We start from the raw sequence: 55435 nt of genomic DNA, 5'->3' as shown, positions 1-55435 counted from the left end.
TGTCGGTCCCGGCGCGATCCTTGCCGAGACGCGGAGCGATCTCGTTCAGGATGACGAGGCGGCTCAGATAGCTGACGGCAAGATCGCGTTCGATGCCTTCCGATGTCACCTCGCGTTTGGGGCCGGCCATGATGCCGGTCGTGAAGACAACAATGTCGATGTTTCCGGCGGGCAGCGCGGCGCCGATCCGCTTCGCCTCGCGCATCGAGCCGAGGTCGGCCTTCATGAAGGTGATGCGCGGCACCTCCTGATCGCGGAAGGTCTGACCGACGACCAGGACATTCGCGCCCCTGGCCGCAAGCTGCTGGCTGAGTGCCCGACCGATCCCGCCGGTCCCGCCGATTACCGCGACATTCACACCAGTGAGCCGGAGGCTGTCGAGCGACGGCAAGCTCACGTTCAGGCTCTTGTCCAATTCCACGCGTTTCACTTCAGGTGCCTTCCGCAAGCATTGATGAATATGAGCGCTCCGCACCGCCGCGGCGGTGCAGCGCCGGTAAATGTGGTGACCGGCCTCAGACGGCGGCAGCCGCGTCCCATGCCGGATAGTCGGTGTACCCGCGGGCATCGCCGCCGAAGAACGTCCGCCGATCGGCCTCGTTCAGCGGCGCACCGGATTTCAGGCGCGCGAGAAAATCGGGATTCGCCAGGATCATCTGGCCGTACGCTTCCAGATCGGCCAGCCCCGCAGCGACGTCGGAACCGATGCGATCGCGCGGACGGCCCGGCCGGTTCACGATCAGCTTGCCGCGCCACAGTCGGCGGAGGTCGGCGAGCAGGTGATCGTCGCCCTGATGCATGATGTGAAGATAGGCGAGCGAGAGCTTGTCGAGCTCGGCGACCAGATGGCGATAGAGGTCCGGTCCCTCGGCGCCTTCGTCGATGCCCCACATCGTGATGCCCGGCGACAGGCGGATCGCTGTGTTGTCCGCGCCGATCTCCGCGGCGATGGCGGCCGCAACCTCGACGGCGAAACGTGCACGGTTTTCGATCGAGCCGCCATACGCGTCGATCCGGGTGTTCGCGCTCGGCGCGATGAACTGCTGGACCAGATACCCGTTCGCACCGTGGATCTCGACGCCATCAGCGCCCGCCGCCATGGCGTGACGCGCGGCATCGCGGAAGTCGGCGACGGTCTGGCGCACCTCGTCGGTCGTGAGAGCTCGTGGCTGCGGGATATCCTGCATGCCCTTCGGCGTGAACATCGGTGTGTTAGGCGCGATCGCGGACGGGGCCACACCCTGGCGGTGATGCGGCGTGTTGTCGGGATGCGACATGCGTCCGGCATGCATGAGCTGGATGTAGATGTGTCCGCCCTTGGCGTGCACGGCGTCGGTCACCTTGCGCCAACCGACGACATGCGCGGGCGTGTAGATGCCCGGCGTCGTCATGTAGCCCTGCCCGTCATCGGACGGCTGGGTGCCCTCGGTGACGATCAGGCCAACTCCGGCGCGCTGCGCGTAATATTCGGCGGCGAGGCTGCCGGGAACGCCATCGGCGTCGGCGCGAGAGCGCGTCATAGGCGCCATGACCAGGCGGTTGGGAAGGTCTAGTCCGCCGACGCGGACGGGACTGAAGAGCGAATTCACGGCGAGTTCCTTCTCGATGATGCTGAGAAGGAAGATGGAGCTTCCACCTGATGGAATAAATGCCGTATGATGGAACAAATTGATCCATATATGGAATAATTCCATGGAGCTGTTGAATGACATGGCGCTCTTCGTGGAGGTCGCGAAGGCCAGAAGCTTCCGGGGCGCCGCCGCGACCCTCGACATGCCCAACTCGACCCTGTCGCGACGGATCAGCCTCTTGGAGAAGGAAATCGGGCTTCGCCTGCTGAACCGGACGACGCGCCGGATCGAATTGACCGAAGCCGGCCAGCTCTATTTCGAGCGCTGCAAGCGCATCGTCGACGAAGCGCGCCTCGCGCACGAGCAGCTCGGCGAGATGCTGGCGCAGCCGAGCGGACTGCTGCGCGTTTCACTGCCGGTAGACTTCGCGAACACCTATCTCGCGCCGCTGATCACCGAATTCGCGCAGCACTATCCCGGGATCGATTTCGAATTCGACCTGACGCCGCGACGCGTCGACCTCGTTTCCGAGCCGTACGATCTGGCGATCCGCGTCGGGGAATCCGAGGCCTCGCATATGATCGCGCGGCCGCTCGCGCGCCTGCACGGCTATCTCTACGCCTCGCCGCGCTATCTCGAACTCAGCGGCGAGCCGCGCGAACCAGCCGACCTCGCGCGCCATCAATGCCTTTGTCAGACGAGAGTGAGCACCTGGACGCTGCAGAGCGGAACGCAAACGGTCGATGCCGATGTCGACGGCCGCTTTCATCTCAACAGCATCGGCATGCTCCGCCGCCTCGCTACGCTCGACATGGGCATTGCGTTCATGCCGCAGGAAATCGTAGCCGACGAAGTTGCAGCCGGCCGGCTGCGCCGCATCATGCCGCAATGGCAGGGCCAGCCCATGACCATCTACGCCGTCACCGAGACCAGACTGCTTCCGGCCAAGACGCAACGCTTCATCGAATTTTTGAGAGAACGGCTGAGCCGGGGGTAAACCCGCTCCGGCTCCTGGCTTGTCAATTGCGCGGCAAATTCATCTTCAAGAAAACGAAAATCCAACGGAATCCGCGATCTCACGGCACCTCGCCGCTCCTGCGACTCTCGCCGATGCTGTGCGGCTTGTTGAGGAAGAACTCCCGATTGCCGAGAGCTGCTTCCGCGTATTGATCGATCGCGACCTGGATCGCCTCGACGTGCATGCGGCACCAGCCTTCGAGGCAGGACAGGCGCCGCGCGTGCTCGAGAGCTTTCAGGAACTCCGGCGGCTCCCGCATGTCGGAGAAGTAGGTCGGCCTCTCTCCCTTCATGCCCGCGCCACCTCCCTTGGCGGAACGAGGCGGCGCTTCTCGACACCGATGCGCGGCGGCGCCGGCCGCCGGCGTGGAACGAAGAGGCTGGCGACGACGATCGGATCGGTGTCCCCGAGAGCGGTCCGCTCCTGGACGAGCCCGCTCATCACGGTCCGCATCTTCATGACTTCCTCGGCCACGAAGGTGCAGTCCTCGTCCCGGTTGATTTGCTCATGCATGATGGCCTCGGCCTCACGCATGCTCACACGTAATGCCCTGATGATCTTACGGATTTCATTGATGCGGTTGTCCATGGCTCGCTCCTTGGCTGGACGTGCAGCATAAGAACAAATCATGAACATTGTGTCAATCAGTCGGAAGTAGAACCGGCCCGGCTCACGTCCCCTTACGGGAAGGGTCGCCGCGGCGAAAGTGAGCAGCCTCTCTAGGACGACAGGCGAAGCCAGACGTCCCTGCTCACCAGCGTACCGCTGGGCGTGGCGATCTCCATGTCCACGACATGCAAAGAGCCGGGCTCGTCGGCATAGATGTACCTGAGGTGCCACATGCGGCCGAGGTCCGGCGAAATGACGAAGTCGTCCAGTCCGTCGGTGATGGCCCTGATCGCCTCGCGGTGGGTCAAGGGCGCGGAAAACATCGCATCGATCAGGTTGGCGAGGCTCATGCCCTCGACGAGCATGAGGCGCGCGACCTCGTCACCGTAAACGTGTCGGAGCGCCGCAACGATCGCGGCGACGGCGTCCGGATTTTTCAATGACACGACAAAGCGAGCCTCCGGGCCCATGATGCCGGAGGCGGGATATTTTACGCAAGCTGTCTGCGCAGGGCTGTGCGAAGCCCTGAGCCGCCTCGCTCTCCGCCAGGGCGCAGGCAGCCGGATCTCGGCGCGCCTAAAACGTCACCCGCATCCCCGCATAGAACGCGCGCGGCCGGGCCGGACTCAGCGAGCGCGGGTCTGTGAACTCGGCGCCGCCATTGGTGAAGTTGGGCAAGGCTTCGCGGTCGAAGAAGGTGCCGACGGTGGAGTAGCGGTTGTCAAAGATGTTGTTGACGCGACCGTAAAGCTGGAGGTTCTTGGTGACCTGGTAGGAGGTGTGGAGATTAAACACGGTGTAGGACGGCAGCTTCGGAAACTGGTTGGACTCGTCGCCGACGAAATACTGGCTCGACACAAAGAGCGCGTCACCTCCGACCTTCCAGACATCGGTCACTGCATATTCGATACTGGCCTTGATAAGGTGGCTAGGGAGGCGCGGAATGTGATTACCCGGCAGGACCTGGATGTTGCCGTCGGCGTCGGCGAACGGGCTGTCTGAGCCAAGCGTCAGCGCGTCGAGGAAGCGTGCATCCAGGAACGCGTAGCTCGCCTGGAACTGAAGCACATTCGACTTCAGGCTCACCTCGGCTTCGATACCCTGCCTGCGTGTCCGCCCGACGTTCTGGAAAAAGCCGAAGCCCGTCAGGCCTGGAATTGGGGTTGCTAGGATATCGTCGTAATTGGTGGCACGGTAGGCACCGATTTTCCAGCCAAGCGAGCCGATGTTCAATTCCTTGGTACCGCGGAAGCCCGCTTCAAACGTCTTGGATACGACCTGCTGCAGTGGCGGGTCGGCGATCAGGAACTGCCCGATGATGCACGGCCTCGCCGGATCCGCGCAGCCGAGCTCGAGTGGCGTCGGCACCCGGTTGGCTTCGGAATAGCCCGCATAGGCGGTCACTTCAGAGGTGATCTTGTAGGTGCCACCGATGATGGGATTGAATCGATCATAGTTATGATCGCCATTGAGCGCGGTGCCGAGTTGGTCCATCAGGGAGATGTGGGCCGCATTGAACCGCCCACCTCCCGTGATCGCGAAGCGATCGTCCACGTTGAACGTGTCGAGCGCATAGAGCCCCTGATATTGGTTGACGGTGCGAAGCGATACGGGGCCAATCGATGTCGGGTCGCCGGACTGGCCCAGGAATATGCCGCTGCCGGTGACGACATAGTTCGTGCCTATCGTCCCCAATTCGGCGCTACCGGTGAAGTGCGTGCGGCTGACATCATAGCTTGCGCCAATCACGAGGCGGTTCTCGTGACCGAACAGCTGATCGCTATTGGTCGCCTGCCCGGATACGCCAAACGTGATCGATCTCGTGCTGGTGCGATCTATCTCGCCGAGGATGGCATCCGGCGCAAAGGTATTGGCGAGCTGAACGCCATTCAGGCCGTTGGCCGGCGCTTGGATACCAGTCAAAGGATTGACCTCGCCAAAGCAAAGGAGCGTCGCATCAGCGTCGCAAGGCTGCGCATCGGTCGGGTTTCCGTCCACGGTACTCTGTTTGAAGCCTCGCAAATGCGCCGTGCCCTCAAAGGTCCAGGTCGGCGTCGCCTCCACCTTGCCGGTCAGGTTGAGATAGCCGACCTTGTTGGAAATGGTTTGTGGCGTTGTATAGGTCGCGCCCCAATATTGCTGGAGCAATTCGGCCGGAACAGTGCTGGGTCCAGCCAAGGAATTGTTGGCGATGCCGCCATTGATGTGGAACTCGTTGCCTTCGAAGCGATACCCGACGTCGCCGTAGAAGCGCCGGACGTCCGATGATGAGAAATTGCGGAAGCCGTTGTCGTGAATGCCTTCGAGCGCACCATAGACGGACCAGTTTCTGTCGACCTGCTTGCCCCATTGTGCAGAGCCCTGAATGCGGCCGAACGAGCCGCCCATGATGTCGATCTCGGCACCCTGATAGTTGAAACCGTTCTTCATCTGCAGGTCGATGGCGCCGCCGAGCGCATTGAGGCCGTACGCCGGATTGTTGGTCACCACAACGGCTGATCGGATCGCGGCCGTCGGAATCAGATCCCAATTGACGATATCGGAGAAGGCTTCGTTGATGCGTACGCCGTTCTGATAGACGGCCAGACCTTGTGGCGTCCCCGCCAGAGGTGAAGCGACGTAGCCGCGAAACTGAATATCGGGCTGGAAGGGATTGCCGGTCACTTCATTGATGCTGACGCCGGGTACGTACTGCTGCAGGGCATCGGTGACGTTGAGCGAGCCGGTCCGCCTGATCTGGTTGGCGTCGACCGCGTTGATCGCCGAAGGAACCTTGTCGACGTCGAGGCCTCGGCCAGTACCGGGCGAGGTCGGGTAGACGTAGATGCGTGTCTTGGGGCGGTTCGACGACGAAGCCCCTGCTCGCGCCACCGGCCGCGTCGGCGTTGTGCGCCTTGTCGCCGAGGGCGGCGCGGTCACCTCGACCGGCGGCAGGTTCTGGACGTTGGTTTCCTCCTCCTGCGCGGCCCCGGCAGGGCTGGCAAAAACCAGCCCCGACACCAGCCCCGTCGACACCGAGGCCATCAACAAACGACGCTTACCCCTAAGACGCTTGCCCATTCCTGCCTTCCCAACCCACCCGTGACCACCGGCTGTTCTGACTTTTCGCCGTTTGGTGCAGACGAGTGTAATCGGCAGGAACTCACGCGCCAGCCACAAAAGGTCGGGCAATATCCGCACCCGTTTTCCCGACCAAATCGGGAATTTTTCCCGATCGTGTCGCACCATCAGGCCGCCGCCGTCGGCACCAGCGCCTCGACGGTCAGGCCGCCGTCGCCGGACACGACATTGAGCGTGCCGCCCAGCGCCAGGATCCGCTCGCGCATGCCGACGAGGCCGAAGCCGAGCTTCTGGCCCGGCTCCATGCCGCGGCCATTGTCGCTGACTCGCACCCGGGCGCAGAGGCGGCCGTCGCGCGTCGGCTGGTCCGCAGGCTCGATGACGACATTGACCGCGGTGGCGCCGGCATGGCGAAACACGTTGGTGAGCGCCTCCTGCACCACGCGGTAGATGGTGAGGTCGGCGGTTTCCCCGGTCGCCCCCAGCTGTGGCGAGATCTTGGTTTCGATGGTGACCTCGGGATGGGACTCCCGCCACAGCCGGGACAGCGATTCAAGCGCCTGGCCGAGGCCGAGCTCGGCAAGGCCGACGGGCCGGAGGCGCTCCAGCACGCGGCGGGTGAATTGCTGGAGGGCGTTGATCTGCTCCAGGAGGGCGCTGCCGTGCTTGCGCACCGCCTCTGCGCTCGGCGCCTTGCCGTCCGCGAGCTTTGCCAGCGCGCTGGCATGGGCACGCAGCGAGAACAGATACGGCCCGAATTCGTCGTGCAATTCCCGCGCGATCTCCTTGCGCTCGACATCCTGCAGCGACACCGCGCGCTCGGCGAGGCGCCGCTTGTCCTCGACCGCCTCGCCGAGCGTCGCCGCTAGATGATTGAGCCTGGTGCAGATTGCGGCGAGCTCCGGCGCGCCGCCCGGCGCGACGCGCGCCTCGTAGTGCCCGCCCTCGAGCTTCCCCATCACCTCCGTCAGCGACTGCAGCGGTACCAGCGCCCGGCCGACCACACTCATCATCAGGAAAAACAGCACGAGCGCGATCACCGAGCCGACCTCGAGCTGGGTCACGATGCCGTCCCAGATCTCTGCGATCTCGTCATCGGGATGCGAGGTGATCCGGAGCGAGCCCGGCTTGCCATGGATCGACACCGGCACGCTCACGGCGGTCTGCTCGGGATGAACCAGGCTGACGAACCAGGCCGGCGGGGCGCGCGTGTCGTCGTCGGCATCTGGCCGCGGCGGCGTCAGCGGGTTCCCGCCGGAATCGAGAAGCGCGATGCTGACATGGCGCAGGCGGCTGAGATCGCGGGCGATCTGGTTCAGCCGCGCATCCGGATCGGGCGCCTCGTTGAGATCGGCAACGATCATCTCGATGAATTCGCGCGCGAGGCGGATCACGCTCTGATCCTCGGCCTGCACGCGCGGGCCGGCCTCAGCGACCTGGCGGCCGATATTGACGGCGAGGCCCAACGCCAGCAGCAGCGCCAGCAACAGGTTGATCCGCGCGCGCAATGATAGATTTTGCCACATTGATGTCGCCCGTGCCTCGCGAAGGTTGGCCCGCGCCTGTCCGATGACGTTGACAGGGGCGAAGCGCCCGATATCTAATCGAAAGCGTACAGCAATCCCGGCCGGGGTGCATGAGGCGACATGAGACGCAGCGGCGTTCCTGTTCGGATCATGCGGCGCGACAACAGGCCGGCGCTGTTACGGGGAAACGCCTATGCGCATTCTGATCGTCGACGATCATCCCATTGTCGCCTCGGGCTGCCGTGCCGTGCTGGCCGACGAGGGCGAGATCGAGATTCTGGAGGCCGCCGACGCCGAGGACGGCGAGTGCGTCTTCATCGTCGAGCGCCCCGACCTCTGCATCATCGACATCAACCTGCCGACCGTCTCCGGCTTCGAGCTCGCGCGCCGCATCCTCGAGCGTGCGCCGGAGGCCCGCATCATCATGTTCAGCATGAACGACGACCCGGCTTTCGCCGCGCGCGCGATCGAATGCGGCGCCAAGGGCTACGTCTCCAAGACCGGCGACCCCGACGACCTCGTCGAGGCGATCCGCGCCGTCGGCGGTGGAGGCACCTATCTGCCTACCGCGATCGCGCGCAGCATCGCCTTTGCCGGACCTGCGCTGGCGCAAAGCCCGCTGTCGAAGCTGAACGCGCGCGAGATGGAAATTTTGCGGCTGCTCAGCGCCGGCAAGAGCCTGTCGGAGATCGCTTGGCTGGTGCAGTCGTCCTACAAGACGGTGGCCAACACCTCCTCGATCATGCGACAGAAGCTCGGCGTGAAGACCTCAGTCGAGCTGGTCCGACTGGCGATCGACAGCGGCGTCGCCTGACGCAGGCAGCCGCAGCAAATTCGGTCACACAAGCGTTGCAATGTTGATGTGGTTAGATGCCACTGGAGCTTAGGGCATGACGATTCAGACTGTCTCGACCAACAAATCCTACGGCGGCGTGCAGGGCGTTTATCGCCATGCCAGCCAGGCGACCGGAACCGACATGGTGTTCTCGGTCTATGTTCCGCCGCATGCCGACGGCGCCAAGCTGCCCGTGGTCTGGTACCTCTCCGGCCTCACCTGCACACATGCCAACGTCACCGAGAAGGGCGAATTCCGCAAGGCCTGCGCCGAGCTCGGCCTGATCTTCGTCGCGCCCGACACCTCGCCGCGCGGGCCCGACGTGCCCGGCGATGCCAACAACGCCTACGATTTTGGTCTCGGCGCCGGCTTCTACGTCGACGCCACGCAGGAGCCGTTCGCACGCAACTACCGCATGTGGAGCTATGTCACCGACGAGCTGCCGAAGCTGGTCGCGGGAAATTTTCCCGTCGATGCCAAGCGGCAGTCGGTGATGGGCCATTCCATGGGCGGCCACGGCGCGCTGACGGTGGCGCTGCGCAACCCGCACCGTTTTCGCGCCGCGAGTGCGTTCGCGCCGATCGTCGCGCCTTCGCAGGTGCCCTGGGGCATCAAGGCCCTGACCGGCTATCTCGGGCCCAACAAGGATGCCTGGCGCAACCACGACACCGTGGCGCTGATCGAGGACGGCGCGAAATTTTCCGGTTTCCTGGTCGACTATGGCGATGCCGACAATTTCCTGAAGGAGCAGCTCAAGCCGGAGCTGCTGGATGCAGCCTGCAGCAAGGCCAACATCCCGCTGACGCTGCGGCCCCAGGCGGGGTACGACCACAGCTATTATTTCATCTCGACGTTCATGAGCGATCATCTGCACTGGCATGCGGCGAGATTGACGGCGTGATCTTTCTTACCCTCCCCTCTAGGGGAGGGTAAGAGTCCCCTACTCCGGCTTCCCGTAATTCGGCGCCAGCAGGCGGTTGCGGATCAGATAGCTCATCGTGCGCGTCCAGGATTCATCCGTGTTGCCGCGCATGTCGGCGCTGGCGGCGGTGATCATGTTGCCGGTCTTCACGTCGCGCAGATAGACGTTGAGATTGATGATCAGGTTCGAGACCTTCTGCACCATGCCGGTGATCTCGAGCTCGGCGCCCAGCTGTCCGGCGAGCTTGAGGTCGCAGCCGCCGCAGGCCTGCAAATTGGCGTGACGGGCGGCGTCCCGGACCGGCGCGATGTCGAGCACCTGGAACTTGCCTGAGTCTGCCAATTCCTTGCGCAGCTGCTCGCTGATGCGCTGGAGCCGCGCTTCTTCCGGCTTGGACCCGTAGAACTCGCCGGGCAGGCTGGTGTCGATCAGCTCGAAATCGAACACGGCGAGCTTCGGCGGGTCGGCGAACGCGGCCGAGCCCATCAACAGCAAAGCGATGAAACATATCAGCGCTCGCATGATCGTGATTCCGCCTCCTCTCGCCGCGACGACGAAATGCGGGGTTGCATGCCCTGACAAATCGGTCATGCTTGAAGCAGAAACAATTCTCCACCGGTGGTCAAGCCGGGGAGAACGCCTGGAGGAAATATGATCCGATGGTTGGTCGGCCTGATCGGCTGGAGTCTTGCCGCGACGATCGCACTCGCGGCCGACCCTGTCACGATCGGCGTCGGCTATCTCGGTGTCGCCGGCACCAGATCGACGCTGTCGCTGGTCGAGCAACCGGCCGAGAATGACGGCGTCGCCGGCGCCCGCCTCGCCATCGAGGACAACAACACCACCGGAAAATTCACGGGCCAGCGGTTCACGCTGGAAGAGCGTCGCATCAGGGAAGGCGAGGACGCGGTGCAGGCCGCAACCGCGCTTGCCGAGAGGAACGGCTTCATCATCGCCGATCTGCCGGCCGATGCGCTCTTGAAGGTTGCCGACGCCCTGCGCGACCGCGGCACGCTGCTGTTCAACGCCGGCGCGATCGACGAGCGGCTGCGCGAGACCGATTGCCGCGCCAATGTCATCCACACTGCGCCGACACGCGCAATGCTGGCGGATGCGCTCGGCCAATATCTGGTGTGGAAGAAGTGGTCGCGCTGGCTGCTGGTGGTCGGCTCGCACGACGAGGACAAGCTGTTCGCCGATGCGCTCCGGCGCACCGCGGCGCGGTTCGGCGCCAAGATCGTGCAGGAGCGCACATTTGAAGACAAAGGCGGTGCACGGCGCACCGACTCGGGCGTGACGCAGATCCAGCGGCAGATGCCGGTGTTCACGCAACAGGCACCCGCCTATGACGTGCTGGTCGCGGCCGACGAGAGCGAAGTGTTCGGTGCCTACCTGCCCTATCGCACCTGGGATCCGCGGCCCGTCGCGGGCTCCGCCGGCCTCGTGCCGCGCAGCTGGGACGCTTCGCAGGACCAGTGGGGCGCGATCCAGATGCAGAACCGCTTCATCAAGCTGAATTCGCGGCGCATGACCGCGCTCGACATGCAAGCCTGGACCGCGGTGCGCATGATCGGGGAAGCCACCTCGCGCACCAATTCCGGCGACGTCAAGAAAGTCACCGACTTCATCAAGGGCCCGGATTTCTCGGTCGCCGCCTTCAAGGGCACGCGGCTCACCTTGCGCGACTGGAACCTGCAGCTGCGCCAGCCGATCCTGCTGGTCGACGGCCGCATGGTGGTGTCGGTGTCGCCGCAGGAAGGATTCCTGCACCAGGTCTCCGAGCTCGACACGCTCGGCTACGATCGCCCGGAGAGCAAATGCAAGCTGAAATGAGGACGCAGATGTTGCGCATGTGGCGTGTGGGGCTTCTCTTCGGACTGGCACTGGCGGCGGCACCCGCGCATGCGTTCATCGCCTATGTCTCTAACGAGAAAAGCAACACGGTCTCGGTGATCGACACCGACAGCTGGACGGTGACCAAGACCATCAAGGTCGGCCAGCGCCCGCGCGGTATCGAGTTCACGCGTGACGGCAAGTTCGTGATGGTCGCGGTCGGCGACGACGACACCATCCAGGTGATCGATGCGAAGACGCAGGCCGTGGTCGACAGCCTGCCCTCCGGGCCGGACCCCGAGCTGTTCGCCCAGGATGCCGCGGGAAAAATCCTCTATGTCGCGAACGAGAACGACAACACGGTGACCGTGATCGACCTCGAGAAGCGCGCGCGCCTCGGCGACATCCAGGTCGGCGTCGAGCCCGAGGGCATGACAATCAGCCCCGACGGCAAGACGCTCATCAACACGTCCGAAACCACCAACATGGCGCATTTCATCGACACGAGCTCGCGCCAGATCGTCGCCAACGTGCTGGTCGATGCGCGGCCGCGCTTTGCCGAATTCAAGCACGATTCTTCGGAAGTCTGGGTGTCCTCGGAAATCGGCGGCACGGTCTCGGTGATCGATCCAAAGAAACACGAGGTGATCGGCAAGGTCACTTTCGAGATCCCGGGGTTGCGGAAAGAAGCGATCCAGCCGGTCGGCATCGGCATGACCAGGGACGACAAGACCGCCTTCGTCGCGCTCGGCCCCGCCAACCGCATTGCGGTGGTCGATGTCGCCACGCGCAAGGTGACGAAATATCTGCTGGTGGGACAGCGCGTCTGGCACATGGCATTCACGCCTGACGAAAAATACCTGCTCACCACCAACGGCGTGTCGAACGACGTCTCGGTGATCGACGTTGCCGCGCAAAAGGTGATCAAGACCATCCAGGTGGGCGAGCTGCCCTGGGGCATCACGATCGCGCCATGACCAGCCCTGCCCCGATCACCGAACCACGCGAGACGCCGAAGCCTGATCCGGTCGCGGTGCCGGCGCTGTCGATCGACGGCGTCAGCCATTCTTACGGCCCGCGGCGCGCGCTGATGGACGTGTCCTTCAACGTGCAGCCCGCGAGCTTCACCGCGCTGCTTGGGCTCAACGGCGCCGGTAAGAGCACGCTGTTCTCGCTCATCACGCGGCTGTTCGGCATTCAGTCCGGCCGCGTCGGCATTTTCGGCCATGACGTCAGCAAGAGTTCCGGCGAGGCGCTGCGGTTGCTCGGGGTCGTATTCCAGCCGCGCACGCTCGATCTCGATCTGTCGCTGACGCAGAACCTGCTCTATCACGCCGCGCTCCACGGCATCAGCCGCCGCGAGGCCTCAGCGCGCAGCGCCGAATTGCTCGGCCGTATCGGGCTCGCTGACCGCGCCGGCAGCAAGGTGCGCGACCTCTCCGGCGGACAGATGCGGCGGCTGGAGATCGCACGAGCGTTGCTGCACCGGCCGCGCCTCTTGCTGCTCGACGAGCCGACCGTCGGCCTCGACGTCAAGGCGCGCGCCGACATCATCAGCCATGTCCGCCAGCTCGTGACAGAGCAAGGCATCGGCGTGCTCTGGGCCACGCACCTGTTCGACGAGATCATGGCCGGCGACAATCTCGTGGTGCTGCACCAGGGCAAGGTGCTGGCGCAGGGGCCGATGAGCCGCGTCATCGCGGAGGCCAGCGCGCAGGACGTCAACACCGCCTTCATGCGCCTGACCGGCGCGCAAGTGATGCCGGGAGGCGGCACATGAGCAGCATCACCACGCGCGATGCGCCGCGCGGCTTCTCGGCCGCGGAGTACATGACCTGCCTCACCGGCATCGTCTGGCGCGAGGGCCTGCGCTTCCTGCATCAGCGCGAGCGCTTCGTCTCGGCGCTGGTGCGGCCCCTGGTGTGGCTGTTCATCTTCGCCGCCGGCTTCCGCCAGGTGCTCGGCATCTCCATCATCCCACCTTACGAGACCTACATCCTCTACGAGGTCTATATCGCGCCCGGGCTGATGGCGATGATCCAGCTGTTCAACGGCATGCAGTCTTCGCTGTCGATGGTCTACGACCGCGAGATGGGCAACATGCGCACGCTGCTGGTGAGCCCGCTGCCGCGCGGCTTCCTGCTGTTCTGCAAGCTGCTCGCGGGCACCGCGGTGTCGCTGCTCCAGGTCTATGCGTTCCTGCTGATCGCCTGGTTCTGGGACATCACGCCGCCGCCGTCGGGCTATCTCACCGTGCTGCCGGCGCTGATCCTGTCCGGCTTGATGCTGGGTTCGCTCGGCATGCTGATCTCGTCGGGCATCAAGCAGCTGGAGAACTTCGCCGGCGTCATGAACTTCGTGATCTTCCCGATGTTCTTCGCCTCCTCCGCGCTCTATCCGCTCTGGCGGGTGCAGGAAGGCAGCCCCTATCTCTATTATCTCTGCGAGGCCAATCCGTTCACCCATGCGGTCGAGCTGATCCGCTTCGCGCTGTACGGCCAGGTCAACTGGATCTCGCTGGCGGTGGTCGCAGCCTGCACAATCGTCTTCATGATCGGCGCGATTTTGGCCTATGATCCCTCGCGCGGGCTGGCGCGACGGGGCCCCGCAGGAGGCGAAGGATGAAGGTTCGGGTTCTGGCGACGGCTGTTCTGGCGCTCGCTGCGGCGAGCACGGCCGCGCGCGCGGCCGATCCGCGCTATCCGGACTGGCCGTGCACACAGGCAAAGGTGCCGGAGATCTCGCTTGCCGCCGTCTGGGCCGGTCCTACGCTGGGTGACGCCGAGACCAAATGGAAGGACGACGCCAAGGTCAGCGCGCTGGTCTCGAAACTGGCGGCCCGCAAGACGCCGCTGGACGAGGCCAAGAAGTCGGTGAAGGAGTTCCTGACCGGCTCCGCCGCCGACAAGGCCACCAACGCCAAGCTGCTGTTCGCCGGCCTGTTCGACACGCTCAACGCCCAGCGCTCGCAGGTCATGATCGGGCTCGAACGCGTCAGCCGCAAGCAGCGCGACGCCGCCGACAAGATCCGCGAGGAAACGCTCCAGCTCCAGGCCCTTCAGGGCGCGAATCCGCGCGACGAAGCCAAGGTCGAGGCGCTCAGCAACGAGCTGATCTGGAAGACCCGCATCTTCGAGGACCGCCACAAGGTGGTGCGCTTCGTTTGCGAGGTTCCAACCTCGATCGACCAGCGCCTGTTCGCGCTCGGACGCGTCATCCAGCAGGAAATGGAATAGCGTCAGCCAAGCTGACGGCTCACGAAAAGTTCCCGCGATTGCCTCGGGAACGTTAACCTTTTGCCGCGCAATCCGCCGGAACCAAATCGATTTATGATGGCTTGTCGAAGTCAACGCCAGACGTCGGGAGACCTCGATGGGAACAAAAAAATTCATCCTAGCGGGCGCTGCGGCCCTCAGCATGCTCGCATCCAGCGCTCTCGCTGACGACATGACCGGAATGGTCACGCGGATCGATCGGCTCAACGGCACGATTTCGATCCAGCAGATGCAGAAAGGCACGGTCGGCGCCAGCGCCGGCGGCGCCGGCGCGCTTCAGGAGTACAAGACCAAGGACGCCGCAATGCTGGATGCGGTCCATGCCGGCGACAGGGTGACGTACTCCGCCACCGACACCAACGGCACCGGGACGCTGACCAAGTTGCAGAAGCAGTAGCGCCGGGTTTTTCACCTCTCCCCGCTTGCGGGGAGAGGGAGCGCATCTGCGCTCGCTTACTACTGCTCCGGCCGCGGCTCCGGCTGTGCCTCCTCCGTCGGAAGTTTCGCGCGCTCCCAGCCGTCGGTGCCGTCGGGATACCAGGCAACATTGGAGTAGCCGTACGCCAATGCGCGCTTGGCTGCATTCCAGGACATCCAGCAATCGGCGAGGCAATAGATCACCACCAGCGCGGCCTTGTCGCCGCGCGAGGCACGCGCGAGGCCGCGCTGGAGATAATCGTCCATCGCCGACGGCAAATGGCCGTAGCCAGTATCGGGCAGCCACAGGCTGCCCGGAACGTTTCTGCGCGGGGCATCGCGCCACACCGTGCCTTCGGGCAAGTTCTTCGGCTTCGGCGGACGCGGCATCACGTCGATGAACGTGCCGCTCTTTGCGCGCCAGATCGCCTCGGCGTCGGCCGTGGTCAGCACCCGCGCGCCGACAAGCGTCGCCGGCACCGGCGCACGGTAATTGTCGGTGCGATATCCCTCGGGCTCGAACGGCTCCTGCTGCTGCGCCAATGCCGGCGCCGCCAGCATGGCGGCAACCAGCGCAGCGGCAACCGGCCATCTCATGGCGTCTTCTTGGCAGTCTCCGCACCGAGCGGCCTATCGCTCTCGTCCAGCAGCGGCACGCCGAAATCGAGCAGGATCTTGTTGATCTCGCCCTGGTTCTCCTGGATCAGCTTGTTGAGTTGCCGCTTCCAGTTCTGATCGGCGGGCCGCACGCCCATGCCGATACGATAGACCAGCTTCGGCCCGGTGGTTTCCTTCACCAGCGGCGTGACGTGGAGCGAAGCGCCAGCCTTCTTGGCGTAGTAGCCGGCCATCGGCCCCCACAGCACGCCGGCATCGATCTTGCCGGCGGCGAGGTCGTCGATCATCGCCTGCGCCGAATTGTCGAAGCGCGTATCGATCATCAGCGGATAGGGCTTTGCATCGCCCATCAGGCCTGCAAGCGCCATGTTGGTCGCGGGCGGCGTGCCGGCGACGATGCCGACATGCTTGCCCTTCAAGCGCGGATCCTCGAGCGTATCGACCTCATCGAGCCCGCTGCCCGCTTTCGCGACCAGCGCATAGCTCGTGCGGTAATAGGGATTGGTGCCCTGCACGAGGTCGTCGCCTTGCGGGAAGCCCATGATGACGTCGCAACGATGCGCGCCCAGCGTCATCCGCACGAAGCCCGTGGCCTGCGGGAAGAAGACATAGTCGAGCTTCTTCTGCAGCTTGTCCGCCAGGAATTCGGCGAGCTTGTTCTCGAAGCCTTCGCGCTTCTCGTTGGAGAACGGCAGATTGCGCGGGTCGGCGCAGACGCGCAGCACTTTCGGATCGACCAACTCGAACGAAAGATCTCCGGTCTCGCTCGTTTGCGCCATGGCGACGTCGCCCAGGGCGCAGGTTGCAGCCAGGCTCCACAGCAAGATCAACCAGCGACGATGTCGTCCGGCCTCCGTCATCGCGCTTCCTCCTCGTTTTGTTTGAATGTTATCCATGCAACGCATGACGCGCCATGTTTGGCCAAGCTTTGTGCTGGCGTTGCTTTGTTGCAGTGCAATGCGGAAAACCCTTTGAACTGAGGCGGAAAAGTGTCTCGCATTGCTCTCGTGATCGCAGCCTTGTCCCTCGGAGCAGCGACGCTAGCACGCGCCGGGGCGGCCGAATTGCCTGTGAGCGAAGTCGCGCCGGGAATCTTCGTACACTCCGGGACCATCGCCCTGATGAGCCGCGAGAACGAGGGCGATATCGCCAATGTCGGCTTCATCGTGGGTGATGACGCCGTGGCCGTGATCGACACCGGCGGCAGTTTTCGCGAGGGCGAGGCGCTGCTGGCGGCGGTGAAGGCACGCACCACCAAGCCGATCCGCTACGTCATCAATACCCATGGTCATCCCGACCATGTCTTCGGCAATGCCGCCTTCGCCGCGGACGGAACCAGCTTCGTCGGCCACGGCAAGCTGCCGCAGGCGCTGGCGGCGCGCGGGCCGTTCTATCTGGACAATTTCAGACGCATCATGGGCGGCGAGCTGATCGATCCCGTGAAGATCGTGCCGCCCACCCTGCTCGTGACGGACACACTGACGCTCGATCTCGGTTCGCGCCGCCTGACCTTGCGGGCATGGCCGGCCGGGCACAGCGACAATGATCTGACCGTGTTGGACGAGACCAGCAAAACCCTGTTCGCAGGCGATCTCGTCTTTCTCCGCCACATTCCGGTGATGGACGGCAGCATTCGCGGCTGGCTCGCCACGCTGAAGGAGTTGGAGACCATCCCGGCACTGCGCGTCGTTCCCGGTCACGGCCCTGTGAGCGAATGGCCTGCCGCGCTGGTCGATGAACGGCGTTACCTTTCAACGCTGCTGTCTGACGTCCGCACGCTGAACAAGAAAGGCGAGACGATCCGCACCGCCGCGGACAAGGCGGCCGCTGACGAGCAGCCGCATTGGCAATTGTTCGATGACTACAACGCTCGCAACGCAACTGCAGCATTTTCGGAAATTGAATGGGAGTAGCGGGCGCGCTACGCTGGGAGTCAACTCTGCTTCGCGCGCGCGAGACCATGACCATGACGGGATGCACACGCCGCCTGCCCCTGATCGCCGCCTTGCTCTGCATCGCCTTGGCGATGCCGGCGCGGGCTGAAGAGGCCTATGATCCCTGGCCGGGCCTGGTGCAGGACATCTTCAGCAACCGTCCGATGAACGATGGCAGCAACGTCATCGGCATCGAGATGCCGTATCGCGCCGAGGATGCGGCCATCGTGCCGGTGACCCTGCGCAGCAAGCTGTCGCCGGCCGACAGCCGCCGCATCCGCTCGATCACCTTGGTGATCGACCGCAACCCGGCGCCGATGGCGGCGAAGTTCGAGCTCGGCCCGGATGCCAATGTCACGGAAATCTCGACCCGCGTGCGCGTCAACAATTACACCGACGTCCACGCCGTCGCCGAGCTCAGCGACGGCCAGCTCTACGTCTCGAAAGTCTATGTGAAGGCCTCCGGCGGCTGCTCCGCACCGGCGGGAAAGAACGTCGAGGAAGCCAGGAACCGGCTCGGCCAGATGCGCTACCGGCAATTCGCTCGTGAGGACGGTCCCGCGAGCCGCGTCCGCGAGGCGCAGATCATGATCGGCCACCCCAACAATTCCGGGCTGCAGATGGACCAGGTCACGCAGCTCTATATTCCCGCCTTCTTCATCAACCAGCTGAAGCTGACCCAGGACGACAGCCCGGTGCTGTCGATGGAAGGCGGTATCTCGATCTCGGAAGATCCCAATCTGCGCTTCACTTACGTCTCCAACGGCGCCAAGCGTTTTCGCGCGGAAGCGAAGGATACGGACGGACACGTGTTCCGGAATGAATGGGACGTGGAGAAGCCGGGGACGTAACAGCGAAGCCGTCATTCCGGGGCGGTCCGCAGGACCGAACTATGGTGCGCAATTGCGCACCTGAGAATCTCGAAATTCCGGGTTCGATGCTTCGCATCGCCCCGGAATGACAGCGCTAAATCAAAAACACCTCACCTCGGCTTCCGCCTGCGCCCGGCGCAGATCATTCACCGCCGAGTTCGCCTGCTCCGAGGTGCGAAACTGCACGCCGAGATTGCCGCGCACCTGCGACATGCTGAGCGCTGTCTCTGCGGTTACATAGCGCTCAAAGGGCACGATCGAGGCGACCACGTCGATCGAGCAGGAACATTGCTCGATGGACTGCCGGCTCTCGCCATTGGCCTTCATGCAGCCATAGACATATTCCGCGCGCGCCGAGGTCGGATAGTCATTGGCCTCCCCGGCCCGCGCCACGCATGCGGTCGCCGCCAATACCGCCAATGCGGCGACAATCGGTCGTAGCTGCCCGGCCAGTTTCATGCGCGTCCTCCCGCTGGTTGCGACCAAAGCTATGCTATGCGTATTGTCCTGAAAAGCACTCTGTCAGAGGAAGCGGCTCACAAGGTGATGAGAGTTTTGGGACGAATATCGGCGCTCGCGATGACCCTGGCGCTGACTCTGACTGCACCGGCCGGGGCTGCGGATACCATTCGCCTTGCGGTGCAGAAAACCGGAACATTCTCCTGGGAGCTGGCCGCGATCCGCAGCAGCGGCCTCGACAAGGAGGCTGACCTGTCGCTGGAGGTCACCGAGCTCGCGAGCACCGAAGCCGGCAAGATCGCAATGCGCGCAGGCAGCGCCGACATCATCCTGTCGGACTGGCTGTGGGTGTCGCGCGAGCGCGCGCTGGGCGCCAAGCTCACCTTCTATCCCTATTCCAGCGCGCTCGGCGCGGTGATGGTACCGGCAGCCTCGCCGCTTCAGACGCTCGCCGACCTCAAGGGCCGCAAGCTCGCGGTCGCAGGCGGGGCGATCGACAAGAGCTGGCTGCTGCTCCAGGCGCGGATGAAGCAGGACGGCATCGACCTGAAGTCGGAAGCGACCATCGTCTACGGCGCCCCGCCTTTGATCGCAGCCAAGGCGCTCGACGGCGAGATGGATGCGAGCCTCAACTTCTGGAATTTCTGTGCCCAGCTCGAGGCCAAGGGTTTCAGGCGCCTCGCCGGCATCGAGGACATCTTGCCGAAGCTCGGCGCCAAGGGCGCGGTGGCCGCAGTCGGCTACGTCTTCGACGAGAGCTGGGCCGCGAGCCATAAGGACGCAGTGGCCCGCTTCATCGCGATGACCCGCAAGGCCAAGCAGCTGCTGGTCACATCCGATGCCGCCTGGGACAAGGTCGCGCCGCTCACGGGCACGACCGATCCGGCCATGCTCAAGACCTATCGCGAGCGCTACCGCGACGGCATTCCGCGCCGGAGCATTGACGACGAGGAGAAGGATGCGCGCGTGCTCTACCGCGTGCTGGCCGAGACCGGCGGACGCGACCTCGTCGGCCCCGCAGCCGAGCTCGACCCCGGCACCTTCTATCACGCAGTCCCCGGAGACTGAGGTGCTGCGTCTGCTCTCGTTCGCCCTGTTCCTCGCGATCTGGTGGATTGCCGCGCTCCTCGTCGGCGGCGCGAAGCTGCCCTCCCCACCAGCCGTGCTTCAGGTGATGATCGCAGAAGCATCAACCGGCGCGCTGTTCCTGCATCTCGGGGCGACGCTGGCCCGCGTCGCGCTCGCCTTCACCCTGGCAATGTCGCTCGGCAGCGCCATCGGCTACCTGATGGGCCGGGTGAAGCTCGCCGACCGGCTCGGCGATCCCTGGCTGATCCTGCTGCTCAATTTGCCGGCGCTGGTCGTGATCGTGCTCGCCTATATCTGGGCCGGCCTCACTGAAGCCGCCGCGATCGCGGCGATCGCCATCAACAAGCTGCCGACCGCCATCGTCACCTTGCGCGAGGGCACGCGCGCGCTCGACCGTTCGCTCGACGAAATGGCGAGCGTATTCGCGATGCCGCGCTGGCGCGCGTTCCGCCATGTCGTGCTGCCGCAGCTCGCGCCCTATATCGCGGCCTCCGCCCGCTCCGGATTGTCGCTGGTGTGGAAGATCGTGCTGGTCGCCGAGCTGCTGGGACGGCCGAACGGCGTCGGCTTCGAGATCGGCGTCGCCTTCCAGCTGTTCGACACGCCGCGGCTGCTGGCCTATTCGCTGACCTTCGCCGCTGTCGTGCTCGTCATCGAAACCTTGCTGGTGCAGCCGTTCGAAGCCCGCGCAAACAGGTGGCGGCCCCGTGCGGCTTGAGGTCGATATCACAGGCAAGACCTTCAGGAGTGCCGCGGGCGGAACGCACGAGGTGCTGGCGCCGGTCAAGTTCGCGCTTCAATCCGGCGAGGTCGGCGTGCTGATCGGCCCGTCCGGTTGCGGCAAGAGCACGATGCTGCGCATCATCCTTGGATTGGACCACGACTTTGCAGGCCGCATCGCGCGGCCGCCTGAGGCGCGGATCGGCATGGTGTTCCAGGAGCCGCGGCTGCTGCCGTGGCGCTCGGTCGAGCAGAATGTGCGGCTGGCCGCGCCTGATGTCACCGAGGCGAAGCTCTCCGAGCTGTTCAGGATTTTGGAGCTGGAAGCCCATCGCAGCCATTTCCCCGGCGAATTGTCGCTGGGGCTGGCCCGCCGCGTCGCACTCGCGCGCGCCTTCGCGGTGGAGCCCGATCTCCTGGTGCTCGACGAGCCCCTCGCCTCGCTCGACGACGCCCTCGCCGGCCGTCTGCGTGACGAGATCGCGACGCTGGTGGCGAGCCGGCCAGTGATGACGCTTCTGGTGACACACAGCCTGGACGATGCGGTGCGCCTGGGCGACCGGCTGTTCTTCCTGTCGCCGCGGCCGGCGCGGATCGTGGCCGAGGTGCCTATCGGCATCCCGCGCGACACACGCGGCGAAGCCGAGATTGCGGCGATCAAGGCCGGCCTCGCCCAACGAATTCACGGCGACCGCACTGCGCGAGATGTCTCATAGCCGGTCGCCTGGCCGACGTGCTAGACTAGGCCGGCGGCGGAGCTGATGATGACGCGGACGGTCGCCTTCGCAACGCTTGGTCTTGCAACGCTTGGTCTTGCACTCGTCGCGTCGACGGCGGATGCGCAGGACATGATGCGTGACGTCGACCTCACCTCTCCCGCGATGGTCTCCGCCGAAATGACGAGGCCGGAGGTCGAGGCCGTATTGGCCAAAGCGAGCCCAAAGCAGCCCGCCGATTTCACCGGCAAACGCCTGTCGGGCCTCGATCTCTCGGGGCTGGACCTGTCCAACGCGGTTCTCCGCGCCGCGCGGCTCAACAAGACAATACTCCGAGACGCCAGGCTTGACCGTGCGATCCTCGATCAGGCGTGGCTGCTGGATGCGGATCTGACCGGCGCGAGCCTGAAAGGCGCCAATCTGTTCGCCTCGCAAATGGCCCGCGCGCGTCTCGACGGCGCGAATCTATCGGGAGCGCGCATCGCTGCCGACCTCACCGGCGCAAGCCTGGTCGGCGCCTCGATCGCGGACGCGAATCTTGGCGCCGACATGCGCAACCAGTCGATGGGGTTGATGCGCGCGGTGCTGAGATCCGCCAATCTGGAACGGCTGAACGCGCGCAACGCCGATTTGTCGCGCGTCGACCTCGAGTTCGCGGTCCTCAGGGGCGCCGACCTGAGCGGCGCATCACTGAAAAACGCCCAGCTCGGCGGAGCCGATCTGACCGGCGCCATCGTCATCGACGCCGATTTCGACGGCGCCGATCTCGTCTCGACGAAGCTGATCGCACCGAACGGTCTTGACCGCGCCAAAAATTTCGACAAGGCAAAGAACCGCGAGCGCCTGATCAGGGAATGACGGCGCCTTTGGGAGGACTGGCTGATGCGTGGGGTTCTTGCTTTGATCGCGTTGTTGACGCTTGCCGGCGAAGCCGCCGCGCAGACCAAGGGCAAGGGCATCCGGCTCTGGAATCTCACGACGGAGACGATCTCCGGCTTCCAGCTTTCGCCGGCCGGCAAGACCGACTGGGGCCCGAACCAGTGCCTCAACGACAAGGACAAGGAGGTCGACCACGACGAGCGGCTGCGCATCACCGGCGTCGAGCCCGGCCGCTACGACGCCAAGGTCAGCTATCCCAATGCGCGGCAGTGCATCGTCCGCGACATCGAGATCAGGGCCGATGCGGTGTTCTCGATCGCCGACAAGGATCTGAAGGACTGTACGAAGTAGCCCGCCCGGCTTAAGCCTTGTCGTTCGGGTGCGGATATTCGCAGCGCCAGCGCACCGCCTGCCATTTCGGATGCTCGCCGACCCATTGCGCGATGTAGGGCGGTGCGGCCATCACGCATTGGCGGGGCGACCCCGAATAGTTGAACACCAGATGCTGCTCTTCGCAGGTCGCAGGCGAGAGCACCGCACACACAGTCACCACAAGGTCGATCGGGTTCATTCCGGGATCCTCTCGCGGGGGCACTCGAGACTAGCACGATAGGTTACGTGTCAGGGAGCGGGAAGTTTCAATCGGACGTGAGGATGGGGAACTACCTCCGTCGCCCCTCCCCGCACGTGGGAAGAGACGAAACAAGCACGCTAAAAATTCACCCCGAACACCAGTCGCGCCTGATGCCGCTCGAAATTGACGAGGTCGAGATTGCCGCCTGAGCCGGCCGGACGACCCCAGGCCTGCATGCTCCAGCTCAGGGTCAGCCGGGAGCGCTCGGAGAGCTGGAAATAGGCAGTCGGCCCGACAAACAGAGCCTGACCCGAAAACTCGCCGAGGCCGATGCCCTCATATTGCCGGAAGTAGCGCATCTCGCCGCCGAGAAGCACATTCGGGCGAACCCGCGCCAGGGCGGCAAACGCCGCTCCGACGGTCGAACTCTTCTCGGACGTCCCCGCCACCTCGAAGCGCGCCCATTCCGGCTGATAGATCAAATTGAGCGCGCCGATGACGAAGTTCGGAACGAGCTCACGGTCGAAGGCGAGCGTGAATTCGGTGCCGTACATCCGCCCCTTCGCGCCAGAGGTCTCATCAATGCGATCGCCATGGAACTCGGCGGCGACCGTGAACCCAAACGGCGCGCGCTCGCGGTCGAGCAGGCGATAACGCAAATCAAGCGAGGCGCCCTGGAAGTTGAACTGGCGGCGGTCGTCGATGTCAGGAACGCCGGTGATGTCGTGCCAGCTGGCGGTGCCGCCGAGCTCGATGCGGAAGTTCGGCAGCGGCACGACCTCGATCTCGACCTCCTGCGCGAGAGCGCGATAGGTGCCACCGCCCTTGCCGAAGCTGCCCGTCGTCTGGGTCTGGAATTCCCGCTCGCCGACGTTGCCGACGTCGGTGCCGATCATGAAGCCGAAGATGTGCTCGGTATCAAACCCCTCTTCGGCGCCTGCGCATGCCGGCGCGAGTGCGGCCATGCACGCAACCGCCGTCCAAAATATGTGGGGTCCAGTTCGCATCCAGCGAACACTACCACGGCTCCGATGGCATTCGCCACCGAAGCCGCGGCAGGTCCGTCAGTCTTACTTGCGCGCAGCGCAGGCGTACATGTTGATTTCCATGCCGACCGGCACTTCCACGATCTTCGGAGCTTTCCAAGCCATTCGGGGTCTCCCAAGGTATTGAGCGCGACATCGCGCGGGGCAAAACCTAGGGCTGCATCAAGCACAGCGCAAGCTGGAATCGATCCGCAGATACAGCGAACTGTCGCATATTGCTTGCGAATTTCGCTCTCGTGCAAATCGCCTTCGCTCCCAGTCAAGCGTCAACGCAGCAAGCGCAGCAGCGCGCGGCCGGCGCGCGAGTTGAGCTCCTTTGCATCCAGCGTTCCGTCCTTGTCGGGATTGGCCGCATTGAAGCGCTGCTCCACCACGGACAGATATTCGTCGAGCGTGAGAGTCCCGTCGCGATCGGGATCGGCGGCGGCGAGCTCTTTCGCCGTCAACCGTCCGCGCAATTCGCGCGCGTCCAGCGTGCCGTCGTGATCGGGATCGAGTTTTGCGAACAGCGCGCTAGCGGCCTTCTTCACCTCGGCCAGATCGAGCGTGCCGTCATTGTCAGTATCGAACATCTTGACGGCGGATGCCGACCAGGCCGGACCGGACAGAACTGCAAGCGTGAGCGCAAGTGCAACAGAGCGACGCGATAGCATCATGACCTCCCAGACCAAGAGCCCCGATTCGAACGGGATGAAAGCAACATAAGTCCGCAAGGCGAGCCCCGGTTCAAGCGAAATTGCAACCTGCGCGCCGCACAATCCGAGGAACCAGATTGCCGCGCCCCCCGCGCTTTTGTCCGGTACTGCGCCATGCCGCGGAATTTTTTCAGCGCCTGCGCACAAGTGAGAGCCGGCTGTCAGGTTTCTGTCAGGTGACCGGCATCTGGCATCCAACATATCGGCAGCGCGCATTCGACTTTCGTATTGACGCGTTTTGCATTCGGGCGGAGTGTTGCCGTCGCAGCGTCAAAAGGCGCGCATATTGGGAGGAACGGATGAAACGCTTTGCGATGGCCGCGAGCCTCGTCATGCTTGCATCGACTTGTGCGTACGCACAGACCACCGAGCAGCTGGTCAAGGGCGCGACCGATACATCGAACGTTCTCAATTACGGGATGGGCTACAATCTGCAGCGCTTCTCGACCCTGAACCAGATCAACAAGGACACCGTCAAGAACCTCGTCCCGGTCTGGAACTACTCCTTCAACGACGATCGCAGCGAGGAATCGCAGCCGCTGGTGTACCAGGGCGTAATCTACGTGACCTCGCACAACGCGACCATGGCGGTCGATGCCAAGACCGGCAAGCAGATCTGGAAATCCAAGGTCGAGTACCCCGCCGAGACGCCGCGCATCGTGTGCTGCGGCATCATCAACCGTGGCGCGGCGCTCTACGACGGCAAGGTGTTCCGCACCACGCTCGATGCCAACGTCATCGCGCTCGACGCCAAGGACGGCAAGGAGCTGTGGCGGCAGAAGGCGGCCGACATCAAGGAAGGCTATTCGATGACGGTGGCCCCGCTGGTCGCCGACGGTGTCGTCATCACCGGCATCTCCGGCGCCGAGTTCGGCACCCGCGGCTTCATCGACGGCTGGGATCCGGCGACGGGCAAGCATCTGTGGCGCACCCATTCGATCCCCTCGCCGGATGAGCCAGGCGGTGACACCTGGAAGGGCGACACCTGGAAGCTCGGCGGTGGCTCGACCTGGATCACCGGGTCCTACGATCCCGAGCTGAACACGGTCTACTGGGGCATCGGCAATCCCGGCCCGTTCAATTCGGCGGTGCGTCCCGGCGACAATCTCTACACCTGCTCCGTGCTGGCGATGGATCCCAAGACCGGCAAGATCAAGTGGCACTACCAGTTCTCGCCGAACAATCCGTTCGACTATGACTCGGTGGCCGAGATGGTGCTCGCCGACATGAATGTCGAGGGCAAGCCGACCAAGGTGCTGATGGACGCCAACCGCAACGGCTTCTTCTACGTGCTCGACCGTACCAATGGAAAGCTGCTCGCGGCCAACCCTTACGTGAAGGTCAACTGGGCGACCGGAATCGACATGAAGACGGGCCGTCCGATCGAGACCGACGTCAGCAAGGACGCGCGCGAGGGCAAGAAGGTGACGGTCTATCCGTCGATCCTCGGCGGCAAGAACTGGGAGCCGATGTCGTTCAACCCGCAGACCGGCCTCGCCTACGCCAACACCCTCGCCTTCGGCGGCAGGTACAAGACCGAGCCCGTCACCTTCAAGCAGGGTGAATGGTATCTCGGCATGGACCTCACTGACCTCTGGGAATGGGGTGACGGACCGCGCGGTCATCTGAAGGCGATCGATCCCATGACCGGCAAGGCCAAGTGGGAAGCCCCCGCCGACATCCCGCGCTTCTCGGGCGTGCTGTCGACCGCGGGCGGCGTCGTGTTCACGGGCGCGCTGACCGGCGAGTTCGAGGCCTTCGACGCCGACACCGGCAAGAAGCTCTGGCAGTTCCAGACCGGCTCGGGCATCGAGGGACAACCGGTGACCTGGCAGCAGGACGGCGTGCAATATGTCGCCGTCACATCTGGCTACGGCGGCGTCTACTCGCTGTTCTCCGGCGACGAGCGACTTGCCAAGGTGCCGCCCGGCGGCTCGCTGTGGGTTTTTGCAGTCAAGCAGTAACCACGGCATGATGCTGAAAGACGTAGCTCAGAAGACGGTGGCGACGATCGCCACCGTCGCGGTGCTGATGGCCGCGCTTGCGGCGACCGTTCGCGCCGCGGATGACGCAACCGGCAATCCCCTGCAGGCGCAGATCGACCACGGCAAGTCGACCTATGCTTCGAAATGCTCGCACTGCCACGGCCCCAACATGATGAACTCCGGCACCATCACACCGGATTTGCGCGTCTTTCCCGATGACAAGACGCGCTTCGTCTCCACCGTGAAGAACGGCAAGAACAACAAGATGCCACCCTGGGGCGATATCCTCAGCGACGACGAGATCGGCGATCTCTGGGCCTTCGTCTCGAGCCGGAGGAAGCCATGAGGGGCCGGCAGGTGCTCGGTCTTGCCGCGTTGCTTGCGGCGCTGGCGACGCCCGCGCACGCGGCCGATCCCTTGAGCATCTGTCTCGACGAGGACCGGCCGCCGCTTTCGGTGCATCACAAGGGCAAGTCCGACGCCGGCTTCGACGTGCTGCTGGCGCAGGCAGTCGCGGAGCGGATGGGACGGCCGCTTAAGATCCAGTGGTTCGAAAGCAAACTGGACGAGGATTCGAGCCCGCAGCTGGAGGCCAATGCACTGCTCTCCGACGGGCGCTGCGCCCTGGTCGGCGGCTACGCGCTGACGACGGATTCCCTCGTCAAGCCCGGCATGAAGACGGCGCGCCTGCCGGACTTCACTGGAGCCACGCGCGACGACCGGCGCCGTCGCGTCGCACTCGGCGTGCTCGCGCCAAGCCGGCCTTACGTCTATTCGCCCATGACAGTGGTGCTCGGGCCGAAGGCGCAGGGGCGCAAGATCGCCGACATCGGCGATCTTGCCGGCCTCCGCCTTGTGATCGAGAGCGGCTCGCTCGGCGATGCCATCCTGATGACCTTCGACAAGGGACGCCTGATCGACAGCATCACGCATCTCGTCCCCGGTCGCGACGACCTCCTCGGCGCGCTCAACCGCGGCGACCATGACGCAACGCTGATCGACCTTGCCCGCCTCGACGCCTACCGCGCCGCCCATCCTGATACGGCGATCAGCGCGTCCGGCTACTACTATCCGATCGGCGCCAATCGCGGCTATGTCGGGCTCACCGGCGATCCCGCATTGATCGAGGCGGTCAACAAGGCGCTGACGGAGCTCGCCGCGGAAGGAAAGACCGCAGAGCTCGGCAAGCAGGCCGGCCTGACCTATCTGCCGCCGCGCGAGCCGGCGATCCTCGGCGATGTCTGGATGAAGATCATTCAGCGGTGAAGCTCCGTCATTCCGGGGGCGAGCCCGGAATCCATTCCTCCACAGCGCATGCGGCACGATGGATTCCGGGCCTGCGTGCGGCGCACGCATCCCGGAATGACGGAGGATGTGGCTAGCAGCGTCTCAGTTCGTATAATGCAGCATTTATTCGGCCATTTGGTGAAGTCGTGAGTCCTGCCGCCACCAACCTGCGCGACGTCCTCTCCCGCGAAATCAAAACCGCCGAGCTGATGCGCGCGTTGATCGTCGTCGGCCCGATGGTGGCGGCCTATTTCATCGCGCGCGAGACGGCACTGCTCAATCTCGCCCTGGTCGCGGTCTCGCTGCTCATTCCCGCGCTCAGGCTGCACCTGCCGCCCAAGGTGATCGCGTGGCACTATCTTGCCATCCTCGTCACCTTTTCCGCGCTCGTTCTCGCCGCTCCGATCAAGCCGCTGTTCGCGATGCTGACGGCGCTGGCCGGCTTCCTGGCGGTCGCGGTGACGCGCTATGGCGAGCACTTCCGCACGCTCGGCAATTGGGTGTTCATCCCCGCCGTCTATCTCGCCTGCGAGGTGCGGGAGGGCGTCAGTCCGTCCGAAGCGCTGCGGCATGCAGGCGTGATCATCGCCTCCTCTCCGATCGCGCTGGCGCTGGTCTGCGCCATCCAGATCTACGACCGGCGGCCACGTGGCGACGCCGCTTCAGCATCGTTCGGATTGCCTGCCGCTGAATGGTTTCTGCCCGCGCTCGCAACCGCCATGGCGGTGTTCGCATCAGCCGCGCTGGTCGAGATGCTCGACCTCGCGCAGGGACAATGGGTGATGTGGTCGGCCGCAAGCGTCGTGGTCGGCGATCTCGCCGCCTCCACCGGCAAGCTGAAGCAGCGCGCGACCGGCGCGCTGGTCGGCGTACCGCTCGGCTTCCTTACCGGAATCCTGCTGCCACAGAGCCGGGTCGGTTACGCGCTCGCGGTGCTCGCGGCCACCCTGACGCTGATCTCGTTCTCCCGCTATATCGTCGGCTTCGGCCTGCGCTGCTTCTTCATCGCGCTCGCCGCCTCCTTTGCCGGCGGCGCCAGCGGCATCGCCGAGGAGCGCATCATCAACGTGCTGATCGGCGGCACGTTCGGCCTGATTGCGGTGGCCCTGACCGAGATCGTCTGGCTACGAGTCGCGCGAAAGGTGCGATCGTCCGGGTGACGCCGGAATGGGCACTGCGCCGCCCGGCCGAATGCGCCAATCTGTCTCGCCCACCGCCCATGCCGGCGCCAGCCTGATGCAGTACCCTCGGCAAAAAACGGGGAGAGAATCATGTCCGCCAAACTCGATCGCCGCCACTTCGTCGCCGCCGGGACCGCCGCACTCGCGATGCCTTTCGTCGCGCGCAGCGCCTCGGCGCAAAGCGCCTGGCCGTCGCGACAGATCCGCATGATCTGCAGCTACCCCGCCGGCGGACAGACCGACCTGCTCGCGCGCGCCTACGGCGAGTTCATCTCCAAGCAGGTCGGCAAGACGGTCGTCGTCGAGAACAAGCCCGGTGCCTCCGGCGCGATCGGCACGGCCGAAGTCGCCCGCGTGGAGCCCGACGGCCACACCATCCTGTGCTCGATCTCGACCACCTACATCATGAACCGGGTGGTGATGAAGAATCCGGGCTACGACATGGACAAGGACCTGGCGCTCGTCAGCGTCATTCCCGGCGCCGGCCTGCTGCTGGTCGCGAACCCCAAGACGGGCGTCAAGACGCTGGAGGATTTCGTCGCCTTTGCGCGCAAGAGCGGCAAGGTGAATTTCGGCACCTACAGCGCGGGCTCGGCCCCGCACATGACGATCAACGAGCTCAACAAGCAGTACGGCCTCAACATCGAGCCGGTGCACTATCGCGGCGAGGCACCGATGTGGACGGGCATGCTGGAGGGCACGCTCGACGCCGCCATGGGCAGCTACACGGCCGCACAATCGGTCCTGCAAAGCGACCGCGGCACCGTGTTCGCGGTGCATTCGAAGAAGGTCGACGCGATCCCCAACGTCAAGACGCTGCCGGAACAGGGCGCGACCTCAAAATTCTTCACGGTGAGCGGCTTCTCGGGCTGGGCTGTGCCGAAGGCGACGCCGCAGCCGGTGGTCGACCGCCTCGCCGAGCTCTGCGTCGCCGCCAACAGCGATCCGAAGGTGAAGGAGGTTCTCGCGACCTTCGTGCTCGAACCCGCGATCGGATTCAAGGAAAGCAATGCGCTGTACCAGCGCGAGCTGCCGATCTGGATCGAGAGCGCACAGTCGCTCGGCCTCGAGCCGGCCTGAATCTGGCGCCGTCTCCGCCTGGCGCGCCGGTTGCTCCCTTCCCGGCCCGCCCTCCGACCAAAGCCTAGTGTCGGGAACGCATTTTCCCGCTATGATTGTACGCCGCCGGAAGCCTCGCAAGGGCGGTCAAAAAGGGGCCGATCGCATGACACCGGATGCAGTCGCCGTCGCCGTTATGGTCATCCTGCTCTTTCCGATGGGCTATTTCACACTGGCTTCGCCCGCCTTCCTGCTGGTGAAGCTCGATATCCAGCCCGTCGCCCAGTTGCTGCGCGGAATGTTCAATGCCCATTTCCTGGTGATGCGCGTTGCTGCCATCGTCGGAACGGTGGTTCTCCTCCTCGACGGCCGCCTGCTCGCCGCGATGGGCGTCGGCATCATCGCAGCCCTGGCGATCTGGGGACGCCCCTGGTTCATGCAACGGATGGACGACCAGCTCAGCGCGCGGGACGCCGGCGATGCCGAGGCGCCGCGTCGGTTGCGCCGGCTGCATTGGAGCGGAATGCTGGGCAATGCGGCGCTGCTCGTCGCTCTCGTGGCCGGCATTCCCTATATCGCGACGACGGCGTAAGCGCGTCGGCCACCGCGCCGGAAGTTTTCTCCGGCGTAAGCCTAATGCTCGCCCGAGCTCGCGGCGCCCTGCTGCGCCTTGTGGATCGAGGACGGCACCACGCCGAAATATTTCCGGAACACGCGGCTGAAATGCGACGAGCTGGAGAAGCCCCAGGAGAACGCGACGTCGGTGATGGTCTTGCCGGCGTGCGCCTCGAGCTCCTGGCGGCAGTTCTGCAAGCGCGCCTGCCAGATGTAGTCGCTCACCGTGGTGCCGCGCTCGGAGAACAGCATGTGCAGATAGCGCTTGGAGCAGCCGAGCTCGGCGGAGATCTGGTCGATGCACAGATCGGGATCGCGCAAGTGCTCGCGGATGAAGAACTGGGCGCGCACATACATCGCTTCGGGCCCGACCCGGTCGAACATCGTATCGGCTTCGCGCAGCGGCAGCAGCAACAGGTCGATCAGGGAATCGGCGACGCCGACCGCGCTGTTCGCCGACAGTTTTGCCGCCTCGTCGAAGGTCGCATGGACGAAATCGTGGGCGATCCGCCCCGTCCCCGTCTTCGCCGACAATTTGCACGCAGGCATCCGCTGCGATGGGAAGCCGCGATCGCGCAACAGCGCCTTCGGCACGATCACCACGTCGTGACGCGTGAAGGCGGGGCTGATGATCGAATGCGGGCAGGAGACGTCATAGGCGATGATATCGCCCGGGTTGATCTCGATGTGGCGGCCTTCCTGCTCGAAATAGGACACGCCGTAGGTCTGGAAGTGAATCTTGATGTACGGGTGTTCATTGGCCTTGGCTCGCGCCAGCGTATGCGCGATGCGATGCTGGCTGACCTCGATCTGGCAGAGCTTCAGGCGCGAGACCGTGGTGTAGTCGATGCGACCTTCGAGCGAGGACGCCTCCAGCGGATCGACGTCGAAATACCCGCACAGGCTCGTCAGCCCGTCGATCCAGCTCTGGATCTGCCGCTTCGGCGTCATTCCGGTCGTCGAAAGCGTGTGAATTGTGTCGGACATTAATCCAGCCACTGGTTTGATCCGGAGATTCGACGCGAATCGCGACCAGCGCTGCCGGAGCCCTCAGCCGTGATTGCGTGACGTTTACCTCGAATTTGAGCGGTCTTTTGCAACGAGCGCCATCGTTCCATTGCCACTCTTGAAGCTTAATCCTCCGCCTTAGTTGCACCGCCGTCAAGGGGAACCTGAGCGTAGAAGGCGGCTCAAAAGGCTTACCGAAGCCGCTGAATTCGCTACTGCAAAATCAAAATCTTCGCCTCCGTGCGCTGTCAAGCAAACCGCCTTCTCTCTTGGGCAAGTTTCCCGTTGGCGAAGTGGCTAGGGATTGCGGCAGGAACAACAAGAACGGGCCGCTCCTGCACGTGGACCCGTGGCTCTCATCAGGAGGAGGAAACACCACAGCATCGTTTCTGGTCCCCGTGACCGCCCTGCACGAGCAGACGCCGGACGAGAAGCCCGGTGATTGAGCAATGCTTCGGAAACAATAAACGAGACCAACGGAGGAAATGACTATGCGCAAGGTGCTACTGGCGACCTATCTTGGCTCCGCGGCGGTTCTCGCCGTCGGCAGCGCATCAGCCAATGATGAGCTGATCAAGATGTCGCAGAACCCGAAAGACTGGGTGATGCCGGCGGGCGACTACGCCAATACCCGCTATTCCAAGCTGAACCAGATCAACGCACAAAACGTGGGCAAGCTCCAGGTCGCCTGGACCTTCTCGACCGGCGTGCTGCGTGGCCATGAAGGCGGCCCGCTGATCATCGGCAACGTCATGTACGTGCACACGCCGTTCCCGAACAAGGTCTACGCTATTGACCTTTCAAACGAGAACAAGATCATCTGGAAATACGAGCCCAAGCAGGACCCGAACGTCATCCCGGTGATGTGCTGCGACACGGTGAATCGCGGCCTGGCCTATGGCGACGGCAAGATCATCCTGCATCAGGCCGACACCAATCTCGTCGCGCTCGATGCCAAGACAGGCCAGGTGGCCTGGAGCTCGACCAACGGCAACCCTGCGAAGGGTGAGACCGGCACCTCGGCGGCGCTCGTCGTCAAGGACAAGGTCCTGGTCGGCATCTCCGGCGGCGAGTTCGGCGTGCAGTGCCACGTCACCGCCTACGACCTCAAGTCCGGCAAGCAGGTCTGGCGCGCCTTCTCCGAAGGTCCGGATGACCAGATCAAGTTCGATCCGGCCAAGACGACGGCGCTCGGCAAGCCGGTCGGGGCCGACTCCTCGCTGAAGACCTGGCAAGGCGATCAGTGGAAGATCGGCGGCGGCTGCACCTGGGGCTGGATGTCCTACGATCCCGCTCTGAACCTCGTCTATTACGGCTCGGGCAACCCCTCGACCTGGAATCCGAAGCAGCGTCCGGGCGACAACAAATGGTCGATGACCATTTTCGCGCGCGACGCGGACACCGGCACGGCCAAGTGGGTCTATCAGATGACGCCCCACGACGAATGGGACTATGACGGCGTCAACGAAATGATCCTCTCGGATCAGCAGATCAACGGCCAGGCGCGCAAGCTCCTGACCCATTTCGACCGCAACGGTCTCGCCTACACCATGGACCGCGAGAACGGCGAACTGCTGGTCGCCGAAAAGTACGATCCGAAGGTGAACTGGACCTCCGGCGTCGACATGGACAAGAACTCGCCGACCTATGGCCGTCCGAAGGTGCTCGACGCAGCTTCGACCGACAAGGCCGGTGAAGACCACAACGTGAAGGGCATCTGCCCGGCCGCGCTCGGCACCAAGGACGAGCAGCCGGCAGCCTACTCGCCGGACACGCAGCTGTTCTACGTTCCGACCAACCACGTCTGCATGGACTACGAGCCGTTCAAGGTGAGCTACACCGCGGGCCAGCCCTATGTGGGTGCGACGCTCTCGATGTATCCGCCGCAGGGTGAAAGCCATATGGGCAATTTCATCGCCTGGGACGGCAAGACCGGCAAGATCGTCTGGTCGAACAAGGAGCAGTTCTCGGTCTGGTCGGGTGCGCTCGCAACCGCCGGCGGCGTGGTGTTCTACGGCACGCTCGAAGGCTACCTGAAGGCGGTCGACGCCAAGTCCGGCAAGGAGCTCTACAAGTTCAAGACTCCCTCCGGCATCATCGGCAACGTCACGACCTATGAGAACGGCGGCAAGCAGTATGTCGCAGTGCTCTCCGGCGTCGGTGGCTGGGCCGGCATTGGTCTGGCCGCAGGCCTGACCGATCCGACCGCCGGTCTCGGCGCAGTCGGCGGCTACGCGGCCCTCAGCAACTACACGGCGCTCGGCGGTACGCTGACCGTGTTCTCGCTGCCGGCCAACTAGGCCTCTCAGCATCGCTCCGGCGCGTGGATCGCTCCACGCGCCGGTTCGTCTCCACCGAACGCCTTCCGAGGAAAAATCTCTTGCGTAAAATCTGCTTTGTCATTGCTGCGATGATCTTCGTTGGGTCGGGAGGAATTGCGATCGCGGACGGTCCGGGCGACCCGGCCGCCGTGAAGAAAGAAGACGACGGGAAATGGCTCGATAAGGAAGGAAACCCGACCTACAAGATTTCGGCCGACGGCACCGTGGACTGGTTCACCTATTCCGGCTACCGCCGCTATCACTCCGACTGCCACGTCTGCCATGGCCCCGACGGCATGGGATCCACCTACGCACCGTCGCTGAAGGACTCCGTCAAGACCATGAGCTACGGCGACTTCCTCGGCGTGGTCGCCTCCGGCCGCAAGAACATCTCGACCGCGCAGGAAAACGTCATGCCGGCCTTCGGCGACAACCCGAACGTCGCCTGCTACATGGACGATCTCTACGTCTATCTGCGCGCGCGCTCCACCGAAGCCTGGGGCCGGCAGCGCCCGGCCAACAAGGAAGCGAAGACAGAGGCCTACACCAAGGCCGAAGACGCCTGCATGGGCAAGAAATGAACGCTACGAGGACTGCCGAGACTACTTCCTGGCGTCTGACGAGAATTTGAGGAGCTACCAATGAAGACACGTGCCGCCGTCGCTTTCGAAGCAAAGAAGCCGCTCGAGATCGTCGAAGTCGACCTGGAAGGGCCCAAGGCCGGCGAGGTCCTGGTCGAGATCAAGGCAACGGGCATCTGCCATACCGACGCCTACACGCTCGACGGCTTCGACAGCGAGGGAATCTTCCCGTCGATCCTGGGCCATGAAGGCGCCGGGATCATCCGCGAGATCGGCCCCGGCGTGACCTCGGTGAAGCCGGGTGACCACGTCATTCCGCTCTACACGCCGGAATGCCGGCAGTGCAAAAGCTGCCTGAGCCAGAAAACCAATCTCTGCACCGCGATTCGCGCGACGCAGGGCAAGGGCGTGATGCCCGACGGCACCAGCCGCTTCTCCTACAAGGGCAAGCCGATCTACCATTACATGGGCTGCTCGACCTTCTCGAACTTCACCGTGCTGCCGGAGATCGCGGTCGCCAAGATTCGCGAGGATGCGCCGTTCGACAAGAGCTGCTACATCGGCTGCGGCGTCACCACCGGTGTCGGCGCCGTCGTCAACACCGCCAAGGTCGAACCGGGCTCGAACGTCGTCGTATTCGGCCTCGGCGGCATTGGCCTCAATGTCATCCAGGGCGCCAAGATGGCCGGCGCCGACAAGATCATCGGCGTCGACATCAACGACTCCAAGGAAGATTGGGGCCGCCGGTTCGGCATGACCCACTTCGTCAACCCGAAGAAGGTCACCGGCGACATCGTCCAGCATCTGGTCGGCCTCACCGATGGCGGCGCCGACTACACCTTCGACTGCACCGGCAACACCACCGTGATGCGCCAGGCGCTGGAAGCCTGCCATCGCGGCTGGGGCACCTCGATCATCATCGGCGTCGCCGAAGCCGGCAAGGAGATCGCCACCCGCCCGTTCCAGCTCGTCACCGGGCGCAACTGGCGCGGCACGGCCTTCGGCGGTGCGCGCGGGCGTACCGACGTGCCGAAGATCGTCGACTGGTACATGAACGGAAAGATCCAGATCGATCCGATGATCACCCATGTGCTCAAGCTCGAAGAGATCAACAAGGGCTTTGACCTCATGCACGAGGGCAAATCCATCCGTTCAGTCGTCGTGTTCTAGCCTACAGACATCACACCCAGGAGGATCGACCCATGACTGTTGCACTCCATCCATCGATCGACAACGGCCTCAAGCAGGGTAGCGGCAGCTTTGCCGGCGGCACCCTCGCCTGCAAATGCAGCGACCACCAGGTCAAGGTCGGCATCAAGGGCGATGTCGCCCACAACCACGCCTGCGGCTGCACCAAGTGCTGGAAGCCGCAAGGCGCGACGTTCTCCGTCGTCGCCGTGGTGCCGCGCCAGAATGTCACCGTGCTCGAGAACGGCGACAAGCTCCAGATCGTCGACCCCTCGGCGGTGATCCAGCGCTATGCCTGCAAGGCCTGCGGCACGCACATGTACGGCCGCATCGAGAACAAGAACCATCCGTTCTACGGTCTCGACTTCATCCATCCCGAACTGTTCCAGGAGCAGGGCTCGCAGGCGCCGCAATTCGCCGCCTTCGTCTCCTCGGTGATCGAATCCGGCGTCAAGCCGGAGCAGATGGCCGGCATCCGTTCGCGGCTGAAGGAAATCGGGCTCGAGCCCTATGACTGCCTGTCGCCGGCGCTGATGGACGCGATCGCGACCCACGTGGCCAAAGCCAAGGCCGCCTGAAAGGTGGTTTGAACGGGCCGCCTGAGCCGGCGGCCCACGCTCTCGCCACGCCCGTCCGATCGCTGATTCCCCTCCTCCACTCCCAGCGAACCGGACGGGCCTGGCTCACGGACCATTGCGGCGAAGCCGCCTCCTCGCCTTCGATGGACTGGCGAGAACCATCGGCTCCCTCAGTCCTGGTCTCTGAATGACTGCGCAGTGCCGCGCGCTTCCGACTAGAGGTCCGCGGTCCCTGCGTTTCTCCCTCCCTCGACTGAGGCATCCTGCTTCGTCCGCGCAGTCTTCCTGGCGGACGAAGCCTTTTTCGCTGCAAGGCGTCGCGCGATGCATGCGGCGTGATTTCGCGCCCTGCTTTTGACAAACCACCGATGCAATCTTTTCCCGGTGAGAACACTCGGCTGTGAACGCCGGGTCGGCGCGATCTCTGCTACGCTCACGCCGTCACGATGCCGCACGAAGTTCAAAACAACGAAGAACAAAACGGGAGGTATCGAGCAAATCCAGACATCGTCATCGGCGTTCCTGCCTCCCTCCGGGATTTGCCCGCGCGGGATGACGGAGGGATGTCGCGCTACGTCGCACAAACCACCGCCGACCCACGTCGGCGGTTTGAATTTGGCATGCTTATGAAGAGCGAGGGACGATCATGATCAAGGTGAAGATCAATGGCCAGGAACAGAGCTGGGACGGCGACCCGGATCTCCCGCTACTCTGGTTCTTGCGCGACGAGGCCGGGTTGACCGGCACCAAGTTCGGCTGCGGCCAGGCCCTGTGCGGCGCCTGCACCGTCATCGTCGACAAGCAAGCCGTGCGCGCCTGCATCACGTCGGTGAACGACGTCGCCGGACGCGAGGTCACGACGATCGAGGGGCTGCACCCGACCGGCGATCACCCGGTTCAAAAGGCCTGGCGCCAGGTCAATGTTCCCCAATGCGGCTTCTGCCAGGCCGGCCAGATCATGCAGGCCGCGGCGCTTCTGATGGACAATCCAAAGCCGTCGCACGACCAGATCCGCGAGTCGATGGCCGGCAACATCTGCCGCTGCGGCTGCTACCAGCGCATCGAGAACGCGGTCCATCTCGCCTCGACGGGAGTGTGACATGAATTACATCGACAATCCCCGCAAGCTTCGCGGCTTCGAAAAGAACATCAGGGTGGAAAAAGTCTCGCGCCGCAGCATCCTGAAGGGGCTCGGCGTCACCGGCGGCTTCGTGCTTGCCGCGCCCGTGATGTCACGCCAGGCGCTCGCCTATGAGACAGGTGCCGGAAAGATGCCGCACGGCGTCGTGGTCGATCCGCGCGTGTTCGTTTCGGTCGCGCCTGACGGCATCGTCACCATCGTCGGGCATCGCTCCGAAATGGGCACCGGCGTGCGCACCAGCCTGCCGCTGATCGTGGCGGAGGAAATGGAGGCCGACTGGTCGAAGGTGAAGGTGCAGCAGGCCCATGGCGACGAGGTCAAGTTCGGCAACCAGGACACCGATGGCTCGCGCAGCACGCGGCACTATCTGATCCCGATGCGCCAGATCGGCGCTTCCGCCCGCACCATGCTGGAGCAGGCCGCGGCCAAGCGCTGGGGCGTTCCGGCGACCGAGGTCAAGGCCGTCAATCACGAGGTCGTCCACAGCGCCAGCGGACGCAAGCTCGGCTTCGGCGAGCTCGCTGCCGACGCCGCCAAGGAATCCGTGCCTGCCATCGAAGGCCTCAAGCTGAAGGACCCGAAGAACTTCCGCTATCTCGGCAAGGGCCAGGTCGGCATCGTCGATCTCCACGACATCACCACCGGAAAGGCGCAATACGGCGCCGACGTGCGTTTGCCCGGCATGAAGTACGCCGTGATCGCGCGGCCGCCGGTGACCGGCGGCAAGCTGGTCAAGTTCGAGCCGGACGAGGCGCTGAAAATTCCCGGCGTCGAGAAGGTGATGAAGGTTCAAGGTTGGCCGTGGCCCTCGAAATTCCAGCCACTCGGCGGCGTCGCCGTGATCGCGCGCAACACCGGCGCGGCGATCAAGGGCCGCGACGCGCTGAAGCTGACCTGGGACGACGGTCCCAACGGCAAGTACGAATCGGCCGCCTACCGCAAGGAGCTCGAGGAGGCCTCGCGCAAGCCCGGTCTGGTCCTGCGCCAGGAAGGCGATGCGGACGCCGCCCTGAAGGGCGCCGACAAGGTCATCGTCGGCGAGTACTACATCCCGCATCTGGCCCATGTCAGCATGGAGCCGCCGGTGGCGGTGGCCGACGTCAAGGGCGACAGGGCCGAGATCTGGGCGCCGGTGCAGAGCCCGGGCGGCACGCGCGAGGACGTCGCCAAGACGCTCGGCATTCCGGAAGCGAACGTCACCGTCAACGTGACGCTGCTTGGCGGCGGGTTCGGCCGGAAGTCGAAATGCGACTTTGCGCTCGAGGCCGCGCTGCTGTCGAAGGAGCTCGGTGCGCCGGTGAAGGTGCAGTGGACGCGCGAGGACGACATCCACAACGGCTTCCTGCACACCGTCTCGGTCGAGCGCATCGAGGCCGGTCTCGACAAGAGCGGCAAGGTGATCGCCTGGCGCCACCGTAGCGTGGCCCCCAGCATCGCCTCGACCTTTGCGGCCGGCACGGTGCATCAGGCGCCCTTCGAAATCGGCATGGGCCTCGTCGACATGCCGTTCGAGATCGCCAACATCTCTTGCGAGAATCCGGAAGCCGCGGCGCACACCCGCATCGGCTGGTTCCGCTCGGTCTCGAATATCCCGCGCGCCTTCGCGGTGCAGTCGATGGTCGGCGAGATCGCGCAGGCCACGGGCCGCGACCAGAAGGAGACGCTGCTCGCGCTGATCGGAAGTCCACGCATCGTCAAGCCGGCGGTGAAGGACCTCTGGAACTACGGCGAGCCCTTCGACAGCTACCCGATCGACACCGTGCGGCTGCGCAAGGTGGTCGAGCTGGTCGCCGAGAAGGGCGAATGGGGACGCCAGGTGCCGAAGGGCCACGGTCTCGGCATCGCCGTGCACCGCAGCTTTGTCAGCTACATCGCAACCATCGTCGAGGTGGCCGTCGATGAGAAAGGCAAGCTGACAGTGCCGCGGGTCGACACCGCGATCGACTGCGGCACCTATGTCAACCCCGAGCGCATCGCCTCGCAGATCGAGGGCGCGGCGATCATGGGCCTGAGCATCGCCAAATACGGCGAGATCACGTTTAGGGACGGCAAGGTGCAGCAGAAGAACTTCGACGACTTCCAGGTCGTCAGGATGGACGACTCTCCTGTCGTGACCAACGTCTACATCGTGCCGCCCGGCCCGGACACGCCGCCGAGCGGCGTCGGCGAGCCCGGCGTGCCGCCGTTCGCGCCGGCGCTGATCAACGCCATCTTCGCGGCGACCGGAAAGCGCATCCGGAGCCTGCCGATCGGCAAGCAATTGGAGGCGTAAGGGAACGGAACAGAGGCGGCCTCGCGCCGTTTCCATCGATCTGACAGGAGCAGATCGATGATCAACATCTCCAAGGCGCTCGCAGTCTCGCTGTCGGGCGCCTTTCTTTTGACGGCCGCGGGCGCATTCGCCCAGAGCAACACCACGCCCCCGACCACGGCCACGCGCCCCACCGCGCCGGACCAGAACTCGCTTCCCAACGCCAACGCCCCGCCGGCATCGACGACCCAGACCACCGGGCAGCACAATCCGGATCCCAAGGTTCGGGAGATGAACCAGAAGGAGAAAGACAAGGTGGACCGGCAGGGGAAGTAGTTATCTCACGCGGCGCATTGATGTGCCCTCTCCCCTTGTTGTGGGAGAGGGCAGCGACGCTGGGAGATGCGCACTTGCTTGGGTGAGGGGTCTCCATCCTCACGAATGATCTTGCGCGTGGAGAGAACCCCTCATTCGGCGCCCATAGCCGAAGCTTCGCTTCGGCGTTCTCTTAAGAACGGCGGCCGAAGGCCGCCTATGCCACCTTCTCCCACAGGAGGGGGAGAAGGAAGGACAGCAACACACAAAATGCGGCGGACGTTGCCGTCCGCCGCATTCGCCACCCCCCCTTTGTTGCTCCGCCTTCGTCGATCCGCCCGCGGAGCTATTTCTTCAGCGCGAACACCCAGACCACGCCGCCCTGCGGTACGTTGGCCTCGATGCCGATGTTGTTGGTCACCAGCGCATCCTGGATGCGCTGCGCGTCCACGCCCCATCCCGACTGGATCGCGATGTACTGGGTGCCGTCAATCTCATAGGACACCGGCATGCCCATGATGCCGGAGTTGGTTTTCTGCTCCCACAACAGCTCGCCGGTCTTGGCGTTGAAGGCACGGAAGTTGCGGTCGTTGGTGCCGCCGGCGAAGATGAGATCGCCCGCGGTTGCCGTGACCGATCCGAATAGCTGCGACTTCGGGAAGTTGTGCTGCCACACCTTCTTGCCGGTGACGGGATCCCAGGCCTGCAGCTCGCCAAAATGATCCGCGCCGGGCTTTGTCTTCAGCCCGATGTCTTCGGGCTTGGTACCGAGCCAGAGCTCACCCGGCTTGAGCGCAACCTTCTCGCCGGTGAAGCCGCCGCAGAAGTTCTCGTTGGCGGGCACGTAGACCAGCTTGGTCCTTTCGCTATAGGCCGCCGACGGCCAATCCTTGCCGCCCCACAGCGATGGGCAGAACTCGACGCGCTTGCCGATGACGGGCTTGTGCGCGGGATCGACGATCGGCTTGCCGGTTTCGGCATCGATGCCTTTCCAGACGTCGGTGGAGACGAACGGCCAGCCGGCCACGTAGTTGATCTTGGTCGGCGTGCGCTCGAGCACCCAGAAGATCGCGTCGCGTCCCGGGTGGACCAGGCTCTTGATGTTGCGGCCATCGCGTTGCAGGTCGATCAGCATCGGCGCCTCGACCTCGTCCCAGTCCCAGGAATCGTTCTGGTGATACTGGTGATAGGTCTTGATCTTGCCGTTGTTCGGATCGAGCGCGAGCACCGACGAGGTGTAGAGATTGTCGCCGGGATGAGTCTCGCCGGGCCAGGGCGCGGCATTGCCGACGCCCCAATAGATCGTCTTGGTGTCCTTGTCGTAATTGCCGGTCATCCAGGCCGAGCCGCCACCGTTCTTCCAGTCGTCGCCCTGCCAGGTGTCGTGACCGGGCTCGCCTTCGCCGGGAATAGTGTAGGTCCGCCACAGCTCCTTGCCCTCCTTGGCGTCGAAGGCGGCGACATAGCCGCGCACGCCGAATTCGCCGCCGGAGCCGCCGACGATGACCTTGCCGTCGACGATCAGCGGCATCAGGGTCATATACTGGCCCTTCTTGTAGTCCTGCACCTTGGTGTCCCACACCACCTTGCCGGTCTTGGCGTCGAGCGCGACGACGTGATCGTCGGTGGTGGCGAGATAGAGCTTGTCCTCCCACAGGCCGACGCCGCGGCTGGTCGGATGCAATTGGAACAGATCGTCGGGAAGCTGCCGCTTGTAGCGCCAGTATTCATCGCCGGTCTTCGCGTTCAGTGCGATCACCTGCCCCATCGGGGTCGCCACGAACATCACGCCGTTGTTGACGATCGGCGGCGCCTCGTGGCCCTCGACGACGCCGGTGGCAAAGGTCCAGACCGGCGTGAGATTCTTCACGTTCGAGGCGTTGATCTGGTCGAGCGGGCTGTAGCCCTGCCCGTCATAAGTGCGCCGGTAGAGCATCCAGTTGCCGGGTTCCGGATTTTCCAGCCGCTGCGCGGTGACCGGAGAATAATTCTCGATCGGGCCGGCAGTTGCGGCTGTCGCGGCAAGACAGGTGAAGGCGACGAAGCCGGACAGGTACCATTGCTTCCTGGTCATGGACGTTCCCCTTTTTCATCCGTTTGAATTCTTGATTTGAATTCTTGTTCGTCCCGTCGTCCGCCCCTCGGCGGATGCGGCCTTTCGTGACGCGGGCATACCCCGCTCCGTCCATCATCCCGGCTGCGCGCCACCTACCTTTCCGACGAAGTTGCCGGCGACGCTGAGCGAGCCGTCAGCGAGCGCGAGCGGCAGCGCTGCGAGCCGCCGCGGCGCCGGCCCGAACACGACCTGCGCGCCCGCGCGAGGATCGTATTCGGAGTTGTGGCACATGCACTTGAACACCTCCTTGTCGCCGACATCGCTCTTCACCCAGGCGGTGACGGGACAGCCGGCATGCGAGCAGATCGCCGAATAAGCGAGGATGCCTTCGACGGCGCGCTCGCGGGTCTTCTCGTCGAGCTCTGCGGGATCGAGGCGGATGATCAGGATCTCGTTGAGCCGGGACGCGCTGCGTACCACCGATGTCTTGGGATCTTTCGGCCAGGCATGCACCGGCGGCCCGCCGGCCGCGAGGTCCGCCAAGGTGACGGGCTTTCCTTCCTGATCGCCTTCGGAGAAGACGAGCAGGTCGCCCTTCTGTGGCCGTTCGTCGGAGCCGGGAGCATCCTCGCCGGCGCGCGCTTGGGTGGAACAGCCGAGGCATGCGCTGGTGGCGAGCGCACCGAGCAGCAGCGTTCGCCGCGTCTGCTCCGTGCCCGCGTCAACTTCAGGTTCCGCAGCACTCTCGGAGGGTGAAGATGTGGTGTTGAACAATGCGCGAGCCATGCCCGCTAGCAGGCGCTGGAACTCTGCCGAAAACAAGGCGAAGACTTGGCGCCGCAGTGCATCAATATGGCTTTGCTCGCGTTGATTGAATGAGAGTGAACGCGAACAAGCGTGTTTTCGCGAATTCTACATCGCGTTGCGCGAACAGCATGATGATTTTGCAGATCAGACCGATGCTGTTGGAATTGGTGCAACGCCACGACGCGATGCGGGCTGCACGTTTCTCAGGCAGGCATTTTGTATTTCAAGACCTGAGCACGTGACGCGGCGAAGCGATGCGGCCCGCGACAGTTGCCGACGCCATCTCAAAACTGTCGGCGATGCGACGCGCCTTGTCGATGAAGAGCGCGGCTGCCGGAGGCGGGCACACTTCGCGTGCGGTCTGTTCGAACAGATCGAGCCAGCGGTCGAAATGATCGCCGACCAGGCTCAGCGGCAAATGCGCCCGCATCGGCGAGCCATGATAGCGGCCGCTCATCAGCACGACCGACGACCAAAAATCCCTGAGCTTGGCGAGATGTTCGTCCCAATTCTGAACGATCGCGAACACCGGCCCCAGCAGCGCGTCCTCGCGCACGCGTCCGTAGAAGCGAGTGACGAGTTCCCCGATCATCTCCTCTGTGATCCCGGTGCGCTCGATCGCATCCTGGGTCAGCAAGTTCCGCCGCGCGGCCGCAGCTTCCCGCTCGGCCTTCAGTCGATCCGACATGTCCTTTGCTATCCGTTCCGTTGTTCCCGCGAGGTCGCCCGTCCGACATTGTCGGGTCAATCGCGCGCGGCGTCTTTGTCGCAGCGCAAATTGCGGGATCGAGCAGCGGGCGTTTCGAGCCCGGCGCCCGCACCTTGATCAGAATCGTAGGGTGGGCAAAGGCGCACTTGCGCCGTGCCCACCATCTCTCTCAAATCGCGACAATGGTGGGCACGCTTCGCTTTGCCCACCCTACGGCACTGCGGATCCTTAGCACCCGGCTCCGTGATTAAGTACCGTAGCTGTAGAAACCCTGCCCCGTCTTGCGGCCGAGATGGCCGGCATCGACCATCTCTTTCAGCAGCGGCGCTGGCCGATATTTAGGATCGTTGAAGCCTTTGTAAAAGACCTCCATCACCGACAGCATGGTGTCGAGGCCGACGAGATCGGCGAGCGCCAGCGGTCCGATCGGGTGGTTGCAGCCGAGCTTCATGCCGGCGTCGATCTCTTCCGCTGTCGCGATCCCTTCCTGGAGCGCGAAGATCGCCTCGTTGATCATCGGGCAGAGGATGCGGTTGACGGCGAAACCCGGGCTGTTCTTGGCGGTGATCGCCACCTTTCCGACGCGCTGGGCGAAATCGAGCGCCTTGGCGTGGGTGTCGTCGGAGGTCTGCAGACCGCGGATGAGCTCCAGCAGCGCCATCACCGGAACCGGGTTGAAGAAGTGCATGCCGATGAAACGGTCGGGGCGATCGGTCGCGGCGGCAAGCTTGGTGATCGAGATCGACGAGGTGTTGGTCGCAACCAGCGTGCGCGGCGACAGCGTCGCGCAGAGGTCCTTCAGGATCTTGACCTTCAGGTCCTCGTTCTCGGTCGCGGCCTCGATGACGAGGTCGCAATCGGCAAGCTTCGCCCGGTCGGTCGTGCCGGTGATCCGCTTGAGCGTCGCCTCGCGATCGGCCGCCGACATCTTCTCCTTCTTGACCAGGCGCTCGAGGCTGCCGCCAACGGTCGACAGGCCGCGGTTCACCGCCGCATCGGAAATATCGACCATCACGACCGAAAGCCCCGCCGCCGCGCAGATCTGCGCGATGCCGTTCCCCATGGTCCCTGCCCCGATGATGCCAACGCTCTGGATCATTGCCTCATATCCTTCATCCTTGTGGGCCAGCCGGCTACCGACCCGGCCCCATTGTTCCTGCATCAGGGTCTAGCACCGCCAAGGGGCGCCTGCGACCTGATCCTGCCCTTCCTTAAAGCATCCGCAGGCGGAATAAAGCCGCCCGCCCGCGGCGAAAAGGCATGATTTGGCACCTTTGTGGCCTGTTTGGCCCGGGTTTGAACGACATCCCATCTGCGATGGCCGCCGGACGGCGGCCGACCTGTGGCGCAGGTCCTCATCTCACCCGAGACGCAGCACCTTGCCTGGATTCATGATGTTGTCGGGGTCGAGCGCACGCTTGATCGTGCGCATGATGTCGAGCTCGGTCCTGGAACGATAGTGCTGCAGCTCGTCGAGCTTCTCGATGCCGATGCCGTGTTCAGCCGAGATCGAGCCGCCCATGGACGTGATGAGGTCGTTGACGGCCCGTGTGATCGCCGGGGAATACTGGCCGAGCGTCTCGCGATCCATGCCCTTCGGACCCATGAAGGAGAAGTGCACATTGCCGTCTCCGATGTGGCCGAGCGGATAAGGGCGGATCGTCGGCAGGATGTCGAGCGCGGACTTCAGGCCCTTGTCGATGAATTCGGGAATCCGGGAGATTGCGACCGACACGTCGTAGCTCAAACCGGGCCCCTCGGCGCGCGAAGCCTCGGCCACGCTCTCACGGATGCGCCACATGTTGCGCGACTGCGTTTCGGTTTGCGCGATCACCGCATCGAGCAGGCGGCCCGCCTCAAGCTGATCGGCCAGGAACTGCTCCATCCTGTCCGACATGCCAGCACCGCCGTCCTGCCGCGGGCGGGCCGACGACCATTCCAGCAGGAGATACCAATCGGTCTCGGCCTTGAGAGGATCCTGGGCGCCGGGAATATGCCGCAGCACCATGTCGATGCATGCGCGGCTCATCAGCTCGCAGGAGCCGACATTGTCGTCGGACGCGGCATGCGCCTCCGACAGGAGCTCGATCGCCGCCCTGGGATCGCGGATCGCGAGCCATGCGGTGCAGACGTCCTTCGGCGCGGGCCAGAGCTTCAGCACCGCCTTGGTGATGATGCCGAGCGTGCCTTCGGCGCCCATGAACAGATGCTTGAGATCGTAGCCGGTGTTGTCCTTCTTGAGCGCCCGCAGCCCGTCCCAGACATCGCCGTTGGCGAGAACGACCTCGAGACCCAGCACCAGATTGCGCGCATTGCCGTAGCGCAGCACCTGCACGCCGCCGGCATTGGTTGAGAGATTGCCCCCGATCATGCACGAGCCCTGTGCGCCCAGGCTGAGCGGAAAGAAGCGGTCATGGCGCGCGGCCGTGTCCTGAAGCGTCTGGAGGATGCAACCCGCTTCCACAGTCATGGTGTAGCCGACGGGATCGACATTCAGCACGTGGTTCATGCGGCCGAGCGAGAGCAGGATGCCGCGGTGCGCCGGCCACGGCGTGGCGCCGCCCATCAGGCCGGTGTTGCCGCCTTGCGGCACGATGGCAATGCCGTTGTCGTGGCAGAGCCTGACGACAGCGGAGACTTCCGCGGTGCTGGCCGGTCGCACGACCGCTGCAGCGTGCCCTGCGAGCTCGCCGCGCCAGTCGGTCACGAACGGTCGTTTGTCGTGCTCGTCCAGAATCAAGCCCTTGTCGCCCACGATGGCCCGCAAGCGGTCGAGAACGGCCGGCGTCACGGGCGCGGTCGGAATGGAGGGAGCGGTGACAAGGGCAGCACCCGGCATGTGTTCCTCTCTTTGCGGCTCTTCTGCGCAGCCTTGGGCTGCGCCGGCCTTCTTTGTTATTTTCAGGTCTTGCGTTTGCACGATGAGGCTAGCATGAAGGCCGCGCCTGGGGGAACGTCGCCGGCCATGAGGTTCGCGCGGATCCGCCAAGGTTGCCGAAGGCAGGCGCCCTTCCGCCGAGGCCCCGCTTACCCTACTGTGCCCGGTCAACCCGGATTGGAGATCATGAGCCGCTTCTGGAGTCCTGTCGTCCACACGCTTTCGCCCTACGTGCCGGGCGAGCAGCCGAAGCAGGATGGCATCGTCAAGCTCAACACCAACGAGAATCCCTATCCGCCCTCGCCGCGCGTGCTGGCGGCGATCGCGTCGGCGGCGGAGCGGCTGCGCCTCTATCCCGACCCGCATGCCACGCGCCTGCGCGAGGCGATCGCGACCTTTTGCGATGTTGCACCCGAGCAGGTCTTCGTCGGCAACGGCTCCGACGAGGTTCTGGCCCACACCTTCCAGGCGCTCCTGAAGCACGATACGCCGCTTCTGTTCCCTGATGTCACCTACAGCTTCTACCCGGTCTATTGCGGCCTCTATGGCATAGCGTACGAGGAAGTGCCGCTCGATGCCGCGATGAGGATCGAGACCGCCGACTACAGGCGGCCGTCGAGCGCCATCCTGCTCTGCAATCCCAACGCGCCCACCGGCATCGCCCTTCCGCGCGCGGCGATCGCCGCACTGCTCACGGAAGATCCGGACCGGCTGGTGGTAGTGGACGAGGCCTATGTCGATTTCGGCGCCGAGAGCGCCGTGCCGCTGGTCGCGCGCCACGACAATCTGCTCGTCATCCAGACCTTCTCGAAATCGCGCGCGCTCGCAGGCCTCAGGGTCGGCTTTGCCATCGGCCAGCGGCCGCTGATCGAGGCGCTGGAGCGGGTCAAGGACAGCTTCAACTCCTATCCCGTGGACTGCCTCGCCATCGCCGGCGCCGTCGCCGCGATCGAGGACGAGGCATGGTTTCTCGAAGCCCGCGCTCGTATCATCAAGAGCCGCGACGTGCTGACGCGCGATCTCGGGCAACTCGGCTTCGAGGTATTGCCCTCGCTTGCGAACTTCGTGTTCGCGCGTCATCGCAGCCGGAGCGGTGCCGATCTCGCGGCCGCACTCCGCCAGCGCGGCGTGCTGGTCCGGCATTTCAAGAAGCCGCGCATCGAGGACTTCCTGCGCATCACGGTCGGAACGGAGGAGCAATGTGGCCGGCTGATTGAGGTGCTGCGCGAGTTGTTCTAATTCAGCGAATGCGGCGGCCGCCGCTTGAACACAATGGCATTTGCAGGGACCAGTCCGTGACGCGCCTTTGCCGCCTTGACATCGACGCCCCGGAGGCATGCGCCCGAACATCGAAGTTCAAGCGCGAATGAACGATTTCGCGCGATCCATCGTCGCCGCCTTCGCGCTGATCGGCGATGCCGACGCCGAGCTGCTCGGCATCGTCGCATTGTCGGTCCGCGTCAGCCTGACCGCCAGCCTCGTCGCGCTGCTGATCGGCGCACCGTTTGGCGCCCTGCTCGCGATCACCCGTTTCCGCGGACGGCAAGTCATCATCGTGCTGACCAATGCGTTGCTCGGCCTCCCGCCGGTCGTGGTCGGGCTCGCGCTCTATCTCTTGCTGTCGCGGTCCGGCCCGCTCGGGGCGGCGGGGCTGCTGTTCACGCCCACCGCCATGGTGATCGCGCAGACGCTGCTCGCGACGCCGATCGTGGTGGCGCTGGTGCACCGGCCGGCGAGCCTGCTCTGGGCGGAGTATGGCGATCTGGCGCGCATCGACGGCCTGTCCGCCTTCCGCAGCATGGCGCTCCTGCTCGCGCTGGGACGGACCTCGCTGCTGACGGCCTTTCTTGCCGCCTTCGGGCGCGCTATCGCCGAGGTCGGCGCCATCATCATCGTCGGCGGCAATATCCGCGGCTTCACGCGGACCATGACGACCGCGATCGCGCTGGAGACCAGCAAGGGCGATCTGCCGCTGGCGCTGGGGCTCGGGCTGATCCTGCTCGCGCTCAGCGTGGCGGTGTCGACCGTCGCCTTTTTGCTAGTTGGCCGCGTTGGGGAAAAATAGCTGCTCGCCGCCGACTTTGTAGCCGGCAATCGCCTGCTGTCCCTTCGGGGACACCAGCCAGTCGATGAAGGCCTGCCCATCCTGCGCCTTCACGTTCGGATGCTTGGCCGGATTGACCAGCATGACGCCATACTGGTTGAAGAGCCGCTTGTCGCCCTCAGTGAGAACAGTGAGCTCGCCGCGATTCCCAAACGACAGCCAGGTGCCACGATCCGACAGCAGATAGGCGTTCGAGGACGAGGCCATGTTCAGCGCGGGACCCATGCCCTGACCGATCTCGCGGTACCAGCTGTCCTTGCCGGCACTGAGGTCGACGCCCGCCTCCTTCCACAATCTCAGCTCAGCCGCGTGCGTGCCGGACTTGTCGCCGCGCGAGATGAACGCCGCCTTTGCCGCCGCGATCTTGCGCAGCGCATCGGTGACGTCCTTGCTGCCGGCGATCTGCGCCGGATCGCTCTTCGGGCCGATGATGACGAAGTCGTTGTACATCACGTCGAAGCGCTTCACGCCCTGCCCTTCCGACATGAACTTGTCTTCGGCGGGCCTGTCATGGACGAACACCACATCGGCGTCACCTCGCCGCCCGATGTCGAGCGCCTGTCCGGTGCCGACGGCAACGACCTTTACGTTGATGCCCTCGGCCTTCGAGAACAGCGGCAGCAGATGGCCGAACAATCCCGATTGCTCCGTCGACGTCGTCGAGGCCACGGTGATGGTGCGATCCTGCGCGAACGCGATGGTGGACCAGAGCAGAAGCGCTCCGATGGCGACTACCCTTTTCATGCCTCGTCCTCACACCAGATGCCCGGGAGTTCCAAGCTACCTTGAGAGAGCACCACGGGGAACCCCGACATTCGGCGCAACTCACATTGCTGCGACGCGCCACGCCCGAGTTTGGAACGCCCCTCCACGCACAGGTTGTCTCGGCAATGCAGCCTCGTCACGCCGCGGATTCGAATCGAGACGCTCACCGGCGACGCGCGCATGTTCTGCAATTGGTCCCACCTACATTGACATCGGTGTGACGGCCGGGGCAGTTTTTCACATTGCTGACGAATCAGCGATTGCCTCACGCAGAGTATCTCTTGGACAACTCCCAGTGCTTTCGAGACTGATATCGTTGCTGCGCCGCATTCCTGCGGTGAATTGGGCGTTGACCCGGCTTCGGCCTTCGCCGCATGAGGCCGGCATCGACGCCGCTCAGATCACCGCGGACAGCTCGCCGGCCCTCATCGTCGATGCCGCAGAAACCGCGCCGGCTCCGAGCATCAGCACCAGCGTCGATCCACTGCCCGGCGACGCAGGCATCGCGGTCGCCGCGGACGAAGCCGCGATCTCTGTCGTCGCGGAGAGCCCGTCGGCAGCGCCGATCGATGCGAGCGTCATCGACGATTCATTCCGGGAGACGCCGACAGAAGCCGAGCCGGTCGTCGTGGCGGAAACTGCAATCTCGCCGGTCGACGTCGGGCCCGAGCCAGCCGATATTCCCGAGCCCATCATCGACAACGATCCGCCCGCGCAAGATCCGGCAGACGTTGCGCCCAGCGAGGCCGAGCAGGCCGCGGTCGCATCTGTCGAGACCGGAAGTGAATCGGCCGACGCCGAGCCCATTGCTATCAGCAGCGGTCCATCTCCCGAGCTTCCGTCCGGCATCGAGCCGGTCGTCGCGGAGGAGACCGAGGTCGTGTCTGTCGACGTCGCGATCGCGACGGTTGACGCCCTCGTCGTCAACGACGATCACGCCTCCGGCATTCCCGCTGATGTCGAGCCCGCCGTCGCAGACGCGCTCTGCGTCGCGCTTGCCGGCAGCGAAGTCCCGGTGGAGGATGTCGCCGAGAGCGGCATCGACAGCGCGCCGACCTCCAGCGTCGCGATCGAGATCGAGCCGGCCCTCGCGAACGATCCTGCGCCCGTCGTCGCAGACACCACTGAAAGTTCCTCGGACGACACGCCCGGCGTCGTCACCGACATCGCGCCGGCGCAGGACTTGGCGCCTCCTGCACCGGAGGCCCGCAGCACACCGAAGGTTCGCGCCAAGCCCGCGGAACCGGCCGATCGCGCCGCCCTGATCCGACAGCGCTGGGCCGAGACCGGCATCAGAATGTGGAATCCGCGGCTTCACGGCACCGGCGATGCCACGTTGAACATCCAAGGCAGCATCGAGCTGCTGCCGCCCGCGCCCGGCGAGACCATGCCGCGCTACGACAAGCTGGAATTCAGGATGCTCGGCGGGCAGATCGTGTGCGAGGGCGTCATCATCGAGGCGCCCGCGCAGGCGGGCCATCGCAGCTTCACCCGCCTCGCCGAGCCGCGAGTTCCGGACCGGGTCCGCGAACCCGTGCGGGAACGGCAAGCCGCCCTCGCCTGACCCTTTTCCCTGCGGGGATGCTCGCCATATGCTAGGCTGACGCCCCGGACATGGGAGATCGCATGCGCACGACATCGTTGCGATTGATCGTCATCGCCGCCCTCTGCATCTCGCAAGGAGCATTGGCCGCGCCGAGCAAGCGGCCACGCCATGTGCCGCCAACGACGCATGCCGCCGATGCCGCAGCGCGCTACAAAGCCGACCGACTCTCGTCCTCGCGTGGCGAGACGATCCTCAACACGCCCGGCCAGACCACCGTGCTGACGCGGGAGGTCCTCGACGACATGAAAGCGACGAGCCTGCGCGACGCCATGCGCTCGACCGCCGGCGTGACGATCGGGCGATAGGCTCCCGCTCCGCTTTCATCAAACCCGCCGATATTCCCGCAAGGCCCACGAATTTTTGCGGACACAAGGCAGTTGCCCTCGACGCCAGCCACGACGTAACGTGCGCACGCCCGGGCCACGACGTTCGCGCCCGACCAAAACGACAAGAACACTGTGGGAGGCAAACTATGAGAAGGCTCGCGGCCGCGCTGTGTGCACTGGCCCTGTTCTCGACTGGCGCGCAAGCGCAGACCATCAAGGATTTCCTGGCAATAGCCATGAAGAAATGGACGGCGCCGTTCGAGCCGTTTCAGCTCATCGGCAACATCTACTATGTCGGCACCGACGGCATTGCCGTCTACGTCATCAGGACCTCGCAGGGCCTGATCCTGATGGATACGGCGATGCCGCAGTCGACCGGCATGATCAAGGACAACATCGCCAAGCTCGGCTTCAAGGTCGCCGACATCAAGATCATGCTCAACTCGCACGCGCATCTCGATCACACCGGCGGCTTCGCCGAGATCAAGAAAGAGACCGGCGCGCAGCTCATCGCCGGCGAGCGCGACAAGCCGCTGCTCGAAGGCGGCTACTATCCGGGCGACGAGAAGAACGAGGACCTCGCCTTCCCCGCCGTGAAGGTCGACCGCACCGTCAAGGAAGGCGACAAGGTTACGCTCGGCGACACCACGCTGACCGCGCATGCCACGCCCGGCCATTCGCCCGGCTGTACGAGCTGGGAGATGACCGTCAAGGACGGCAAGGAGGACCGCGAGGTACTGTTCTTCTGCAGCGGCACGGTGGCGCTGAACCGCCTGATCGGCCAGCCAACCTATCCCGGCATCGTCGACGACTATCGCGCAACCTACGCCAAGGTGAAGGCGATGAAGATCGACGTGCTGCTCGGGCCGCATCCGGAGGTCTATGGCATGCAGGCCAAGCGCGCGGAGATGAAGGACGGTGCACCGAACCCGTTCGTCAAGCCGGGCGAGCTCGCCACCTATGCGACCGGCCTGTCGCAGGAGTTCGACAAGCAACTCGCCAAGCAGACCGCGGCGCTGGAGAAGAAATAGCGCCCGTCAGATGGTGCCAGCCTCTCCCCCGACGAGGGAGAGGTGCGGCAACGCGTTGTGCCGGCGCACATGGTTAGCAGAGTGTAGCTGCGGCGCTACTTCGCAGTGATAGGGCTCGCGTCCCCCGCCTCATATCGTTAATGCGGCCTCACCAATGCACGCGGCCGGAATTGATGCAGCCGCGCGCAACCTGCGCTAGCTTTTCCGTATGGAACCCGTCTAACGCGCCCTTTACCCCTGCCGTGCAAGATCGCCCCGTTTTTGAAGGGATCCGGGGCGCGTATTGCAATGCCTGTCGCCAATTTGAAGTCTCGTTTGGTCGCCGCGACGCGGCTGTTTCGCGTGCCTGCCGACAACCCGGACCTGACGCGCGCGCAGTTCGACGCCTTCTCCAAGCAGATCCCGCTGCTCTACTTCATCCTCATGAGCAACACGATCGCCGTCGCCTACACCTACGTGAACGTGGCGCCGGACTGGCTGACGATGATCGTGCCGAGCGTGCTCACCGTGCTGGCGGCGCTGCGCACCTTCTGGTGGCTGCGCCAGCGTCACCTCGTGCGCAGCGATGCCGATATCCTGCGCAATCTACGCGCCACCAACTGGATGACGCTGCCGATCGGCGCGGGCTTCACCGCCTGGTCCTTCGCGCTCTTCCCCTACGGCGATCCATTCGCCAAGAGCCAGGTCGCCTTCTATATGGCCGTCACCGTGATCGGCTGCATCTTCTCGCTGATGCATCTGCGCTCCGCGGCGCTGATCGTGACGCTGGTCGTCGACGTCCCCTATGTGCTGTTCTTCTGGGCCACCGGCGAGCCGACGCTGAAGGCGATCGCGATCAACAACCTCCTGGTCTCGGGCGCGATGGTGACGGTGCTGGTCATCTACTATCGCGACTTCGCCGATCTCGTCGCCAGCCGCAAATCGCTGCTCGCACAACAGGCGGCGACACAGGCGCTGTCGGACGAGAATTTCCGCCTCGCCAATCTCGATTCCCTCACCGAGCTGCCGAACCGCCGCCGCTTCTTCGCCGAGCTGTCGAGCGCCTTCACGGATGCCGAGCGCAGGAACGTTCGCGTCGCGGTCGGCATCATCGATCTCGACGGCTTCAAGCCGATCAACGACAATTACGGTCACTCGGTCGGCGACCGCGTGCTGATCGAAGCCGGCCGGCGCATCCGCGAGGTCTGCGAGGGTTTTGGTCCGCAGCGGGTCGAATTCGCCCGGCTCGGCGGCGACGAGTTCGGTCTCGTCGTGTGCGGCGACCCCGATGATGCGGATCTGCTCCGACTCGGCCAGCGCATCGGCGACCAGGTGAAGCTTCCCTACCAGCTCGACACCGCCCATACGGGGCTGTCCTGCTCGATCGGCTTTGCGCTGTTCCCGCAATCGGCAACGACGGCCGAAGCGCTCTATGAATGCGCCGACTATTCGCTCTATCACGCCAAGCGCCATCTGCGCGGCCGCACCGTGATCTTCTCGAGCGAGCTCGAGGCCGAGATCCGCAGCCGCGGCGTGATCGAGAACCTGCTGCGCACCGCAGATTTCAGCACCGAGATGGACCTGGTGTTCCAGCCGATCGTGGACGCCATGAGCGAGCACACCACCGGCTTCGAGGTTCTGGCGCGCTGGCACAGCTCCCGCCTCGGCCTCGTGTCGCCGGCCGACTTCATCCCGGCCGCCGAGCGCATCGGCCTGATCCGGCCACTGACGCAGGCGCTGCTGGTTCGCGCGCTTGCGACGGCCAAGACCTGGCCCGACCACATCCGCCTGTCGTTTAACCTCTCCGCTCACGACGTCTGCGCGGCCGAGGGCATTCTGCCGCTGATCTCGATCGTCGAGAAGAGCGGGCTGCCGCCGCACCGGATCGATTTCGAGATCACCGAGACCGCCGTCACCTTCGATTTCGTGCGCGCGCAGCAGTCGATCGCGGCATTGAAGGCGATGGGCTGCGGCATTTCGCTGGACGATTTCGGCACCGGCTACTCCTCGCTGAGCCACGTGCACCGTCTGCCGCTCGACAAGATCAAGATCGACCGCAGCTTCGTCGCCGACATCAACGACAATCCGGTGAGTCACAAGATCATCAAGTCACTCACGGGCCTGTGCGACGACATGGAGATCGCCTGCGTCGTCGAGGGCGTCGAGACGCGCGCCCAGCTCGATACCCTGCGGCGGCTGGGATGCGACTTCATCCAGGGCTATTATTTCGCAAAGCCCATGCCGGGCCCTGTGATCGGCGAGTACCTGGCCCAGGAAACCCAGCGCCTTGCGGGCGCGGCCAAGGTCGTGGCCTGAGGCGCGGCTACTTCGAAAGGCTCGGCAGATCGAGCCCCTTGTCACGGGCGCAGTCGATCGCGATGTCGTAACCCGCGTCGGCATGGCGCATGACGCCGCTGGCAGGATCGTTCCAGAGCACGCGCTCGATGCGCCTCGCCGCTTCCGGCGTGCCGTCGGCGACGATCACCATGCCGGCATGCTGCGAATAGCCGATGCCGACCCCGCCGCCATGGTGCAGCGAGACCCAGGTCGCGCCGCTGGCGCAATTGAGCAGCGCGTTCAGGAGCGGCCAGTCCGACACCGCATCCGACCCGTCCTTCATCGCCTCGGTCTCGCGGTTGGGGCTGGCCACCGAGCCGCTGTCGAGATGATCGCGGCCGATCACGATCGGCGCCTTCAATTCGCCGCGCGCCACCATCTCGTTGAACGCAAGGCCGAGGCGATGACGATCGCCGAGGCCGACCCAGCAGATCCGCGCCGGCAGCCCCTGGAACTTGATGCGCTCCTTGGCCATGTCGAGCCAGTTGTGCAGATGCTTGTCGTCGGGCATCAGCTCCTTGACCTTGGCGTCGGTCCTGAAGATGTCCTCGGGATCGCCCGACAGCGCGGCCCAGCGGAACGGCCCGACGCCGCGGCAGAACAGCGGACGGATATAGGCGGGAACGAAGCCGGGGAAATCGAACGCGTTCTTCAGGCCC

The 55435-nt window shown here is 64.4% G+C and carries 57 protein-coding genes and 1 pseudogene (2 of these 58 only partly in view); 35 read left to right on the top strand and 23 right to left on the bottom strand.

The features are described from left to right. Positions 1-568: the 5' portion of an SDR family NAD(P)-dependent oxidoreductase gene (locus JQ603_RS08565; RefSeq protein ID WP_212338054.1), read on the bottom strand. It extends 488 nt beyond the left edge of the window; the window shows 568 of its 1056 coding nt (coding positions 1-568); its start codon is at positions 566-568; its stop codon lies beyond the left edge, outside the window. Further along, positions 516-1529, bottom strand: coding sequence for an alkene reductase (locus JQ603_RS08560; protein WP_245003517.1), 1014 nt, complete (start codon positions 1527-1529; stop codon positions 516-518). The genes JQ603_RS08565 and JQ603_RS08560 overlap by 53 nt, the downstream gene beginning before the upstream one ends. 163 nt (positions 1530-1692) lie before the next feature. Between JQ603_RS08560 and JQ603_RS08555 the strand changes: the two genes are divergently transcribed. Next, positions 1693-2568 (top strand): LysR family transcriptional regulator, encoded by an 876-nt coding sequence (locus tag JQ603_RS08555; protein ID WP_212338048.1) that lies wholly within the window; start codon positions 1693-1695, stop codon positions 2566-2568. Positions 2569-2647: 79 nt separating this feature from the next. Here JQ603_RS08555 and JQ603_RS08550 read toward each other — a convergent pair whose 3' ends face one another. The 5 genes from JQ603_RS08550 to JQ603_RS08530 all read right to left on the bottom strand — a co-directional run bounded on the left by JQ603_RS08550 (position 2648) and on the right by JQ603_RS08530 (position 7784). Then, on the bottom strand, positions 2648-2881 hold the full coding sequence (locus tag JQ603_RS08550) for a hypothetical protein (protein WP_183242239.1): 234 nt from the start codon (positions 2879-2881) through the stop codon (positions 2648-2650). Further along, on the bottom strand, positions 2878-3177 hold the full coding sequence (locus tag JQ603_RS08545) for a hypothetical protein (RefSeq protein ID WP_212338045.1): 300 nt from the start codon (positions 3175-3177) through the stop codon (positions 2878-2880). Before JQ603_RS08545 ends, JQ603_RS08550 begins: the two co-directional genes overlap by 4 nt. Positions 3178-3308: 131 nt before the next feature. After that, positions 3309-3668: a hypothetical protein gene (locus JQ603_RS08540; protein ID WP_212338042.1), complete on the bottom strand. Its 360-nt coding sequence runs from the start codon at positions 3666-3668 to the stop codon at positions 3309-3311. Positions 3669-3774: 106 nt separating this feature from the next. Next, positions 3775-6258 (bottom strand): TonB-dependent receptor, encoded by a 2484-nt coding sequence (locus JQ603_RS08535; protein WP_212338040.1) that lies wholly within the window; start codon positions 6256-6258, stop codon positions 3775-3777. Between the two features lie 167 nt (positions 6259-6425). After that, positions 6426-7784, bottom strand: a complete 1359-nt coding sequence (locus JQ603_RS08530) for a histidine kinase (protein ID WP_212338038.1) — start codon at positions 7782-7784, stop codon at positions 6426-6428. A 193-nt stretch (positions 7785-7977) separates the two neighbouring features. On the opposite strand from JQ603_RS08530, the gene JQ603_RS08525 reads away from it, so the two are divergent. Together JQ603_RS08525 and fghA are read left to right on the top strand one after the other, a co-directional pair. Then, a complete protein-coding gene (locus JQ603_RS08525; RefSeq protein ID WP_008562541.1) occupies positions 7978-8598 on the top strand; it encodes a response regulator in 621 nt (206 codons plus the stop codon). Between the two features lie 76 nt (positions 8599-8674). Beyond that, positions 8675-9520: an S-formylglutathione hydrolase gene (fghA, locus tag JQ603_RS08520; protein ID WP_212338037.1), complete on the top strand. Its 846-nt coding sequence runs from the start codon at positions 8675-8677 to the stop codon at positions 9518-9520. Positions 9521-9559: 39 nt separating this feature from the next. On the opposite strand, the gene JQ603_RS08515 is transcribed toward fghA, so the two are convergent. Then, positions 9560-10132, bottom strand: coding sequence for a DUF3280 domain-containing protein (locus JQ603_RS08515; protein ID WP_212338036.1), 573 nt, complete (start codon positions 10130-10132; stop codon positions 9560-9562). A 60-nt stretch (positions 10133-10192) separates the two neighbouring features. Here JQ603_RS08515 and JQ603_RS08510 point away from each other — a divergent pair, with 60 nt between their 5' ends. The 6 genes from JQ603_RS08510 (at position 10193) to JQ603_RS08485 (ending at position 15046) form a co-directional block, all read left to right on the top strand. Further along, complete coding sequence (locus JQ603_RS08510) at positions 10193-11374, top strand: ABC transporter substrate-binding protein (RefSeq protein WP_212338035.1); 1182 nt, start codon at positions 10193-10195, stop codon at positions 11372-11374. Between the two features lie 8 nt (positions 11375-11382). Then, on the top strand, positions 11383-12351 hold the full coding sequence (locus JQ603_RS08505; RefSeq protein ID WP_212338274.1) for a YVTN family beta-propeller repeat protein: 969 nt from the start codon (positions 11383-11385) through the stop codon (positions 12349-12351). After that, entirely contained in the window at positions 12348-13154 is an 807-nt protein-coding gene (locus JQ603_RS08500; RefSeq protein WP_212338033.1) for an ABC transporter ATP-binding protein, read from the top strand. Before JQ603_RS08505 ends, JQ603_RS08500 begins: the two co-directional genes overlap by 4 nt. Beyond that, positions 13151-13999, top strand: coding sequence for an ABC transporter permease (locus JQ603_RS08495; protein WP_212338031.1), 849 nt, complete (start codon positions 13151-13153; stop codon positions 13997-13999). Before JQ603_RS08500 ends, JQ603_RS08495 begins: the two co-directional genes overlap by 4 nt. Continuing rightward, positions 13996-14610 (top strand): hypothetical protein, encoded by a 615-nt coding sequence (locus JQ603_RS08490; protein ID WP_212338029.1) that lies wholly within the window; start codon positions 13996-13998, stop codon positions 14608-14610. Before JQ603_RS08495 ends, JQ603_RS08490 begins: the two co-directional genes overlap by 4 nt. 136 nt (positions 14611-14746) lie before the next feature. Beyond that, on the top strand, positions 14747-15046 hold the full coding sequence (locus tag JQ603_RS08485; protein WP_212338027.1) for a copper-binding protein: 300 nt from the start codon (positions 14747-14749) through the stop codon (positions 15044-15046). Positions 15047-15105: 59 nt separating this feature from the next. Here the strand turns inward: JQ603_RS08485 and JQ603_RS08480 are convergent, their stop codons facing one another. Together JQ603_RS08480 and JQ603_RS08475 are read right to left on the bottom strand one after the other, a co-directional pair. Further along, positions 15106-15663 (bottom strand): PQQ-dependent catabolism-associated CXXCW motif protein, encoded by a 558-nt coding sequence (locus tag JQ603_RS08480; RefSeq protein WP_212338024.1) that lies wholly within the window; start codon positions 15661-15663, stop codon positions 15106-15108. After that, positions 15660-16544: a substrate-binding domain-containing protein gene (locus tag JQ603_RS08475; protein WP_212338023.1), complete on the bottom strand. Its 885-nt coding sequence runs from the start codon at positions 16542-16544 to the stop codon at positions 15660-15662. Before JQ603_RS08475 ends, JQ603_RS08480 begins: the two co-directional genes overlap by 4 nt. Positions 16545-16673: 129 nt before the next feature. On the opposite strand from JQ603_RS08475, the gene JQ603_RS08470 reads away from it, so the two are divergent. Continuing rightward, positions 16674-17597 carry a quinoprotein relay system zinc metallohydrolase 2 gene (locus tag JQ603_RS08470; protein ID WP_212338021.1) on the top strand — a complete coding sequence of 308 codons (924 nt, stop codon included), beginning with the start codon at positions 16674-16676 and terminating at the stop codon, positions 17595-17597. A gap of 53 nt (positions 17598-17650) precedes the next feature. Beyond that, positions 17651-18469 carry a quinoprotein dehydrogenase-associated SoxYZ-like carrier gene (locus JQ603_RS08465; protein ID WP_212338273.1) on the top strand — a complete coding sequence of 273 codons (819 nt, stop codon included), beginning with the start codon at positions 17651-17653 and terminating at the stop codon, positions 18467-18469. Positions 18470-18589: 120 nt separating this feature from the next. Here the strand turns inward: JQ603_RS08465 and JQ603_RS08460 are convergent, their stop codons facing one another. Further along, on the bottom strand, positions 18590-18949 hold the full coding sequence (locus JQ603_RS08460) for a hypothetical protein (protein ID WP_212338020.1): 360 nt from the start codon (positions 18947-18949) through the stop codon (positions 18590-18592). A gap of 87 nt (positions 18950-19036) precedes the next feature. Here JQ603_RS08460 and JQ603_RS08455 point away from each other — a divergent pair, with 87 nt between their 5' ends. Genes JQ603_RS08455 through JQ603_RS08435 form a run of 5 tightly spaced genes read left to right on the top strand, consistent with a single transcriptional unit; the run spans position 19037 to position 22704 of the window. Then, entirely contained in the window at positions 19037-20017 is a 981-nt protein-coding gene (locus JQ603_RS08455) for an ABC transporter substrate-binding protein (protein WP_245003515.1), read from the top strand. Between the two features lies 1 nt (position 20018). Further along, on the top strand, positions 20019-20756 hold the full coding sequence (locus JQ603_RS08450; protein ID WP_212338019.1) for an ABC transporter permease: 738 nt from the start codon (positions 20019-20021) through the stop codon (positions 20754-20756). After that, positions 20746-21474: an ABC transporter ATP-binding protein gene (locus JQ603_RS08445; protein ID WP_212338018.1), complete on the top strand. Its 729-nt coding sequence runs from the start codon at positions 20746-20748 to the stop codon at positions 21472-21474. Before JQ603_RS08450 ends, JQ603_RS08445 begins: the two co-directional genes overlap by 11 nt. 48 nt (positions 21475-21522) lie before the next feature. Then, complete coding sequence (locus tag JQ603_RS08440; RefSeq protein WP_212338016.1) at positions 21523-22332, top strand: pentapeptide repeat-containing protein; 810 nt, start codon at positions 21523-21525, stop codon at positions 22330-22332. 24 nt (positions 22333-22356) lie between these two features. Further along, complete coding sequence (locus tag JQ603_RS08435) at positions 22357-22704, top strand: hypothetical protein (RefSeq protein ID WP_183242202.1); 348 nt, start codon at positions 22357-22359, stop codon at positions 22702-22704. 10 nt (positions 22705-22714) lie between these two features. Here JQ603_RS08435 and JQ603_RS08430 read toward each other — a convergent pair whose 3' ends face one another. The 4 genes and pseudogenes from JQ603_RS08430 to JQ603_RS08415 all read right to left on the bottom strand — a co-directional run bounded on the left by JQ603_RS08430 (position 22715) and on the right by JQ603_RS08415 (position 24626). Next, the gene (locus tag JQ603_RS08430; protein ID WP_018642677.1) at positions 22715-22924 is read right to left on the bottom strand and encodes a hypothetical protein; all 210 of its coding nucleotides are present in this window, start codon (positions 22922-22924) and stop codon (positions 22715-22717) included. Between the two features lie 140 nt (positions 22925-23064). Continuing rightward, positions 23065-23972 (bottom strand): annotated as a pseudogene (locus JQ603_RS08425) (hypothetical protein). 25 nt (positions 23973-23997) lie between these two features. Next, positions 23998-24078, bottom strand: coding sequence for a pyrroloquinoline quinone precursor peptide PqqA (pqqA, locus tag JQ603_RS08420; protein WP_012029362.1), 81 nt, complete (start codon positions 24076-24078; stop codon positions 23998-24000). Between the two features lie 161 nt (positions 24079-24239). Continuing rightward, a complete protein-coding gene (locus JQ603_RS08415) occupies positions 24240-24626 on the bottom strand; it encodes an EF-hand domain-containing protein (RefSeq protein WP_183242356.1) in 387 nt (128 codons plus the stop codon). A gap of 341 nt (positions 24627-24967) precedes the next feature. Between JQ603_RS08415 and JQ603_RS08410 the strand changes: the two genes are divergently transcribed. The 6 genes from JQ603_RS08410 to JQ603_RS08385 all read left to right on the top strand — a co-directional run bounded on the left by JQ603_RS08410 (position 24968) and on the right by JQ603_RS08385 (position 30772). Then, on the top strand, positions 24968-26632 hold the full coding sequence (locus tag JQ603_RS08410; protein ID WP_212338012.1) for a methanol/ethanol family PQQ-dependent dehydrogenase: 1665 nt from the start codon (positions 24968-24970) through the stop codon (positions 26630-26632). 10 nt (positions 26633-26642) lie between these two features. Continuing rightward, positions 26643-26999, top strand: coding sequence for a c-type cytochrome (locus JQ603_RS08405; protein WP_212338270.1), 357 nt, complete (start codon positions 26643-26645; stop codon positions 26997-26999). Next, positions 26996-27919 carry a substrate-binding periplasmic protein gene (locus JQ603_RS08400; protein WP_212338009.1) on the top strand — a complete coding sequence of 308 codons (924 nt, stop codon included), beginning with the start codon at positions 26996-26998 and terminating at the stop codon, positions 27917-27919. The genes JQ603_RS08405 and JQ603_RS08400 overlap by 4 nt, the downstream gene beginning before the upstream one ends. Positions 27920-28086: 167 nt before the next feature. After that, positions 28087-29100 (top strand): FUSC family protein, encoded by a 1014-nt coding sequence (locus JQ603_RS08395; protein ID WP_212338007.1) that lies wholly within the window; start codon positions 28087-28089, stop codon positions 29098-29100. Between the two features lie 111 nt (positions 29101-29211). Next, a complete protein-coding gene (locus JQ603_RS08390; protein WP_212338006.1) occupies positions 29212-30201 on the top strand; it encodes a Bug family tripartite tricarboxylate transporter substrate binding protein in 990 nt (329 codons plus the stop codon). Positions 30202-30346: 145 nt separating this feature from the next. Then, positions 30347-30772 (top strand): hypothetical protein, encoded by a 426-nt coding sequence (locus JQ603_RS08385; protein WP_212338005.1) that lies wholly within the window; start codon positions 30347-30349, stop codon positions 30770-30772. A 41-nt stretch (positions 30773-30813) separates the two neighbouring features. On the opposite strand, the gene JQ603_RS08380 is transcribed toward JQ603_RS08385, so the two are convergent. Further along, the gene (locus JQ603_RS08380) at positions 30814-31782 is read right to left on the bottom strand and encodes a helix-turn-helix domain-containing protein (protein WP_212338004.1); all 969 of its coding nucleotides are present in this window, start codon (positions 31780-31782) and stop codon (positions 30814-30816) included. A gap of 512 nt (positions 31783-32294) precedes the next feature. Between JQ603_RS08380 and xoxF5 the strand changes: the two genes are divergently transcribed. From xoxF5 to JQ603_RS08345, 7 genes are all read left to right on the top strand, one after another. Then, positions 32295-34103 (top strand): lanthanide-dependent methanol dehydrogenase XoxF5, encoded by a 1809-nt coding sequence (xoxF5, locus tag JQ603_RS08375; protein WP_212338002.1) that lies wholly within the window; start codon positions 32295-32297, stop codon positions 34101-34103. Positions 34104-34213: 110 nt separating this feature from the next. Continuing rightward, positions 34214-34705, top strand: a complete 492-nt coding sequence (locus JQ603_RS08370) for a c-type cytochrome, methanol metabolism-related (RefSeq protein ID WP_212338269.1) — start codon at positions 34214-34216, stop codon at positions 34703-34705. 60 nt (positions 34706-34765) lie between these two features. Beyond that, positions 34766-35875: an S-(hydroxymethyl)glutathione dehydrogenase/class III alcohol dehydrogenase gene (locus JQ603_RS08365; RefSeq protein ID WP_212338000.1), complete on the top strand. Its 1110-nt coding sequence runs from the start codon at positions 34766-34768 to the stop codon at positions 35873-35875. Positions 35876-35907: 32 nt separating this feature from the next. Next, positions 35908-36471: an S-(hydroxymethyl)glutathione synthase gene (gene gfa / locus JQ603_RS08360; RefSeq protein ID WP_212337999.1), complete on the top strand. Its 564-nt coding sequence runs from the start codon at positions 35908-35910 to the stop codon at positions 36469-36471. Between the two features lie 646 nt (positions 36472-37117). Next, complete coding sequence (locus tag JQ603_RS08355) at positions 37118-37570, top strand: (2Fe-2S)-binding protein (RefSeq protein ID WP_211405832.1); 453 nt, start codon at positions 37118-37120, stop codon at positions 37568-37570. Position 37571: 1 nt separating this feature from the next. After that, positions 37572-39884, top strand: coding sequence for a xanthine dehydrogenase family protein molybdopterin-binding subunit (locus JQ603_RS08350; RefSeq protein WP_212337998.1), 2313 nt, complete (start codon positions 37572-37574; stop codon positions 39882-39884). Positions 39885-39941: 57 nt separating this feature from the next. Then, complete coding sequence (locus JQ603_RS08345) at positions 39942-40199, top strand: hypothetical protein (RefSeq protein WP_212337996.1); 258 nt, start codon at positions 39942-39944, stop codon at positions 40197-40199. Positions 40200-40524: 325 nt separating this feature from the next. Here the strand turns inward: JQ603_RS08345 and JQ603_RS08340 are convergent, their stop codons facing one another. The 5 genes from JQ603_RS08340 to JQ603_RS08320 form a co-directional block, all read right to left on the bottom strand. After that, entirely contained in the window at positions 40525-42252 is a 1728-nt protein-coding gene (locus tag JQ603_RS08340; protein WP_212337994.1) for a methanol/ethanol family PQQ-dependent dehydrogenase, read from the bottom strand. 114 nt (positions 42253-42366) lie between these two features. Next, positions 42367-43020 carry a ubiquinol-cytochrome c reductase iron-sulfur subunit gene (locus tag JQ603_RS08335; protein ID WP_212337992.1) on the bottom strand — a complete coding sequence of 218 codons (654 nt, stop codon included), beginning with the start codon at positions 43018-43020 and terminating at the stop codon, positions 42367-42369. Between the two features lie 244 nt (positions 43021-43264). Further along, positions 43265-43729, bottom strand: coding sequence for a group III truncated hemoglobin (locus JQ603_RS08330; protein ID WP_212337990.1), 465 nt, complete (start codon positions 43727-43729; stop codon positions 43265-43267). A 268-nt stretch (positions 43730-43997) separates the two neighbouring features. Further along, positions 43998-44849 carry a 3-hydroxybutyryl-CoA dehydrogenase gene (locus tag JQ603_RS08325; protein ID WP_212337988.1) on the bottom strand — a complete coding sequence of 284 codons (852 nt, stop codon included), beginning with the start codon at positions 44847-44849 and terminating at the stop codon, positions 43998-44000. Between the two features lie 261 nt (positions 44850-45110). Next, positions 45111-46589: an FAD-binding oxidoreductase gene (locus tag JQ603_RS08320; protein WP_212337986.1), complete on the bottom strand. Its 1479-nt coding sequence runs from the start codon at positions 46587-46589 to the stop codon at positions 45111-45113. A 225-nt stretch (positions 46590-46814) separates the two neighbouring features. On the opposite strand from JQ603_RS08320, the gene hisC reads away from it, so the two are divergent. Beyond that, the gene (hisC, locus tag JQ603_RS08315) at positions 46815-47867 is read left to right on the top strand and encodes a histidinol-phosphate transaminase (RefSeq protein ID WP_212337984.1); all 1053 of its coding nucleotides are present in this window, start codon (positions 46815-46817) and stop codon (positions 47865-47867) included. Between the two features lie 127 nt (positions 47868-47994). Continuing rightward, entirely contained in the window at positions 47995-48693 is a 699-nt protein-coding gene (locus tag JQ603_RS08310; protein WP_212337982.1) for an ABC transporter permease, read from the top strand. On the opposite strand, the gene JQ603_RS08305 is transcribed toward JQ603_RS08310, so the two are convergent. Then, positions 48667-49476: an extracellular solute-binding protein gene (locus JQ603_RS08305; RefSeq protein WP_212337980.1), complete on the bottom strand. Its 810-nt coding sequence runs from the start codon at positions 49474-49476 to the stop codon at positions 48667-48669. The genes JQ603_RS08310 and JQ603_RS08305 overlap by 27 nt on opposite strands. Positions 49477-49846: 370 nt before the next feature. Here JQ603_RS08305 and JQ603_RS08300 point away from each other — a divergent pair, with 370 nt between their 5' ends. The 4 genes from JQ603_RS08300 (at position 49847) to JQ603_RS08285 (ending at position 54755) form a co-directional block, all read left to right on the top strand. Beyond that, on the top strand, positions 49847-51061 hold the full coding sequence (locus tag JQ603_RS08300; RefSeq protein WP_245003420.1) for a hypothetical protein: 1215 nt from the start codon (positions 49847-49849) through the stop codon (positions 51059-51061). 62 nt (positions 51062-51123) lie between these two features. Continuing rightward, the gene (locus JQ603_RS08295; protein ID WP_245003419.1) at positions 51124-51408 is read left to right on the top strand and encodes a TonB-dependent receptor plug domain-containing protein; all 285 of its coding nucleotides are present in this window, start codon (positions 51124-51126) and stop codon (positions 51406-51408) included. Positions 51409-51575: 167 nt separating this feature from the next. Further along, on the top strand, positions 51576-52460 hold the full coding sequence (gene blaBJP, locus JQ603_RS08290) for a BJP family subclass B3 metallo-beta-lactamase (RefSeq protein ID WP_212337977.1): 885 nt from the start codon (positions 51576-51578) through the stop codon (positions 52458-52460). 288 nt (positions 52461-52748) lie between these two features. Next, positions 52749-54755 (top strand): putative bifunctional diguanylate cyclase/phosphodiesterase, encoded by a 2007-nt coding sequence (locus JQ603_RS08285; protein WP_212337976.1) that lies wholly within the window; start codon positions 52749-52751, stop codon positions 54753-54755. Between the two features lie 7 nt (positions 54756-54762). Here JQ603_RS08285 and hutU read toward each other — a convergent pair whose 3' ends face one another. Next, positions 54763-55435: the end of a urocanate hydratase gene (hutU, locus tag JQ603_RS08280; protein ID WP_212337975.1), read on the bottom strand. Its footprint extends 998 nt past the window's final position; only the last 673 of its 1671 coding nucleotides appear in the window; its start codon lies beyond the right edge, outside the window — the gene reads right to left on this strand; its stop codon occupies positions 54763-54765.

This window comes from Bradyrhizobium liaoningense (genome assembly GCF_018130825.1).
Taxonomy (GTDB): Bacteria; Pseudomonadota; Alphaproteobacteria; order Rhizobiales; family Xanthobacteraceae; genus Bradyrhizobium; species Bradyrhizobium liaoningense_B.
Note: the sequence above shows the minus strand (reverse complement) of the source record. Positions and strands in the feature narration are given on the sequence as shown.

Coding starts and splice junctions, on each gene's coding strand:
- JQ603_RS08340 (WP_212337994.1), bottom strand. CDS start 42,252: ATGACCAGGAAGCAATGGTACCTGTCCGGCTTCGTCGCCTTCACCTGT.
- JQ603_RS08365 (WP_212338000.1), top strand. CDS start 34,766: ATGAAGACACGTGCCGCCGTCGCTTTCGAAGCAAAGAAGCCGCTCGAG.
- JQ603_RS08495 (WP_212338031.1), top strand. CDS start 13,151: ATGAGCAGCATCACCACGCGCGATGCGCCGCGCGGCTTCTCGGCCGCG.
- JQ603_RS08525 (WP_008562541.1), top strand. CDS start 7,978: ATGCGCATTCTGATCGTCGACGATCATCCCATTGTCGCCTCGGGCTGC.
- JQ603_RS08370 (WP_212338269.1), top strand. CDS start 34,214: ATGATCTTCGTTGGGTCGGGAGGAATTGCGATCGCGGACGGTCCGGGC.
- JQ603_RS08345 (WP_212337996.1), top strand. CDS start 39,942: ATGATCAACATCTCCAAGGCGCTCGCAGTCTCGCTGTCGGGCGCCTTT.
- JQ603_RS08410 (WP_212338012.1), top strand. CDS start 24,968: ATGAAACGCTTTGCGATGGCCGCGAGCCTCGTCATGCTTGCATCGACT.
- JQ603_RS08490 (WP_212338029.1), top strand. CDS start 13,996: ATGAAGGTTCGGGTTCTGGCGACGGCTGTTCTGGCGCTCGCTGCGGCG.
- JQ603_RS08465 (WP_212338273.1), top strand. CDS start 17,651: ATGACGGGATGCACACGCCGCCTGCCCCTGATCGCCGCCTTGCTCTGC.
- JQ603_RS08535 (WP_212338040.1), bottom strand. CDS start 6,258: ATGGGCAAGCGTCTTAGGGGTAAGCGTCGTTTGTTGATGGCCTCGGTG.
- JQ603_RS08385 (WP_212338005.1), top strand. CDS start 30,347: ATGACACCGGATGCAGTCGCCGTCGCCGTTATGGTCATCCTGCTCTTT.
- JQ603_RS08335 (WP_212337992.1), bottom strand. CDS start 43,020: ATGGCTCGCGCATTGTTCAACACCACATCTTCACCCTCCGAGAGTGCT.
- JQ603_RS08540 (WP_212338042.1), bottom strand. CDS start 3,668: ATGGGCCCGGAGGCTCGCTTTGTCGTGTCATTGAAAAATCCGGACGCC.
- JQ603_RS08435 (WP_183242202.1), top strand. CDS start 22,357: ATGCGTGGGGTTCTTGCTTTGATCGCGTTGTTGACGCTTGCCGGCGAA.
- JQ603_RS08515 (WP_212338036.1), bottom strand. CDS start 10,132: ATGACCGATTTGTCAGGGCATGCAACCCCGCATTTCGTCGTCGCGGCG.
- JQ603_RS08480 (WP_212338024.1), bottom strand. CDS start 15,663: ATGAGATGGCCGGTTGCCGCTGCGCTGGTTGCCGCCATGCTGGCGGCG.
- xoxF5 (WP_212338002.1), top strand. CDS start 32,295: ATGCGCAAGGTGCTACTGGCGACCTATCTTGGCTCCGCGGCGGTTCTC.
- JQ603_RS08400 (WP_212338009.1), top strand. CDS start 26,996: ATGAGGGGCCGGCAGGTGCTCGGTCTTGCCGCGTTGCTTGCGGCGCTG.
- fghA (WP_212338037.1), top strand. CDS start 8,675: ATGACGATTCAGACTGTCTCGACCAACAAATCCTACGGCGGCGTGCAG.
- gfa (WP_212337999.1), top strand. CDS start 35,908: ATGACTGTTGCACTCCATCCATCGATCGACAACGGCCTCAAGCAGGGT.
- JQ603_RS08285 (WP_212337976.1), top strand. CDS start 52,749: ATGCCTGTCGCCAATTTGAAGTCTCGTTTGGTCGCCGCGACGCGGCTG.
- blaBJP (WP_212337977.1), top strand. CDS start 51,576: ATGAGAAGGCTCGCGGCCGCGCTGTGTGCACTGGCCCTGTTCTCGACT.
- hisC (WP_212337984.1), top strand. CDS start 46,815: ATGAGCCGCTTCTGGAGTCCTGTCGTCCACACGCTTTCGCCCTACGTG.
- JQ603_RS08405 (WP_212338270.1), top strand. CDS start 26,643: ATGCTGAAAGACGTAGCTCAGAAGACGGTGGCGACGATCGCCACCGTC.
- JQ603_RS08355 (WP_211405832.1), top strand. CDS start 37,118: ATGATCAAGGTGAAGATCAATGGCCAGGAACAGAGCTGGGACGGCGAC.
- JQ603_RS08310 (WP_212337982.1), top strand. CDS start 47,995: ATGAACGATTTCGCGCGATCCATCGTCGCCGCCTTCGCGCTGATCGGC.
- JQ603_RS08455 (WP_245003515.1), top strand. CDS start 19,037: ATGAGAGTTTTGGGACGAATATCGGCGCTCGCGATGACCCTGGCGCTG.
- JQ603_RS08320 (WP_212337986.1), bottom strand. CDS start 46,589: ATGCCGGGTGCTGCCCTTGTCACCGCTCCCTCCATTCCGACCGCGCCC.
- JQ603_RS08330 (WP_212337990.1), bottom strand. CDS start 43,729: ATGTCGGATCGACTGAAGGCCGAGCGGGAAGCTGCGGCCGCGCGGCGG.
- JQ603_RS08295 (WP_245003419.1), top strand. CDS start 51,124: ATGCGCACGACATCGTTGCGATTGATCGTCATCGCCGCCCTCTGCATC.
- JQ603_RS08430 (WP_018642677.1), bottom strand. CDS start 22,924: ATGAACCCGATCGACCTTGTGGTGACTGTGTGTGCGGTGCTCTCGCCT.
- JQ603_RS08560 (WP_245003517.1), bottom strand. CDS start 1,529: ATGGCGCCTATGACGCGCTCTCGCGCCGACGCCGATGGCGTTCCCGGC.
- JQ603_RS08350 (WP_212337998.1), top strand. CDS start 37,572: ATGAATTACATCGACAATCCCCGCAAGCTTCGCGGCTTCGAAAAGAAC.
- JQ603_RS08390 (WP_212338006.1), top strand. CDS start 29,212: ATGTCCGCCAAACTCGATCGCCGCCACTTCGTCGCCGCCGGGACCGCC.
- JQ603_RS08500 (WP_212338033.1), top strand. CDS start 12,348: ATGACCAGCCCTGCCCCGATCACCGAACCACGCGAGACGCCGAAGCCT.
- JQ603_RS08485 (WP_212338027.1), top strand. CDS start 14,747: ATGGGAACAAAAAAATTCATCCTAGCGGGCGCTGCGGCCCTCAGCATG.
- pqqA (WP_012029362.1), bottom strand. CDS start 24,078: ATGGCTTGGAAAGCTCCGAAGATCGTGGAAGTGCCGGTCGGCATGGAA.
- JQ603_RS08530 (WP_212338038.1), bottom strand. CDS start 7,784: ATGTGGCAAAATCTATCATTGCGCGCGCGGATCAACCTGTTGCTGGCG.
- JQ603_RS08545 (WP_212338045.1), bottom strand. CDS start 3,177: ATGGACAACCGCATCAATGAAATCCGTAAGATCATCAGGGCATTACGT.
- JQ603_RS08505 (WP_212338274.1), top strand. CDS start 11,383: ATGTTGCGCATGTGGCGTGTGGGGCTTCTCTTCGGACTGGCACTGGCG.
- JQ603_RS08555 (WP_212338048.1), top strand. CDS start 1,693: ATGGAGCTGTTGAATGACATGGCGCTCTTCGTGGAGGTCGCGAAGGCC.
- JQ603_RS08550 (WP_183242239.1), bottom strand. CDS start 2,881: ATGAAGGGAGAGAGGCCGACCTACTTCTCCGACATGCGGGAGCCGCCG.
- JQ603_RS08415 (WP_183242356.1), bottom strand. CDS start 24,626: ATGCTATCGCGTCGCTCTGTTGCACTTGCGCTCACGCTTGCAGTTCTG.
- JQ603_RS08460 (WP_212338020.1), bottom strand. CDS start 18,949: ATGAAACTGGCCGGGCAGCTACGACCGATTGTCGCCGCATTGGCGGTA.
- JQ603_RS08510 (WP_212338035.1), top strand. CDS start 10,193: ATGATCCGATGGTTGGTCGGCCTGATCGGCTGGAGTCTTGCCGCGACG.
- JQ603_RS08440 (WP_212338016.1), top strand. CDS start 21,523: ATGACGCGGACGGTCGCCTTCGCAACGCTTGGTCTTGCAACGCTTGGT.
- JQ603_RS08475 (WP_212338023.1), bottom strand. CDS start 16,544: ATGACGGAGGCCGGACGACATCGTCGCTGGTTGATCTTGCTGTGGAGC.
- JQ603_RS08380 (WP_212338004.1), bottom strand. CDS start 31,782: ATGTCCGACACAATTCACACGCTTTCGACGACCGGAATGACGCCGAAG.
- JQ603_RS08305 (WP_212337980.1), bottom strand. CDS start 49,476: ATGAAAAGGGTAGTCGCCATCGGAGCGCTTCTGCTCTGGTCCACCATC.
- JQ603_RS08325 (WP_212337988.1), bottom strand. CDS start 44,849: ATGATCCAGAGCGTTGGCATCATCGGGGCAGGGACCATGGGGAACGGC.